This is a genomic window from Derxia lacustris, from assembly GCF_002105195.1.
Lineage (GTDB): Bacteria > Pseudomonadota > Gammaproteobacteria > Burkholderiales > Burkholderiaceae_E > Derxia > Derxia lacustris.
In genome coordinates, this window is sequence record NZ_MUHU01000007.1 from 1 (window position 1) to 57,671 (window position 57,671).

33 protein-coding genes and 1 CRISPR repeat array (1 of these 34 running past the window's edge) are annotated in these 57,671 nt (G+C 68.1%); of the genes, 15 read left to right on the forward strand and 18 right to left on the reverse strand.

Features of this window, described 5'->3' with window-relative positions; all coding sequences use genetic code 11:
* The 4 genes from B9P64_RS30675 to B9P64_RS30690 all read right to left on the reverse strand — a co-directional run.
* Positions 1 to 1,410 (reverse strand): hypothetical protein (locus B9P64_RS30675; RefSeq protein WP_085315341.1); only part of this gene is annotated, 1,410 nt, incomplete at its 3' end.
* Positions 1,411 to 1,423: 13 nt separating this feature from the next.
* On the reverse strand, positions 1,424 to 2,272 hold the full coding sequence (locus tag B9P64_RS30680) for a transporter (RefSeq protein WP_085315342.1): 849 nt from the start codon (positions 2,270 to 2,272) through the stop codon (positions 1,424 to 1,426).
* A gap of 17 nt (positions 2,273 to 2,289) precedes the next feature.
* A complete protein-coding gene (locus B9P64_RS30685; protein WP_085315343.1) occupies positions 2,290 to 2,589 on the reverse strand; it encodes a hypothetical protein in 300 nt (99 codons plus the stop codon).
* A gap of 37 nt (positions 2,590 to 2,626) precedes the next feature.
* Positions 2,627 to 3,436 carry a glycosyltransferase family 2 protein gene (locus B9P64_RS30690; protein WP_085315344.1) on the reverse strand — a complete coding sequence of 270 codons (810 nt, stop codon included), beginning with the start codon at positions 3,434 to 3,436 and terminating at the stop codon, positions 2,627 to 2,629.
* Positions 3,437 to 3,646: 210 nt separating this feature from the next.
* Here B9P64_RS30690 and B9P64_RS30695 point away from each other — a divergent pair, with 210 nt between their 5' ends.
* The 4 genes from B9P64_RS30695 to B9P64_RS30710 are packed head-to-tail and all read left to right on the forward strand — an operon-like array spanning position 3,647 to position 7,305.
* Positions 3,647 to 4,435 carry a TIGR04283 family arsenosugar biosynthesis glycosyltransferase gene (locus tag B9P64_RS30695; RefSeq protein WP_085315345.1) on the forward strand — a complete coding sequence of 263 codons (789 nt, stop codon included), beginning with the start codon at positions 3,647 to 3,649 and terminating at the stop codon, positions 4,433 to 4,435.
* A gap of 25 nt (positions 4,436 to 4,460) precedes the next feature.
* Positions 4,461 to 5,093: a TIGR04282 family arsenosugar biosynthesis glycosyltransferase gene (locus tag B9P64_RS30700; RefSeq protein ID WP_085315346.1), complete on the forward strand. Its 633-nt coding sequence runs from the start codon at positions 4,461 to 4,463 to the stop codon at positions 5,091 to 5,093.
* Positions 5,090 to 5,809, forward strand: a complete 720-nt coding sequence (locus B9P64_RS30705; protein WP_085315347.1) for a response regulator transcription factor — start codon at positions 5,090 to 5,092, stop codon at positions 5,807 to 5,809. The genes B9P64_RS30700 and B9P64_RS30705 overlap by 4 nt, the downstream gene beginning before the upstream one ends.
* A complete protein-coding gene (locus B9P64_RS30710) occupies positions 5,806 to 7,305 on the forward strand; it encodes a sensor histidine kinase (protein WP_085315348.1) in 1,500 nt (499 codons plus the stop codon). Before B9P64_RS30705 ends, B9P64_RS30710 begins: the two co-directional genes overlap by 4 nt.
* A 9-nt stretch (positions 7,306 to 7,314) precedes the next feature.
* Here B9P64_RS30710 and B9P64_RS30715 read toward each other — a convergent pair whose 3' ends face one another.
* Positions 7,315 to 8,235 (reverse strand): LysR family transcriptional regulator, encoded by a 921-nt coding sequence (locus B9P64_RS30715; RefSeq protein ID WP_085315349.1) that lies wholly within the window; start codon positions 8,233 to 8,235, stop codon positions 7,315 to 7,317.
* Between the two features lie 122 nt (positions 8,236 to 8,357).
* Here B9P64_RS30715 and B9P64_RS30720 point away from each other — a divergent pair, with 122 nt between their 5' ends.
* The 5 genes from B9P64_RS30720 to B9P64_RS30740 all read left to right on the forward strand — a co-directional run bounded on the left by B9P64_RS30720 (position 8,358) and on the right by B9P64_RS30740 (position 11,639).
* On the forward strand, positions 8,358 to 8,906 hold the full coding sequence (locus tag B9P64_RS30720) for a carboxymuconolactone decarboxylase family protein (protein WP_085315350.1): 549 nt from the start codon (positions 8,358 to 8,360) through the stop codon (positions 8,904 to 8,906).
* Positions 8,907 to 9,012: 106 nt separating this feature from the next.
* On the forward strand, positions 9,013 to 9,804 hold the full coding sequence (locus B9P64_RS30725) for a DUF1223 domain-containing protein (protein WP_085315351.1): 792 nt from the start codon (positions 9,013 to 9,015) through the stop codon (positions 9,802 to 9,804).
* An 11-nt stretch (positions 9,805 to 9,815) separates the two neighbouring features.
* Positions 9,816 to 10,436 carry a cytochrome b/b6 domain-containing protein gene (locus B9P64_RS30730; RefSeq protein ID WP_085315352.1) on the forward strand — a complete coding sequence of 207 codons (621 nt, stop codon included), beginning with the start codon at positions 9,816 to 9,818 and terminating at the stop codon, positions 10,434 to 10,436.
* Between the two features lie 25 nt (positions 10,437 to 10,461).
* On the forward strand, positions 10,462 to 11,271 hold the full coding sequence (locus tag B9P64_RS30735) for a molybdopterin-dependent oxidoreductase (protein WP_139826170.1): 810 nt from the start codon (positions 10,462 to 10,464) through the stop codon (positions 11,269 to 11,271).
* 89 nt (positions 11,272 to 11,360) lie between these two features.
* On the forward strand, positions 11,361 to 11,639 hold the full coding sequence (locus B9P64_RS30740; RefSeq protein ID WP_085315354.1) for a pentapeptide MXKDX repeat protein: 279 nt from the start codon (positions 11,361 to 11,363) through the stop codon (positions 11,637 to 11,639).
* 62 nt (positions 11,640 to 11,701) lie between these two features.
* Here the strand turns inward: B9P64_RS30740 and B9P64_RS30745 are convergent, their stop codons facing one another.
* From B9P64_RS30745 to aroQ, 8 genes are all read right to left on the reverse strand, one after another.
* Positions 11,702 to 12,391, reverse strand: a complete 690-nt coding sequence (locus B9P64_RS30745; RefSeq protein ID WP_085315355.1) for a response regulator — start codon at positions 12,389 to 12,391, stop codon at positions 11,702 to 11,704.
* On the reverse strand, positions 12,388 to 15,069 hold the full coding sequence (locus B9P64_RS30750; RefSeq protein WP_085315356.1) for a DUF4118 domain-containing protein: 2,682 nt from the start codon (positions 15,067 to 15,069) through the stop codon (positions 12,388 to 12,390). The genes B9P64_RS30745 and B9P64_RS30750 overlap by 4 nt, the downstream gene beginning before the upstream one ends.
* A gap of 3 nt (positions 15,070 to 15,072) precedes the next feature.
* The gene (kdpC, locus tag B9P64_RS30755; protein WP_085315357.1) at positions 15,073 to 15,699 is read right to left on the reverse strand and encodes a potassium-transporting ATPase subunit KdpC; all 627 of its coding nucleotides are present in this window, start codon (positions 15,697 to 15,699) and stop codon (positions 15,073 to 15,075) included.
* A gap of 21 nt (positions 15,700 to 15,720) precedes the next feature.
* Positions 15,721 to 17,784 (reverse strand): potassium-transporting ATPase subunit KdpB, encoded by a 2,064-nt coding sequence (kdpB, locus tag B9P64_RS30760; RefSeq protein WP_085315358.1) that lies wholly within the window; start codon positions 17,782 to 17,784, stop codon positions 15,721 to 15,723.
* Between the two features lie 70 nt (positions 17,785 to 17,854).
* On the reverse strand, positions 17,855 to 19,543 hold the full coding sequence (gene kdpA / locus B9P64_RS30765; RefSeq protein ID WP_085315359.1) for a potassium-transporting ATPase subunit KdpA: 1,689 nt from the start codon (positions 19,541 to 19,543) through the stop codon (positions 17,855 to 17,857).
* Positions 19,540 to 19,635, reverse strand: coding sequence for a K(+)-transporting ATPase subunit F (gene kdpF, locus B9P64_RS30770; protein WP_139826171.1), 96 nt, complete (start codon positions 19,633 to 19,635; stop codon positions 19,540 to 19,542). The genes kdpA and kdpF overlap by 4 nt, the downstream gene beginning before the upstream one ends.
* 152 nt (positions 19,636 to 19,787) lie before the next feature.
* Positions 19,788 to 20,720, reverse strand: a complete 933-nt coding sequence (locus B9P64_RS30775; RefSeq protein ID WP_085315361.1) for an AEC family transporter — start codon at positions 20,718 to 20,720, stop codon at positions 19,788 to 19,790.
* Between the two features lie 9 nt (positions 20,721 to 20,729).
* The gene (aroQ, locus tag B9P64_RS30780; protein WP_085315362.1) at positions 20,730 to 21,185 is read right to left on the reverse strand and encodes a type II 3-dehydroquinate dehydratase; all 456 of its coding nucleotides are present in this window, start codon (positions 21,183 to 21,185) and stop codon (positions 20,730 to 20,732) included.
* A 148-nt stretch (positions 21,186 to 21,333) separates the two neighbouring features.
* On the opposite strand from aroQ, the gene B9P64_RS30785 reads away from it, so the two are divergent.
* The gene (locus B9P64_RS30785) at positions 21,334 to 22,278 is read left to right on the forward strand and encodes a LysR family transcriptional regulator (RefSeq protein WP_139826172.1); all 945 of its coding nucleotides are present in this window, start codon (positions 21,334 to 21,336) and stop codon (positions 22,276 to 22,278) included.
* Between the two features lie 73 nt (positions 22,279 to 22,351).
* A CRISPR array of direct repeats spans positions 22,352 to 23,174; the repeat unit is 29 nt; unit sequence GCGTTCCCCACGGGCGTGGGGATGAACCG.
* 226 nt (positions 23,175 to 23,400) lie between these two features.
* Here the strand turns inward: B9P64_RS30785 and B9P64_RS30790 are convergent.
* From B9P64_RS30790 to B9P64_RS30810, 5 genes are all read right to left on the reverse strand, one after another.
* Positions 23,401 to 43,173: a putative Ig domain-containing protein gene (locus B9P64_RS30790; RefSeq protein WP_176256744.1), complete on the reverse strand. Its 19,773-nt coding sequence runs from the start codon at positions 43,171 to 43,173 to the stop codon at positions 23,401 to 23,403.
* A gap of 17 nt (positions 43,174 to 43,190) precedes the next feature.
* Positions 43,191 to 44,015 carry a hypothetical protein gene (locus tag B9P64_RS30795; RefSeq protein ID WP_139826174.1) on the reverse strand — a complete coding sequence of 275 codons (825 nt, stop codon included), beginning with the start codon at positions 44,013 to 44,015 and terminating at the stop codon, positions 43,191 to 43,193.
* A gap of 347 nt (positions 44,016 to 44,362) precedes the next feature.
* Positions 44,363 to 45,934: a TolC family protein gene (locus B9P64_RS30800; protein ID WP_176256745.1), complete on the reverse strand. Its 1,572-nt coding sequence runs from the start codon at positions 45,932 to 45,934 to the stop codon at positions 44,363 to 44,365.
* Positions 45,924 to 47,291 (reverse strand): HlyD family type I secretion periplasmic adaptor subunit, encoded by a 1,368-nt coding sequence (locus B9P64_RS30805; RefSeq protein ID WP_085315366.1) that lies wholly within the window; start codon positions 47,289 to 47,291, stop codon positions 45,924 to 45,926. Before B9P64_RS30805 ends, B9P64_RS30800 begins: the two co-directional genes overlap by 11 nt.
* Complete coding sequence (locus B9P64_RS30810; RefSeq protein ID WP_085315367.1) at positions 47,288 to 49,594, reverse strand: type I secretion system permease/ATPase; 2,307 nt, start codon at positions 49,592 to 49,594, stop codon at positions 47,288 to 47,290. Before B9P64_RS30810 ends, B9P64_RS30805 begins: the two co-directional genes overlap by 4 nt.
* A 901-nt stretch (positions 49,595 to 50,495) precedes the next feature.
* Between B9P64_RS30810 and cas3 the strand changes: the two genes are divergently transcribed.
* From cas3 to cas5e, 5 genes are all read left to right on the forward strand, one after another.
* Positions 50,496 to 53,336 carry a CRISPR-associated helicase Cas3' gene (cas3, locus tag B9P64_RS30815; protein ID WP_176256746.1) on the forward strand — a complete coding sequence of 947 codons (2,841 nt, stop codon included), beginning with the start codon at positions 50,496 to 50,498 and terminating at the stop codon, positions 53,334 to 53,336.
* Positions 53,337 to 53,569: 233 nt separating this feature from the next.
* Positions 53,570 to 55,210 (forward strand): type I-E CRISPR-associated protein Cse1/CasA, encoded by a 1,641-nt coding sequence (casA, locus tag B9P64_RS30820; protein ID WP_085315369.1) that lies wholly within the window; start codon positions 53,570 to 53,572, stop codon positions 55,208 to 55,210.
* Between the two features lie 9 nt (positions 55,211 to 55,219).
* On the forward strand, positions 55,220 to 55,756 hold the full coding sequence (casB, locus tag B9P64_RS30825; protein ID WP_085315370.1) for a type I-E CRISPR-associated protein Cse2/CasB: 537 nt from the start codon (positions 55,220 to 55,222) through the stop codon (positions 55,754 to 55,756).
* 53 nt (positions 55,757 to 55,809) lie between these two features.
* Positions 55,810 to 56,877 (forward strand): type I-E CRISPR-associated protein Cas7/Cse4/CasC, encoded by a 1,068-nt coding sequence (gene cas7e, locus B9P64_RS30830; protein WP_085315371.1) that lies wholly within the window; start codon positions 55,810 to 55,812, stop codon positions 56,875 to 56,877.
* A 5-nt stretch (positions 56,878 to 56,882) separates the two neighbouring features.
* A protein-coding gene (cas5e, locus tag B9P64_RS30835; RefSeq protein WP_085315372.1) for a type I-E CRISPR-associated protein Cas5/CasD crosses the window boundary here: on the forward strand, positions 56,883 to 57,671 show its 5' portion. It continues 51 nt past the right edge of the window; the window shows 789 of its 840 coding nt (coding positions 1–789); it begins with the start codon at positions 56,883 to 56,885; the stop codon falls past the right edge of the window.

Here is a 57,671-nt window from a genome sequence, read left to right on the forward strand (position 1 = left end):
GGGCGGGAACGGCAGGAAGGCCGGGGCGGCGGGCTCCGGGCGACGGCGCCGGTCGGCGGCGATGGCGCCGACCAGCACGAGCAATTGCATGAGCGTCAGCGGCCAGGCCACCGCGAAGGGCGTGCCGCCGCCGTGCTGCCAGCCGGCTTCGGCCAGCACCGTGCTGTTGAGATAGGACAGGCCGGCGACGGCCGCGACGGCCGGCACTGCCGGGCTGGCGCGCAGCACCGCCGGCGCCAGCGCCCACAGCCAGTACCAGGGGTTCACCACCGGCGCGAAGACCAGCAGTGCCACCACGGCGGCATCGGCCGGCGGCAGCGAGCGCGGCCAGCGCGCCGCCACGGCGCGCCAGCGCAAGCCGATCCAGGCGATGGCGAAGGCGATCAGCGCGCCGGCCAGGGCCCGTGCGACCGCTGGCGAACAGACCAGGTCGACGCTGCGGAACAGCAGCGGGTTGAAGCGCCATTCGCGCGCGAACACGGCGAGCGAGGTGGCATCGCTGCCGGCGCCGGCGAGCAGGAAGGGCAGGTAGCAGCCGGCCAGCGCAGCGGCGCTGCCGAAGCCGATCCAGCCGACCCAGCGCAGCGTGGCTGCGGCAGGCCGGTGCGGCCCCGGCAGGGCCGCGCGGCGGCCTGCCGGCGGCAGGCAGAACAGCGCCAGCGCGGCCAGTGCCGACAGCTTGGTCGCGGCCGCCAGCCCCAGCAGGGCACCGGCCAGACCCGGCCGGGCGCGGTGCCAGGCCAGCAGCGCGAGCAGCAGGAACAGGCCGACCACGCCGTCCGGATGGGCGGTGGCGATGGCTTCCTTCAGCAGCAGCGGATGCAGCGCATAGGCCGCCAGCCAGCGCGGCGCCACGCGCTGCGCGGCCAGTACGCACAGCACTGCCATGTCGAGCGCCGCCAGCAGGCCCTGGAGCGCGCCGATGCGGCCCGGCGCGATCAGGTGGGCGAGTGCGAACAGCGCTTGCAGCACCGGCCCGTACAGGGTCGGCAGGTCGGGGTTGTTGATGCCGCCGAGGATGTCCTGCCAGCGCGCATCGAGCTGCGTGGCGCCGAAGAAGTCCGACGGCGCATGCCGGTAGGGATCGAAATGGGTGGCGGTGCGCATGCCATCCCACAGGTAGCGGAAATGGTCGTCTTCGAGCAGCGGCGTGGCGGCGCTGGCGGCCAGCCGCAGCAGCAGTGCAAGGCCGAGCACGAAGCCCGGCGTGAGCCGTCCGAAGCGTGAGTCGCAGGCCAGCCAGGCCAGCGTGCCGATGCCGACGCCGGCGGCGCCGAGCACGCCGGCCAGGGCCCGCGCGCCATCCGCCGCGCCGAACACGGTGCCGCCCGCGAGCAGCAGCGCGACCTGGGTCGCGCCGAGCAGCGCAAGGCCGGCCGCGTGGGCAGGTGGAAGCGGGCGGGCGTGCATGGCCGGCGCGGCGTCAGAACGCGAAGGTGTAGGCCAGATTGGCGATGGCCTGGTCCTGCACCGTGTTGCGACCGCCGGTGACGGTGCCCACGCTCAGTGCCACGCCCTGATTGCCGGCAAAGGCATAGCCCACGCCGATCTTGGCGATCTGGCGTTCCTCGCGTACCTCGGGGAAGCGCGCCAGCGTGAAGCCCGGGCCGCCGATGTCGAGCTCGCCGCTGTAGCGCTTGGCGCTGTAGCCGAGGCTGGCGCTCCACTTCGGCGCGAAGCGGTAGCGCGTGCCGATGTCGATGAAGGCGGCGTTGGGGATGTGGCTGTCGCGGTGCTGGAAGCCGAGTTCGGCCGAGCCCGACCACTTCGACGTGAACTGCTTGCCGACGATCGCGTCGACCTCGACACCGCTCGCGCCGTTGCCGATGCCGGCAAAGCGGCCGGCGTCGTAGTCGCCCTTGACGATGCCGGCCAGCCGCAGGGTCAGGGTCGGCAGCGCCGGCCGCTCCAGCTCGTCGAGCGCGCGCCAGCTCACGCCGATCACGCTGTCGGCCAGGCCGTAGCTGTTGTCGGCATTGCCCGACTTGACCGCCGCATAGGCCACGGCGACGTCGAGCGCGAAGGCATCGCTGATGCCGTAGTCGAGCCGCAGCGCGCTGGTCGAGCGGCGATAGCGCGTGGCGGCGCCGCCGGTGATGTCGCTGATGCTGAGCTTCTGGTCGCCGATCCAGCCCTTGTTGCCGCTCTGCTCGGTATGGCTGGCGGTGAGGGCGGCGCTGCCCGGAATCGGCAGCCAGGGTGAATCGCCTTCGGCGAAGGCCGCGAGCGGCGCGACGGCGAGCAGCAGGGCGAGGGCTTTGCGTGCATGCATGGTCTCGGTCCTCGCGTTCACAGCTTGAAGCGGCGCTTGAGGTAGACGCCGAGCGCATTGGCTTCGTCGTCGGCCAGCGTCGGCAGGTGCTTGCCGGCGAGCAGTTCGCGCGCGGTGGCTTCGTCGAGCGACTTGCCCGGCAGCGGGCAGCTGGCGCAGGCGACCTTGCTGGCATAGACGCTCTTGCCGAGGTTGTAGGCCTGGGCGTCGCCGGTTTCCGCGCCGCCGCCGGCATCGGAGCCGGAGGCGCGCGCCGCCACGGCGCCGAGGCCGAGCGCGAGCGCGATCGATAGATGGGCAAGCGGTTTGAGGTTCAAGCGGACTCTCCTTGGGTTGTGGTCGTGGGTGGGCGAATCAGCGCCGCGCGTTCGGGGCGAGCGCGCGGGCCTGGGCAAGGCGGAGGGCGAGGCGATGGGCGAGCGAGCCGGGCCGGCGCGCGAGTTCGCGCAGCCAGAGCCGGCCGATCATTCCGAGGATTCCGCAGCCCGCGCCGACGACGCCGCGCAGGCTTCCGCTGATCTTGGAAACGCCGCCGGCGCGGGCGCGCCAGGCCACCGGCAGCTGCACCGTGCACAGGCCGAGGCGGTGCGCGCGCACCTGCATCTCCACGGTCCAGCCGTAGGCGCGGTCGCGCATGTCGAGGCGGTCGAAGGCGGTTCGGCGCAGCGCGCGATAGGGGCCCAGATCGGCCGCCGGCACCTGCCAGATCAGCCGCATCAGCCAGCAGGCCAGGGCATTGCCCCAGCGCTGGGCGGCGGTCAGCGCGCCGGGGTCGGGCGTGAGGCGCAGGCCCACCGCCAGCTCGGCGCCGGCGTCGATGGCGCCGAGCAGCCAGCGCGCGTCGGCCGGATCGGCGGCGCCGTCGCCATCGACGAAGATCAGCACCTCGCCACGGCTGGCCTGCACCGCATGCCAGCAGGCTTCGCCATAGCCGGGACGCGGCACCGTCAGCACGCGGGCGCCGGCCGCCAGCGCGACGGCGGCGGTGGCATCGGTCGAGCCGTTGTCGGCCACCACCACTTCGTCGATGAGCGGCCCGCCGTCGGCGGCGACGCAGGCCAGCAGGCCGGTCACGACGGCGCCGATGCAGGCTTCCTCGTTGCGCGCCGGCACGATGGCGCTGACGCGGCAGGGCGGGGCGGGACGGGCGGCGTGGGTCTTCATGGGCTCGACTGGCGGAGATCGCGGGGCCGGCCTTCGGCCGGGACGCGCTGGCCGACGGGTTTTGGAGCGATCGTTCAGCGCGGCGCCAGTAGAGCGGCTTCGTCGGGCCGAATCCTCACGAAAGATTCACGGCGCGGCGGCGCGAGGCCCGGGGCGAAATTTCTTTTGCCGGCGCTGTAAGAACCGTGCCGGCCGGCGCGACCAAGCCTCATGCGACCCGCCCAATCCCTGTCCCGGCCGATTTGCCGGCCCGCCTGCGCCAGTGCCAGCGCCTGCGCGCCCGGGCCGGCCCGCGTCCCTGCCGCCACCGCCGATCCCGGCGAGCCGGCGCTTTCCATCGTGGTGCCGGTGCTCGACGAAGCCACGGCGCTGCCCGGCCTGCTGGCGCAGTTGCGCGACTTCGCCGCGCGCGGCTGCGAGCTGGTGGTGGTGGACGGCGGCAGCCGCGACGGCTCGGTGGCGATCGCGCGCGCGGCCGGCGTGACCGTCGTCGAGGCGGCTTCGGGCCGGGCTGCGCAGATGAATGCCGGCGTCCGGGTCGCCCGTGGCCGGACGCTGCTGTTCCTGCATGCCGACACCCGGCTGCCGGCCGATGCCGATGCGCTGGTACTGGCGGCGCTGGCCGACGGGCGCCATGAGTGGGGACGCTTCGATGTGCGCATCGAGGGCCGGCCGGCGCTGCTGCCCGTGGTGGCGGCGCTGATGAACCGGCGCTCGCGGCTGACCGGCATCGCGACCGGCGATCAGGCCATGTTCATGCGGCGCTCGGTCTTCATGGCGCTCGGCGGTTTTCCGGACCAGCCGCTGATGGAGGACGTGGAGCTGTCGCGCCGGTTGCGGCGCCGGTCGGCGCCGGCCTGCCTGCGCGCGCGCGTGATCACGTCGGGCCGGCGCTGGGAGGCGCGCGGTCCGTGGCGCACCGTTTTCCTCATGTGGCGGCTGCGCCTGGCCTACTGGCTTGGCGTGTCGCCCGAACGACTGGCAAGGGCCTACCGATGACACTGCCGCATTCCGGAGGCCGGCCATGAAGCCGGCCCGCATCCTGCTGTTCGCCAAGGCGCCGCTGCCCGGCCTGGCCAAGACCCGACTGATTCCGGCGCTCGGCGCCGACGGTGCCGCCATGCTGGCGCGGCGCCTGCTGGACCATGCCCTGCGCGAGGCGGTCGAGGCCGACATCGGGCCGGTCGAACTGTGCGCCACGCCGCCCGACGACGCGGTCTGGGCCGGCATCGCGCTGCCGCCGGGCGTGACGCGCAGCGACCAGGGCGCGGGCGATCTGGGCCAGCGTCTCGCGCGCGCCGCCGCGCGTTCCGTCGCCGCCGGCGAGACGCCCATCCTCATCGGCGCCGACTGTCCGGCGCTCGACGCGCGCCGGCTCATGCTGGTGGCCGCCAGCTGCCTGGACGCCGACGCGACGATGGTGCCGGCGCGCGACGGCGGCTATGTGGCGCTCGGTCTGGCGCGCTTCCACCCCAGTCTGTTCGACGGCATCGCCTGGAGCACCGACGGCGTGGCCGCGGCCACCCGCGCGCGCGTGGCCGCGCTCGGCTGGCGGCTGCGCTGCCTGCCCGCGCTGACCGACATCGACGAGCCGGCCGACCTGGCGGCGCTGCCGCCGCACTGGCCCGAGGCGCAGCGCGCGGAGCTGGCGCCATGACCGCCGCCCGCCGCATCCTCGTGGTCGAGGACGACGCCCACATCGCCGAACTGCTGCGCCTGCATCTGGGCGATGCCGGCTATGCCGTGACCCATGCCGCCGACGGCGACAGCGGCGCCCGCCTGCTCGCCGAGGCGAGCTGGGACGCGCTCATCCTCGACCTGATGCTGCCCGGCATCGACGGGCTGGAGCTGTGCCGGCGGGCCCGCGCCCAGCCGCGCTACACGCCGATCGTCATCACCAGCGCCAGGTCGAGCGAGGTGCACCGCATCCTCGGCCTGGAGCTGGGCGCCGACGACTATCTGGCCAAGCCGTTCTCGGTGCTGGAGCTGGTGGCGCGGCTGCGCGCGCTGCTGCGCCGGGGCGATGCGCTGGCCCAGCCGGCGCGCGCCGCCGACGGCCCGATCCGGCTTGGCGGCCTGAGCGTGGACGCGGTCGCGCGCGAAGCCAGCGCCGACGGCCGCGCGCTCGAACTCACGCCGCGCGAATTCGACCTGCTGCTGTTCTTCGCGCGCCATCCGGGCGAGGTGTTCTCGCGCAACGACCTGCTCGACGAGGTCTGGGGCAACCGCTACGACGGCTACGAGCACACGGTCAACACCCACATCAACCGGCTGCGCAGCAAGATCGAGCCCGACCCGGCCATGCCGCGCCGCATCCTCACTGTGTGGGGGCGCGGCTACAAGCTGGCGCCGGCCGCCGGCGCCGACGCATGAGGCCGCGCGCCTGGCTCGGCCGGCTCACGCTCGGGCAGCGGCTGTGCGCGGTGTTCACGCTGCTGCTGCTGGCCGGCGTCGGCGGCACGCTGGCGGTGCAGCTGCGGCTCGGCGAGCAGCGCGAGCAGGAGCTGGTGCAAAGGCTGTCGGCCGGGCTGGCGGCGCACATCGCCGGCAACGGCGCGCTGATGGCGCACGGCGATCTCGATCCGCGCGCGGTGCAGGCGCTGTTCGGCAAGCTCATGGACGTGAACCCGAGCGTCGAGGTCTATCTGCTGGCGCCCGACGGCCGCATCGTCGGCGATGCCGCGCCGCCCGGCCATCTGCGCCGCGCGCGCGTGGACCTGGCGCCGGTGCGGGCCTTTCTGGCCGGCCGGCCGCTGCCCATCGTCGGCGACGATCCGCGCAGCGCCGAGGCGCGCAAGGTGTTCAGCGCCGCGCCGCTGCGCATCGACGGTCACGACGCCGGCTATGTGTATGTGGTGCTGATCGGCGAGGACCACGATGCGCTCGCGGCGCGCGGCCGGCCCGACCATCTGCTGGCGCTGACGCTGCTGGCGGTCGGCCTGGTGCTGGCGCTGGTGCTGACGGTCGGGCTGGTGGCGGTGCGCAGCGTCACCCGGCCGCTCGACCGGCTGACGGCGGCGGTGCGCGGCTTTGCCGCCGACGGCCGGGCCGACGCGGCCAGTTTCGACGGTGCCTTGCCGGCCGGCAGCGGCGACGAGATCGCGCTGCTGCGCCAGGCCTTCGCCCAGATGGCCGGCCGCATCGGCGAGCAATGGCGCGCCCTCGCGGCCCAGGACGAGCAGCGGCGCGAACTCGTGGCCAACATCTCGCACGACCTGCGCACGCCGCTGACCTCGCTGCACGGCTTTCTGGAAACCCTGCTCATCAAGTCCGACTCGCTCGGCGAGGCCGAGCGCCGGCGCTATCTGGAGGTGGCGCTGGCGCAGAGCCGCAAGGTCGGCCGGCTGGCGCAGGAGCTGTTCGAGCTGGCGCGGCTGGAGTACGGCGTGGTCAAGCCCGAGACCGAGGACTTCTCGCTCGCCGAGCTGGTGCATGACGTGCTGCAGAAGTTCGAGCTGGCGGCGCAGGCGCGGCGCCAGCGGCTGCGCGCCGACATCGCGCCCGGCCTGCCGGTGGTCACGGCCGATCTCGGGCTGATCGAGCGGGTGCTGACCAATCTGCTCGACAACGCGATTCGCCACACGCCCGAGGGCGGCGACATCGAGGTGCAGCTGTGGCTGGCCGGCGGTCAGGTGATGGTGCAGATCAGCGACAGCGGGCCGGGCATTCCGGCGGCGCTGCGGCCGGGCCTGTTCACGCGCGCGGCGTTTGCCGGCCAGCCGCGCCCGGCATCGAGCAATGCGAGCGGCGGGCTCGGGCTCATCATCGTGCGGCGCATCCTGGAGCTGCACGGCAGCGAGATCCGGCTGGTGAGCGGCGGCGGTGGCGGCGCGGTGTTCCGGTTTCCGCTTGCGGCGCGCGGCTGCTAGCGGCCGGGTTCAGGCGCGGTAGCCCAGCTCGGCCCGCAGCGCCGGCACCAGAAAATCGACCAGCCCGCGCGTCTTGGCGGTGGCCAGCCGGGTGCGCGTGAACACCACATGCACCGGCAGCGGCGCCGGCTCCCAGTCGGTCAGCACGCGTTGCAGCCGGCCATCGGCCAGCATGGCCTCGGCCTGATACGACAGCACGCAGGTCAGCCCCTTGCCCTCCAGCGCCGAGGCCAGTGCCGCATCGGCGCTGTTGACCGTCAGCCGCGGCTGCACCCGCACCTGCCGCAGCCGCTCGGCGCGCCCGTCGGCGCTGCCAGGGCCAAAGCTCCACACCTCGCTCGGCGTGATCTGCGTGAACGCGATGCAGGCCAGCGCCGCCAGATCGGCCGGCTCGCGCGGCGGCCGCACCCGCGCCAGATACGCCGGGCTGGCGCAGACGATGCGGCTCACCTCGCCGACCTTGAGCGCGACCAGACTCGAATCGGGCAGATGGCCGATGCGCACCGCCAGATCGATGCCTTCGTCGATCACATTCACCACGCGGTCGAGCAGCAGCAGCCGCACCTGCACCGCCGCATGCCGGTCGAGAAAGGCATCGACCTGCGGCCGCACCTTGAGCCGGCCGAACATGCGCGGCGCGGTCACGGTAAGCAGGCCGCGCGGCGCGGCGCGGTCGCCGGCGGCGCCAAGCTCGGCCTCCTCGATCTGCTCCAGCACCGCGCGACAGGTGCCCAGATAGGCCTCGCCACGCTCGGTGAGCCGGAGCGAGCGCGTGGTGCGCACCAGCAGCGGCGCGCCCAGCCGCGCCTCCAGAAAACCGAGCGCCCGGCTCACCGCCGCCGGCGACTTGCCGAGCCGGCGCCCGCCGCGCGCCAGGCTGCCTTCATCGACCACCGCCACGAACAGCGCCATTGCATCGAGTCGGTCCATGATTCATTACATCCATTTTGCGCAAGAACAGCTTGCAGGATGAATGGATTCTCTCGATTGGCGCAAGGCTTCAAGGTTCGCTCCACCCGCAGAACGCCGGGTTTCAACCAAGGAGCAAGACCATGAGCCGCATCGTCCCCCTCGATCCCGCCACCGCCACCGGTACCACCGCCGACCTGCTCGACGCCGTCAACAACGCCTTCGGCACCGTGCCCAACCTGTTCCGCGTCGCGGCCCAGGCGCCGGGCGCGCTGCAAGGGTTGCTGCAATTCAACGCCGCGCTCGGCCACGGTGCGCTCAAGCTGCGCGAGCGCGAAGCCATCGCGCTGGCGGTGGCCGAAGCCAACGGCTGCGACTACTGCCTGTCGGCGCACAGCTACCTCGGCAACAAGGCCGGGCTGGTCGATGCCGAGATCGCGCTGGCGCGCGAAGGCAAGTCGGCCGACGGCCGGCTCGATGCGCTGCTGCGCCTGGCCACCACGCTGGTCCATGCGCGCGGCCATGCGAGCGACGAGCAGATCGCCGCCGCGCGCGCCGCCGGCCTTGGCGATGCCGAGCTGGTGGAAGTGGTCGGCGCGGTCGCGCTGAACCTGTTCACCAACTACCTGAACCTGCTCGCGCAGACGCCGATCGACTTCCCGTTGGTGCGCGCCGGCGCGGCCCGGGGCTGATGACAAGCGGTCGTCCGGCCGGCGCAAAAAAATCTTTTGCACGCTGTGTAAGAAGCGCGCCGGCCGGACGACCAAGCCACATGTGCAACACGTTCGGAGCCTGTCGATGAATGCCGTTTCCCTTCTGCACCGCAGTGCCGCGCTGGCCATTGCCGGCCTTGCGACGATTGCCGCGCCCTTTGCCGCCAACGCTGCCTGCGTGGCAAACAGCGGCGCGACCACGACCGCGCTGGTCGAGCTGTACACGTCGGAAGGCTGCTCAAGCTGCCCGCCGGCCGACCGCGCGCTCGGCAAGCTCGACGCGGCACTCGCGCCCGGCGCCGCCGCCATCCCGATCGCGCTGCATGTGGACTACTGGGATTCGATCGGCTGGAAGGACCCGTTCGCGCAGGCCGCCTTTGGCGCGCGGCAAAGCTGGCGCGTCGGCGTGCTGCATCAGCGCACGGTCTGGACGCCGCATTTCTTTGTCAGTGGCGGCGAGCTGCGCGACTGGCGCGAGAAGCTGCGCGATCAGGTGCGGCAGATCAACGCCACGCCGGCGCGCGCCAGCGTCAGGCTCGATGCGCGGCTTGCGGCCGACGGCGCGCTGAACGTCGATGCAAGCGCTGCCACGACGGCGGGCACGCATCCGGCGCTGTACGTTGCCGTGACCGAAAGCGGCCTCACTTCCAAGGTGGCGCGCGGCGAGAACGGCGGCGCGACGCTGCATCACGACCATGTGGTGCGCAGCCTGATCGGCCCGATCGACTTTGCCGACGGCAAGGCCGCGCTCAGCCAGCGCATCAAGCTGCCGGCGGAGTGGAACCGCGACGGTCTGGCACTGGTGGGTTTCGTCGAGGACGCCGCCAACGGCCAGGTGCTCCAGGCCGCCACCACTGGCCAGTGCCTGCGCTCGTGAAGGACGCTGCCATGAACGCCAGCGCCACCGAGGCCATTCGGCCCGCGCGCCGCACGCTGCAACCGGCCTGGGTGCGCGCGACCCACTGGCTCAATGTCGTCGCGGTCGTGCCGCTCGCCATGAGCGGCTGGCGCATCTACGACGCCTCGCCCTTCTTCGACTTCGAGATTCCGCGCGCCATCACGCTCGGCGGCTGGCTCGGCGGCGCGATCCAGTGGCACTTCGCCGCGATGTGGCTGCTGGTGCTCAACGGCCTGCTGTGGATCGCGGGCAATGCGGTCACCGGGCGCTGGCGCGAACGCTTCTGGCCGCTGTCGCCGCGCGCGGTGCTCGGCGATCTGTTCGCCTTCGTGCGCGGCAAGCTGAGTCATGACGACCTCGCGCACTACAACGGCGTGCAGCGCGCGGCCTATGTGGCGGTGGCGCTCGACCTGCTGCTGCTGGTGCTCTCGGGCCTGGTGCTGTGGAAGTCGGTGCAGTTCCCGCTGCTGCGCGAACTGCTCGGCGGCTACGAGCTGGCGCGGCGCATCCACTTTCTTGCAATGGCCGGGCTGGTGGGTTTCGTCGCCATCCACCTGGTGATGGTCGCCCTCGTGCCGCGCAGCCTGCGCGCCATGACGCTCGGCCGCTGATCCCTGACTTCATCGAGCCCCGACCATGTCCAGCCGCCCCGAACCCCGAATGCCGCGCAGCCTGCGCGCCGCCCTCACAGACGTGCTCGCCGATGGCCTGCGCAGCCTGCGCCGCAATGAATCGGCACTGCCCGACAACGCCCGCCGCAATCTGCTGCGCGGCAGCCTTTCGCTCGGCGGCCTGTCGCTGCTCAGCGGCTGCCAGCTGGTCGACGAGGCCAGCGTCGAATCGGCGCTGATGAAAGTGTCGCGCTTCAACGACCGCGCCCAGGCCGCGCTGTTCGGCCCCGACCGGCTCGCGCCGACCTATCCCGACTCGATGATCGTGCGGCCGTTTCCGTTCAACGCCTTCTACGGCGAGGAAGCCGCGCCCGATGTGGCCGCCGACGACTGGCGGCTGGAAGTGGGCGGCAAGGTCGGCGACCGGGGCCGCTGGAACCTGGCCGCGCTGCGCCAGCTGCCGCAGACCGCCCACACCACGCGCCACATCTGCGTGGAAGGCTGGAGCGCGATCGGCAACTGGGGCGGCGTGCCGCTCGGCACTTTCCTGCGCCGCGTGGGCGCCGACCTGGGCGCGAAGTATGTCGATTTCCGCTGCGCCGACGGCTATCACACCAGCCTCGACATGCCGACGGCGCTGCATCCGCAGACGCTGCTGGTGCTCGACCAGGACGGCGCGCCGCTGCCGCGCCGCAATGGCGCGCCGCTCAAGCTGCGCGTGCCGACCAAGCTTGGCTACAAGAATCCGAAGCACATCGTGGCCCTGACCGTGACCGACGCCTATCCCGGCGGTTACTGGGAAGACCAGGGCTACAACTGGTTTGGCGGGAGCTGAGCGGGCAGCGCCCGCCAGTACCGCCATCACACCGGCCGATCCCGGCCAGCCGATTCCGGCAATTTCACTGCATCTTCAAGGAGCTTTACATGAACCGCATCGCCATCGCCCTGATCGCCGCCGCCTGCTCGTTCTCGTTCGGTGTTGCCCATGCCGACGACATGAAGAAGGACGCCATGAGCCACGACGCCATGAGCAAGGACGGCATGAAGAAGGATGAAATGAAGAAGGACGAGATGAAGAAGGACGGCATGGCCAAGGACGGCATGTCGAAGGACGCGATGGGCAAGGACGGCATGGCCAAGGACGGCATGAAGAAGGACGCCATGGGCAAGGACGGCATGGCCAAGGACGAAATGAAGAAGTGATCGCGGCGGCTCCGTCGGCTCCGGCGGCAGCGGGCCTGTGCGTGGCCCGGGCTGCCGCCGGCTCAGCCGACGAAGCGGTAGCCGACGCCGGCTTCCGTCAGCAGATGACGCGGCTGCGAGGCGTCGTCCTCCACCTTCTTGCGCAGATTGGCCATGTGGACGCGCACGTAATGCGTGTCCTCGGCATGGCCCGGCCCCCAGACGGCGCGCAGCAGTTGCCGGTGCGTGATGACGCGATCCGGCTGCGTGGCGAGCTGGGTGAGCAGGCGATATTCGATCGGCGTGAGATGCAATGGCACGCCGTCACGCTCGACGCTGCGGCGCGCAAGGTCGATGCGCACGCTGCCGAAGGCGATGCTCGCGGCGCCGTCCTCGGGCCGGCGCGCGTGGCGCCGCAACTGGGCCCGCACGCGGGCCATCAGTTCGCCGGCGCCAAAGGGCTTGACCAGGTAATCGTCGGCGCCCGCGTCGAGTGCGCCGATCTTGTCGGCCTCGGCGCTGCGGGCCGACAGCACCACCACCGGCGCCTGCGACCAGCCGCGCAGGTCGCGGATGAAATCGCCGCCGTCGCCATCGGGCAGGCCGAGGTCGAGCACGATGAGATCGGGCCGGCGCGTGCCGGCGTCGATCAGGCCGCGCGCGAGCGTGTCGGCCTCGAAGACTTCATGGCCCTCGGCTTCGAGCGCCAGCCGCACGAAGCGGCGGATGGCGGCGTCGTCCTCGACGACGAGAATTCGGTTGCGGTCGTTCATGCCGGATCGGTGAGTGGGCTGGCGCTGCCGTCGTCGCATGGCGGTTCGCCGCGCGGCAGCTCGACGGTGAAGCGCGCGCCGCCAGTGGCGCGGGTCTCGCCCCGGATGCTGCCACCGTGCGCCTGCACGATGGCGCGGCAGATGGCCAGGCCCAGACCCACGCCGGGCAGGGCGCTTTCGCGCTGGCCGCGCTCGAACTTGTCGAACACGGCGGCTTCGCGGCCGGGCGGCAGGCCGGGGCCGTGGTCGTCGACGGTGACGACGACGGTCGCCGCGTCGGCGCGCGCGGAAATCTCGATGGGCGTGCCGGCCGGCGTGTACTTGGCGGCGTTTTCCAGCAGGTTCACCAGCACGCGTTCGAACAGCACGGCGTCGAGATGCAGCAGCGGCAGGTCGTCGGGCAGACGCGTGGTCACGCGGCGCGCGCCGAGCGTGCCGGCGCAGGCGGCGAGTGCGCTGCCGACCACTTCTTCGAGCGGCTGCCATTCGCGCTTGAGCCGCACCGCGCCCGATTCGAGCCGCGCCATGTCGAGCAGGTTGCCGACCAGCGCATTCATGCGCAGCGCCGACTGGCGGATGGCGACGGCGGTATCGCGGCGCTGCTCGGCGTCGTCGACCCAGGCCAGCGTGTCGGCCAGGCCGATGAGGCCGGCGAGCGGCGTGCGCAGGTCGTGCGAGATGGCCGACAGCAGCGAGTTGCGCAGCCGTTCCGATTCCATCTGCACCGTGCTCTGCTGCGCCACCTCGATGTAGTGGATGCGCTCCAGCGAGATCGCGAGCAGCGCGGCGCAGGTATCGAGCAGGCGGCGCTGCTCGGGGTCGAGCGCGGCGCTGTCGGCGACCTCGACCGCGAGCACGCCGCGCACGCGCATCGGCGCCTTGAGCGGCAGCACCAGGCAGGCGCTGGCGGGCAGCGTGTCGGTGCCGCGCCCGGCCGGTGCGGCATGGTCGAAGGCCCATTGCGCGACGCCCGCATCGAGCGGCGCGTTGCCGCCGGCGAGCGTCGCAAGCCGGTTGTCGGCATCGGCCGCGAGCAGGCTGCTGCGCGCATCGAACTCGGCCGCGAGGAAGCGCGCGCCGATGTCGGCGACCTGCTCGGGCAGCAGCGCCGTGCCCAGTTCGCGCGCCATGTCGTAGAGCCGGCGCATGCGGCGCTCGCCCTCGCGCGCGGCCTCGGCCTGGGCCTTGAGGCCGGCGGTGAGCTGGCCGATCACCAGCGCTACCAGCAGCATCACGCCGAAGGTGACCAGGTACTGCGCATCGCTGACCGCGAAGGTGAAGCGCGGCGGCACGAAGAAGAAATCGAACAGCGCCACGCCGATGAAGGCCGCGAGCACCGCCGGCCCGCGCCCCTGCGTGAGCGCGACGCCGACCACCGCGAGCAGGAACAGCATGACGATGTTGGTCAGCTCCAGTCGGCCGCTGAGCGGCGTGGCGAGCAGCGCGACCGCGATGCCGGCGGCCAGCGCGACCGCATAGCCGCGCGCGCTGCGCGGCGGTGCGGCGGGCTCGCTGGCGGTTGCCGGCGGCGCGGTGGCGAGGGCCGCGACTTGCAGCACGTCGAGGTCGGCGGCGCGCGCCGCGAGTGCGCTGGCGGTCGATGGCCGCAGCAGCCGCAGCCACCACGGCCGCCGCGCCGGTCGGCCGACCACCAGCCGCGCGAGGTTGTGCTCGCGCGCATGGGCGACGAGCGCGCCGGCCACGTCGGTCGCGCCGATCAGCGCGGTGCTCGCGCCCAGTTCCTCGGCCAGCCGCAGCGCATCGAGGGCGGCGGCGCGGCCGCGCGCATTGGCGCCGGCGGCCACATGCACCGCGCGCCACGGCAGGCCGAGCTGGCCGGCGAGGCGCGCCGAGGCACGCACCACTTTCTCGGCGGCCGCATCGGCACCCACGCAGGCAAGCAGCGCCTCGCGGTTGGGCCACACGGGCGCCGCCGCGCCACGCCGGCGCCAGGCCTGCATCTCGCCATCCACGCGGTCGGCGGTGCGGCGCAGCGCCAGTTCGCGCAGCGCCAGCAGATTGCCCTTGCGAAAGAACCCGACTGCCGCGCGCCCGGCCTGTTCGCCGAGATAGACCTTGCCGGCCGCGAGCCGCGCGAGCAGTTCGTCGGGCGGCAGATCGACCACCACCACTTCGTCGGCGCTGTCGAACACGCGGTCGGGCAGGGTCTCGCGCACGCGCACGCCGGTGATGCCGCCGACGATGTCGTTGAGGCTGTCGAGATGCTGGACGTTGAGCGTGGTCCACACGTCGATGCCGGCGGCGAGCAGTTCCTCGGCGTCCTGCCAGCGCTTGGGATGGCGCGCGCCGGGCGCATTGCTGTGCGCGAATTCGTCGAGCAGCACCAGCGCGCCGGGGTGGGCGGCGCCAAAGGCGAGCGCGGCGTCGAGGTCGAATTCATCGAGCGCATGGCCGCGATGCTCGACCGCGCGCCGGGGCAGCAGCGGCAGGTCGCGCGCGAGTGCGGCGGTCTCGGCGCGGCCGTGGGTCTCGACGATGCCGACGACGAGCGGCCGGCCGGCGTCGAGCGCCGCGCGGCCGGCGCCGAGCATCGCGAAGGTCTTGCCCACGCCGGCCGACGCGCCGAAGAAGATGCGCAGCCGGCCGCGCGCGGCGCGCGCCGTTTCGGCATGCAGGTCGGCGAGCAGGCGGTCGGGATCGGGGCGGGCGTCGGTCATGCGTCAGGGCTTGAGCGCGTCGAGCGCGAGGTTGAGTTCGAGCACGTTCACACGTTCCTCGCCGAGCCAGCCGGCGAGCCGATGTTCGGTGTGCGCTTCCACCAGCGCGCGCACTTGCGCCTCGGGCAGGCCGCGTGCGCGGGCGACGCGCGCCGCCTGCCAGTCGGCCGCCGCGCGGCTGATGTGCGGATCGAGCCCGCTCGCCGACGCCGTGACCAGATCGACCGAGATCGGCGCGGTGTTGCCCGGATCGGCGGCACGCAGCGCGTCGGCGCGCGCCTTCACCGCCTCGCCGAGCGCCGGATTGCTCGGCCCCAGATTGGAGCCGCCCGAGGCCGATGCGTTGTAGGCATCGGGCGCCGTGGCCGACGGCCGGCTGAAAAAATGCCCGGCATCGGCAAAGCCCTGGCCGATGAGCCGCGAGCCGACGACCCGCCCGTCGCGCTCGACGAGGCTGCCGTTGGCCTCGGCCGGAAACGCCACTTGCGCGATGCCGGTGACGAGCAGCGGATAGGCCAACCCGGTCACCAGCGTGAGCACTAGGAACAGCAGGAGCGCCGGCCGCAGCAGCGCGAGCGCTTCGGAAACGCCGGCGTGCGGCGCGGCGCTTGCAAGGGATTGCGTGTTCATGGATGCATGCCTCAAGTGGGTTCAGGCCAGGCCGAGCGCGGCCACCGCGATGTCGATGAGCTTGATGCCCGCGAACGGCACGATCACGCCGCCGAGGCCGTAGACGAGCAGGTTGCGCCGCAGCAGCCGCGCCGCGCCGACCGCGCGATAGGCCACGCCCTTCAGCGCCAGCGGAATCAGGAACACGATGACCAGCGCATTGAAGATCACCGCGCTCAGCACCGCCGACGCGGGGCTCGCCAGCTGCATCAGGTTGAGCGCGCCAAGCTGGGGAGTGCTGCTCACGAAGGCCGCCGGCACGATGGCGAAGTATTTCGCCACGTCGTTGGCGATGCTGAAGGTGGTGAGCGCGCCGCGTGTCATGAGCATCTGCTTGCCGGTCTCGACGATCTCGATGAGCTTGGTCGGGTTGCTGTCCAGATCGACCATGTTGCCGGCCTCCTTGGCGGCTTGCGTGCCGGTGTTCATCGCGACCGCCACGTCGGCCTGGGCGAGGGCCGGCGCGTCGTTGCTGCCGTCGCCGGTCATCGCCACGAGCTGGCCGGCGGCCTGGTGCTGGCGGATGAGCGCGAGCTTGGCTTCGGGCGTGGCTTCGGCCAGGAAGTCGTCCACGCCGGCCTCGGCGGCGATGGCGGCGGCCGTCAGGCGGTTGTCGCCGGTGACCATCACCGTCTTGATGCCCATGCGGCGCAGCTCGGCAAAGCGCTCGCGGATGCCGCCCTTGACCACGTCCTTCAGCTCGACCGCGCCGAGCACGCGCGCGCCGTCGGCCACGGCCAGCGGCGTGCTGCCGCGCCGCGAAATGTCGTCGATGGCGGTCTGCACTGCTGCCGGCCAGTCGCCGCCGAGCGCCTGCACATGACGCCTGACGGCGTCGGCCGCGCCCTTGCGCAGCGCGCGCCCGGCAGGCAGGTCGGCGCCGCTCATGCGGGTCTGCGCGGTGAAGTGGACGAAGTGCGCGCCAAGCGCCGCGAGGTCGCGTTCGCGCAGATCGAAGCGCGTCTTGGCCAGCACGACGATGCTGCGGCCCTCGGGCGTTTCGTCGGCCAGCGAGGCGAGCTGGGCCGCATCGGCCAGATCGCGCTCGGCCACGCCGGGCGCCGGCACGAAGGCCGCCGCCTGCCGGTTGCCGAGGGTGATGGTGCCGGTCTTGTCGAGCAGCAGCACATCCACGTCGCCGGCCGCCTCGACCGCGCGGCCCGAGGTGGCGATCACGTTCGCCTGCATCAGCCGGCTCATGCCCGCCACGCCGATGGCCGACAGCAGCCCGGCGATGGTCGTGGGGATGAGGCAGACCAGCAGCGCGACCAGCACGGTCAGGCTCACCGGCTCGCCGGTGCCGGCGCTGCTCACGGCAAATTGCGAGAACGGCAGCAGCGTGACCACCACGCCGAGGAAGACGACGGTCAGTGCCACGAGCAGGATCGTCAGCGCGATCTCGTTGGGCGTGCGGCGGCGCTGGGCGGTCTCGACCATCGCGATCATCCGGTCGACGAAGGTCTCGCCCGGATCGGCCGTGACGCGCGCCACGATCCAGTCGGACAGCACGCGCGTGCCGCCGGTGATGGCCGAGAAGTCGCCGCCCGATTCGCGGATGACCGGCGCGGATTCGCCGGTGATGGCGCTCTCGTCGACCGAGGCCACGCCCTCGACCACCTCGCCGTCGGCGGGGATGGTGTCGCCGGCCTCGATCAGCACGAGGTCGCCGCGGCGCAGGGTGTCGGCATCGACGTCGGTCCAGTGCCGGCGTGCGACCGGATGGCCGGGCGTCCAGCCTTCGAGCTTGCGGGCGCGGGTCTGCTGGCGCAGGCCGCGCAGGCTGGCCGCCTGCGCCTTGCCGCGCCCTTCGGCCAGCGCCTCGGCAAAGTTGGCGAACAGCACGGTGAACCAGAGCCACAGCGCGATGGAAACGGTGAAGCCATCGGGCCGGGCCAGCGCCAGCAGCGTGGTGAAACCGCTGCCGACCCAGACCACGAACATCACCGGGTTGCGCCACTGCGTGCGCGGATCGAGCTTGCGCAGGGCATCGAAGGCGGCCGGGCGGATCAGCGCCGGGTCGAACAGGGCAAGGGCTTGGCGGCTCATCGGGCGCCTCCGTGGCGAAGGGTGATGGCGTCGCGAATGGCGGCGTCGAGGCGGACGGGCAGGCAGCGGCTCATTGCGCGCTCCCGAGAAAATGTTCGGCCACCGGCCCGAGCGCAAGTGCCGGCACGTAGTTGAGCAGGCCGACCAGCAGCACCACGCCGATCAGCAGCGCGACGAACAACGGGCCGTGCGTCGGCAGGCTGCCGGCCGTGACCGCAAGCCGCTTCTTGCCCGCGAGCGAGCCGGCCATCGCCAGCACCGGCACGATCACGCCAAAGCGCCCGACCGCCATCGCGACCGCCAGCAGCCCGTTGTAGAACGGCGTGTTGGCCGACAGCCCGGCAAACGCGCTGCCGTTGTTGTTGGCGGCCGAGGTCAGCGCGTAAAGCACCTCGGAGAATCCATGCGCGCCCGGGTTGAGGATGCCGGCACGCCCGGCCTCGGCCAGCAGCGCCACTGCCGTGCCGCCCAGCGCCAGCAGCGGCGTGACCAGGATGGCGAGCGACACCATCTTCATCTCCTGCGCCTCGATCTTCTTGCCCAGGTATTCGGGCGTGCGGCCGATCATCAGTCCGGCGACGAACACCGCCAGCAGCGCGAACACCAGCATTCCGTACAGCCCCGCGCCGGCGCCGCCGAACACCACCTCGCCAAGCTGCATCAGCACCATCGGCACGGCGCCGCCGAGCGCGGTGAAGGAGTCGTGCATGGCATTGACCGCACCGCACGAAGCCGCCGTGGTGATCGCCGCGAACAGCCCCGACGCGGCGATGCCGAAGCGCACTTCCTTGCCTTCCAGGTTGCCGCCCGATTGATCGATGCCGAGCGCCGCGAACTGCGCATTCGGCGCCTGCTCCCAGCCCATGACCGCGACCGCCGCGACCACGAACATCAGCGCCATCGCCGCGAACAGCGCCCAGCCCTGGCGCGCATCGCCAACGCGCCTGCCGAACACGAAGCACAGCGCCGCCGGGATCGCGAAGATGCAAAGCATTTGCAGGAAATTGGCGAGCGCGGTCGGGTTCTCGAACGGATGCGCCGAGTTGGCATTGAAGAAGCCGCCGCCGTTGGTGCCGATCATCTTGATGGCGAGCTGGGACGCGACCGGCCCCATCGCGATGGACTGCCGGCTGCCTTCGAGCGTGGCGATGTCGAGCGGCGCGGCCAGGTTCTGCACCACGCCGGTCGCGACGAACGCCAGCGCGGCCAGCACGCTCAGCGGCAGCAGCAGCCAGAGCGTCGCGCGCGCGAGATCGATCCACACATTGCCGATGGCCGGCGCCGAGCGCTGCGTGAAGCCCCGGATCAGCGCGATCGCCACGACGATGCCGCTCGCCGCTGACAGGAAGTTCTGCACCGCGAGGCCGAGCATCTGGGTCAGATGGCTCATGGTCGACTCGCCGGCATAGCCCTGCCAGTCGGTGTTGGTCACGAAGCTCACGGCGGTGTTCAGCGCCGAGTCGGGCGACACCGCGCCCAGGCCCGCCGGATTGAGCGGCAGCCCGCCTTGCAGCCGTTGCAGCGCATACAGCGCGAGCATGCCGATGGCGTTGAACAGCAGCAGCCCGAGCGCATAGCCGCGCCAGTTCATGGCCACCTCGGCGCGGGTGCCGAGCAGGCGCCAGAGCGGCGCCTCGATAGCGCGGGCGAGGGCGAAGCGCCCGTCCAGCGCCGCATCGATGTAGCGCGCGAGCGGCAGCGCGATGGCGAGCAGAGCGCCCAGGTAGACGACAAGCAGCAGCCAGCCGGCGGAGGTCATGAGAAATCCTCCGGGCGCAGCAGCGCCACCAGCAGATAGACGAACAGCCCGCCGGCCAGCAGGCCGGCCAGCGACAGCCAGAAGACTTCCACGGCATTTCCTTCGGTGAAGAACACGAAGGCGATGCTAGGAAGGCGGCCGTCAGGCCGTTGGCAAGATCGGCGCGGCCGGCATCAAGAAAGCATCAAGAGCCGGCCGGGTCGCGGCGCACGCGGGGCAGGGCGACAGTGCCTGCGCCGCGCGCTCAGCTGTGCAGCAGCATCAGCAAGGTCGACAGCGTGAAGAAGGACAGCGTGGTCGCCACCACCAGCGTGGCGGCGCTGAAGCTTTCGCGGCCGTACTGCTGGGCCATCGCCGGATAGATGCTGAGCATGGGCATGGCGGCATAGGCGATGCCGGCCATGCGCATCTCGGGCGCGACGGCCGGCAGCAGCGCAAAGCCCAGCGCCACGCCGAGCGGATGCAGCAGCAGCTTGCCGGTCGCCACGCCGGTCATCGCGCCGATTTCGCCGCGCAGCTTCACGCCGACCAGCGAGGCGCCGATCACGAACACCGCAATCGCCGCCGACGCAAGCGCCAGCAGCTCGATGCTGCGGCCCAGCACCGCCGGCATTTCCAGCCCGCTGAACGAAAACGCGAAGCCGGCGGCAATCGCCTGCACCAGCCGGTTGCGCGGCAGCTGCCTGAGCGTGGCCAGCGCCGCCGCGCGCCAGCCGTTGGCGCCACTGCGGCCGGCTTCGGCCAGGCCCAGCACCAGCGGCAGCATCACCGCATTCTCGATGACCATGTTCAGCGCCAGCGCCGTGCCGGCCGTGGACCCAAGCAGCTGCGACAGGATCGGATAGCCGATGAAGCCGCTGTTGGACAGCGCCATGCCCATGCCGTTGACCGCGCCTTCCGTAAGTCCGCGCCGCGCCGCGAACATCGACACGCCGACGCCGATGGCCAGCGCCAGCAGCGAACCGAAGGCGTAGGCGGCCAGATAGCGTGCCTCCAGCACCTCGGCCAGCGGCCGCTGCGTGAGCGCGCGGAAGATCAGCGCCGGCAGCGCAAAGCCCACGACGAAGCGGCCGAGCACCCGCGCATCGGCCTTGGTGAAGGTACCGGCGCGACCGGCGCCATAGCCGAGCGCGATCAGCAGATAAATCGGCGCGGTCGCCACCAGAATCTGATGCATGCCGGCGCCTTACTGCGCCGGATAGAGCCGCGTCAGCGCCTCGATGGCCACGCCATAGCCCTTGGTGCCCAGCCCCACGACAATGCCGCGCGCCGCCGGCGAGATGAACGAGTGATGGCGAAAGCTTTCGCGTGCATGCACGTTGGAGATGTGCAGCTCGATCACGATGGCCTCGGCGCCCTTGATCGCGTCATGCAGCGCGATCGAGGTGTGCGTGTAGGCGCCCGGGTTGAACACCACGCCGATCATGTTGCCGGCCTTGATCTCGCGGCCCGCCTCGTGAATCCAGTCGATGAGCTGGCCTTCCCAGTTGCTCTGGCGGCAGTCGATCTCGATGCCGTGCTTCGCGCCTTCCTCGCGGCACATGCGTTCCACGTCGGCCAGGGTTTCGCGGCCGTACTGCTCGGGTTCGCGCTGGCCCAGCAGATTGAGATTGGGGCCGTTGAGAACGAGGATCTTCTTCATGCGCTTGCTTTCGGATGGGAGTTGAAACGGGAATTCGGGCGCCGCTGCCGGTCGCAGGCGGATTCTGCCGCTCGCCTGCGGCGCGACAGGGTACTGAACACGATCCGGCGAATAAACTGGCCGAATTCGAATTCAGAATTTCCATGGCATGAACAAACGCCCCGAACTCTCCGACCTGGAAATCTTCTGCGTGGTGGCGCGGCTGTGCAGCTTCAATGCGGCGGCGGCGGAACTGGGCAGCTCGCCGGCCCATGTCAGCAAGCGCATCGCCGCGCTCGAAGAGGCATTGGGAACGCGGCTTTTGCACCGCACGACGCGGCGCGTGGCGATCAGCGACGACGGCGAGATCGTCTATGCCCGTGCGCGCCGGCTGCTCGACGACATTGACGGCATGGCCGGTGCGCTGTCCTCGGGCCGCGATGAGCCGGCGGGGCTGCTGCGCGTGGCCTGCGGCCTGCGGCTCGGACGCAATCATGTGTCGCACATCCTGTCGGCGATGCGCGCGCGCCATCCGCGGCTGGAGCTGTGGCTGGAGCTGGTGAATGGTCCGCTCGACATGATTGCCGAGGGCTTCGACATCGACATCCGCATGGGCGAGGTGAGCGAGCCGCATCTGATCGCGCGTCGCGTGGTCGAGAGCCGCCGCATCCTCTGCGCGACGCCCGGCTATCTGGCGCGGCGCGGCCGGCCGCAGACGCTGGCCGAGTTGCAGCAGCACGACTGCCTGCTGTTCCGCGACCGCGGCCATTCCTTTGGCGTGTGGCGGCTGCATGGCGAGGCCGGGCCGGTCGAGCCGGTGAAGGTGACCGGCCCGCTCGGCTCGAACCACAGCGACATCGTGCAGAACTGGCTGCACGACGGGCAGGGCATCGCGATGCTGTCGGTCTGGGACGTGGCCGATGCGCTGGCCGACGGCACCGTGGTGCGCGTGCTGCCGCAGTTCTGGCAGCCGGCCGATGTGTGGGCCGTGACCGCGACGCGCGCCTCGGCGTCGATCAGCATCCGGCTCGGGCTGGAGTTCTTGTGCGAGCAGTTGCGGGCGGGGCCGTTTGCGTTGCGGACGGAGGTCGATTCGTGCAGCCAATCTCGATGAAGATTCATGGAGAATCGGCGGTGGTTTTTTCGGCAGGGAAAAGCGCTTTAAAAATCAAAGAGTTGTTCTTGGTGTGTTCCCCACGGGCGTGGGGATGAACCTCGAACAGATGCGCCTGGCCGAAATGCAAAGCCGTGTTCCCCACGGGCGTGGGGATGAACCGCGTTGTCGCGTTGCCCAGAAACGCCTTGTCGCGTGTTCCCCACGGGCGTGGGGATGAACCGGATGCGAACGCCATTCAGGGCCTGATGCTCGAGTGTTCCCCACGGGCGTGGGGATGAACCGCCTTCGGTTTGCTCGTAATCCTCGCGCGACAGGTGTTCCCCACGGGCGTGGGGATGAACCGTGGTCGATGTCGTCGCGCGCCACGCGATGAAGGTGTTCCCCAAGGGCGTGGGGATGAACCGTCAAATGCGCCTGTCGTTGTATTCCATCGCCGGTGTTCCCCACGGGCGTGGGGATGAACCGGCAGCTGCCGTCACGCCCACGGCCCGCGCCAGGCGTTCCCCACGGGCGTGGGGATGAACCGGTGGAACTGCTGCTTGCTGCGCTCATGGCGCAGCGTTCCCCACGGGCGTGGGGATGAACCGGACATGGTGATCTCCGGTAGGAGCCCGGCGAGCGTGTTCCCCACGGGCGTGGGGATGAACCGGTGGCGGCTACGCGGCGGCGACGGTTGCTGTGGTGTTCCCCACGGGCGTGGGGATGAACCGGCGGCCGCGAGTCGCGGGCCGGCGTCCCGGTCGTGTTCCCCACGGGCGTGGGGATGAACCGACGCCCATCGCGTACATGGTCGGTGCGACTGCGCGTTCCCCACGGGCGTGGGGATGAACCGACACATGGCGCCCAGCACGCGCAGCAGCAGCAGCGTTCCCCACGGGCGTGGGGATGAACCGCCGCGCCTGGACGCACTGGATGCTCACGTTCATTGCATCCATCACAGCGTTTCTCCCGCGGGCAGCGTGCGACTCGGCTTGATGGCCACCCCTGGCAACGGCTGTGCTGCAGCGAGTTTGAATACCCCCTGCGCCGCCCGCTCGCGGCCACCGGGCTTGCCCTCTCATTCCGGCAAGCCCGCGCATGGATCGGCAATCGGAGACAGCTTTCAGGAACCCATGCTTGTCATCGTCCAGCCAAGACAGGGCCGGCACCGCATCCGCCAACCAAGGGCCGACTGATCAGTTGCGGCACCAATCCGAACTGGAGATCAAGCAAGGTGCTGTTGCCGTCGAATTGGGGCATCCCGGCCAAGGTATTGCACGCATAGCGATAAGCGAGATCGCCGCCGAGTGCCAGGACATCACTGCCACTCCCACTGAATTGGGAAGCCAACAGCAAATTCATCAGTCCCGTCCACTGCCTGCCCCCTGGCGGCTGGCAATCGTTGCCGGTCACTCTATCGAACTCCGCAATCATCTTGCCGCCATCGAAGCGTTCGATCTTGTTGTCTCTTAAGGAATCCGTGCTGCCCCGAACATAAGCACCTGCTGGTTCCAGCATGAATTGCAGCGTCAATGGCGGCTTGCGTGATAGCAGGTAGTAGTCGGCAATGCAGATGCTGTCCTGCGGTGCGCCTGCCATATCAACGTAGAGATTGCCGGCCACACGCCGAAAGCTGACGTCGGCATAACGGATGCCACCACCAAGCGATAGCGTGATTGGCGACGACGCATTTTGCAGATGAAGAATGTCGCGGCCGTCGCCGCGATTGAACGCCAGGACCGTCGCCGCCGTTCCTGCATACAACTCGTCATTGCCTGCACCTCCGACCAAGAGGGCGGCCCCGCTGCCTGCGCTGAGAACATCGTTGCCGCTGCCTCCGAACAGTGCGTCATTTCCCGCACCTCCCAGCAATCGATCGTTGCCCGTTTCCCCTTCCAGCACGTCCGCACCGTTTCCGCCCGCCAGGAAATCGTTGCCGCAGCCTGCGCTGATCAGGTCATTGCCATCCGCGCCGTCGAGCGTGTTGCAGCCATCGTTGCCAACAAGCCAGTTGTCCAGCGCGTTGCCCGTACCGTTCACATTGGCCGAACCTTCGAGGTTCAAGGCCTCGACATTCGAAGCCAGCGTATACGTAACGCTGGTTCTGACGGTGTCATAGCCTTGTCCGGCGCTTTCGATGACCTGATCGCCTTGCCTCAGAAGCGTCTGCGCCTCCGAGACGACATAAACGTCATCGCCGTCGCCGCCCATCATCTTGTCCGACCCGGCGCAACCATCGATGTAGTCGTCCCGCTCACTCCCGATCAGGTAGTCATTGAAGCGGGTACCCATCAATTGAATCCCCTTGGTGGAATCCACGCGCAGATTGAAGGTGTCGATGACATTGGCACCATGCTCATCCCTAGCCCTGATGCTGACCACGAACACCTGGCCGTTGGCGCACTGCGTCGGAGTTCCGCTGAAAACCAGTCCATTCGGGTCAAAGGTCAACCAGCTCGGCAAGGCGCTGCCGTCATCAAGCGTGGCGGAGTAGGTCAGGACAGCTCCATGGTCCCGATCGGCAAACATGCCGTCCGGCAAATCCAGTCGGAAGGCACGTCTCGCCCGAACCACCTGATCGCAGATCGGCTCCTTCAGGACAGGTGCGTCGTTGGTCCCGAAGATGTTGAGCGACAGGGTGGACACTGACCTTGAACCGTCTGCGTCCTGAACCGAGTAGGCGAAGCTGTCTGTCACCTTCTCTCCGGTTGCCAGGGCCTGGACCGCAGCGCTGGTGTTGTTCAGCGTGTAGACATAGGCACCGTTACTGCCCAGGACCAGTGTTCCGTACAGACCTTCATAGGTACCCGCTGTCGCGAGCGACAGTTGATCGTCCTTGTCGGTATCAGAATCATTGAGCAGTACATTGCCACTTACGGTACGTGCAAAGTCTTCCTGAAGACGCCCATAGTCAGGTTGCGTGATGGGGGCATCGTTACTTCCCGAAATGGTGATCACCAAGGTGTTGTCGACACGGGCAACACCGTCGGTCACGGCGAGCAGGAAGCGGTCGGTGAGCACCTGATCCTGCCGCAGTTCCTGCACCGCCGGGCTCGCGCTGTCGAGTTGGTAGGCATAGCTTCCGTCGGCCTGCACCGTCAGCGTCCCGTGCTGCCCGAGGTAGGTGCCCGGACTGTCGACGGCGAGCACGTCGCCCGCATCGACATCGTGGTCGTTGCTCAGCAGGTTGCCCAGCACGGGCGTGTTCGCGTCTTCATCGACGCGCGCTGCATCGGGCGAGATCACCGGTGCGTCGTTGATCGGCTTGACGTTGAGATTCAGCGTTGCAACGTTGTCCGATTCGAGCCCATTGCTGACCCTGAACTCAAATCGGGCATATGCAGAACCGGATTCGTCGTGACCAGGACTGAAGACCAGGTGACCGGCATCCAGCCCGATCCGATCCACGCGCGTCGCGGAAGAAACGAGTTGTCCATCGAGGTAAAGGTGACCGGATCCAGCGACAGGGCTGACAAGCACTGACTGAAGCATCCCAACCCCGTCAGCGTCGGTGTAGCTGAAATCGGCAGCACCGAGCGTGCGGTCGTCGTCCTCATTCAGATCGAGCATGACGTCACGCGCGACGGGGGCGACGTCCGAACGCGGTACCTCCACCGAGACCTCGGCTTTGCTCACGCCCCCTTGGCCGTCCTCGACGCTATAGCTGAACCGGGCAGTACCCGCATAGCCGGATTCGGCCTGGAATTCGACGACACCCTGTGCGCTCAGGGAGACCGTGCCATGCACAGCGTCACTGACCGAGCTGACGCGCAGCTGCGCGTGCGGCGTGTCGATGTCCACATCGTTCTGCAGCAGCACAGCGGCCGAAACCGTCAGGCGACCGTCGCGATCGGCAGTGAATGCTTCACCGGTGACAGTCGGTGCGTCGTTCACGCCAAGGACCGTCAGCTGAAAAATGTCGCTGACCGAACCCCCATCGGGCTCGGTGGCTGTAACGCGCAGCTGGAGGACGTCTACGTCCCCGTTGGCAGGCGTTCCACGGAAGGTCCTGGTCGCCGAATCGAAGCTAAGCCATGGCGGCAAGGGTGAGCCATCGATCCGCGTGACGGAAAAGACGAGCGCGCCACTTGAATCCGGGTCGCTGAAGGTGCCGCCTGGCAGGACGAGCTCGAAGATGGAGTCTTCCTGAACGGCCACATCGGCAATCGGCTGCACAAGGATCGGTGGAAGGGTCTTCTCGTCGATTCCGAGGGAAAAGGTGTCGGTGGCAGTTGCTCCCAGACGATCCGTCACCATCACCTGTATCTCGGTGGACGCGCGCTGCGAGGCAGGCACCCGTCCGGAGAAGGTCCGGGTTGCGGCGTCAAAGCTGATCCACGATGGCAAGGCCGCGCCGCTGAGCAGGGTTGCCCGGTAGGTCAATGCATCGCCCGAATCGAAGTCGACAAAGGTGTTGCGGGGCAACTGGAAGCTGAATGTCTGGTCGCGTCGGTACACCTGATCGGGCGCGGGTAATGTCAGTCGTGGGACGTGGTTGCGATCGGAAAGGCTGACCGACAGGGAGAACGTGTCCGAGACGGTGTTGCCTCGCAAGTCGGTCGCACTGACCTGGATGCTGTAGTCACCCACGTCCTCCGGATCGGGAATGCCGGACAGCCTTCCGCTGGCCGTGTCCACGCTCAACCAGGATGGCAATGCCTGGCCGTTGGCCAGCATCGCCGAATACCTCAAGGTCTGGTCACTATCCAATTCGATGAAGCCGGTGGAGGCGTCAAGCGCAAACGCGTCGCCCTCGGAAATCGCCAGATCAGGGAGCGGGGTGAGCAGCCTTGGCGCGTCGTACTCGCCCAGCACCGTGATCTTGACCTGCCGGGTTGCGCCACCGACCCAGTCATGTCTCAGACCATCGGGCTCCCGATAGTCTTCCGCAAAATTGTCCAGCGCGGTCAATGTCAGGTAATAGGTGCCGGGTGCAAAATCCCCGGGGTTGCCGGAAATCATCGTCACATTGCCAGCCTCGGTGGTCACGCGGCCCCATAGCTCGACTTGGTGGGTCAGGCGGTTGAAGCTGCTCAGTTCTCGGTAGCTCGACATGGCCGACACAGTCACCTTGTCACCATCCGCGTCGTGAAACAGCGAGCCGGGCAGAACAACCGAAAACGCCTGATTCTCCCGCAGCACGATCTCGGGGATGGTGTCAATGGTGGGAGCCCGGTTGGCGATGACCTTCAGGCGAGTCATTGCCCGCCCGCCGTGTCCATCGTCCGCAATGATGTCGAAGGTCTGCCGCCGGGGCGGGGGCGTGGCGCCTTCGTAATGCAAGGCATGCATTGCGGCGTCGTAGACCCAGTCGCCTAGGCTGTTGCTACCCGCCAGCAGCACGGAAACGTTCAGCGTGTCGTGATCGACATCGAAGAATTTCGGAATGAGCACCGGCACGGTTTCATTCATCGTGGCGACAATGCGGGTGTCGGGTTCGCCCCAGCTGTTGATGCCGCGAAAGCGATCCCACGTTGGCGCGGGGGCGGTTTCCCACGGATTCAGCAGGTCCTGGACCACGACTGGAACGTGATTGACACCGGACGGGTCAACCTCGACCGTGAACTCGGTGGTGGCCTCCAGTCCGAGACGATCGAACGCCACGAGAGCAAACCGCCATGTGCCGACATCCCAGAAATCAAGCCTGGAGTAGGCAAATCCGTTGCCGTAGTAGTCCGGCACCAGATTGAGCAGTCCTCCGGAGGCATCCAGCCTGAATCCGCCTCTTGCGTGCTCGGGGGCAGACAGCTGTCGGAGATGGTAAGTCAGCACATCGCCGCGATCCGGGTCCGTGAACACGTCTGTCGGCAGACTGATCGCGGTCGCCGATCCTTCCCTGGTGGTTACGGTATCGATCGAATGGCCAACGATGGGGGCGTCATTGATGTTGCCGACCACCACGTCGATGTCTTCGAACGCCGTCAGACCCTGTTCATCCCGCCCGACCACGCGCACGGTCGTGACGCCGACGCTTTCGGCACCCGCCACGCCGGTCAGGCGCCGGGTGGCCGCGTCGTAGTGCAACCACGATGGCAGCGCTTCGCCCGAGGCAAGTGTCACCGCAGCGATGACGGCGGAACCCTCACGATCCACGAACAGATCGACAGGCAAGGTCAGGTCCAGCGCTTGTCCCTGCCAAAGGACCGGACCGGGCAGCATTCGCAGCACGCGCGGCGGATCATTGACATCGTCCGCGACAGCGATCACGAAGGTGTCGGATGCCGCCCGACCATGCATATCCGTTGCAGTGACCGTGACGGCGGTGATGCCCACGTCAGCACGTCCCGGTTGCCCCGAGAAGCGGCCGCTCCTGCCATCGAAGTGGAGCCAGTCCGGCAGTGGGGCACCGCTGGCCAGGGCGGCGGAGTACGTGAGGCTGTCGCCTGCATCAAAGTCGTTGAAGGCGTCTGGTGGCAGCACGAAGTCGAGCGCCGCGCCTTGATGCCCCTGCTGATCCGCCAACGGCCGCCAGATCACCGGCGAGGTGTCGTTCGGATTGCGGATCGAGAGATTGAATTCGTCCTGGAGGCCCAGGTTGCCACTGTCGGTTGCCAGCAGCCGGATGGTCAGCGAACCGACGTCGCCTTCGCTTGGCGTGCCGGACAATCGGCCGCTGGTGGAATCGAAGTGCAGCCAGCTTGGCAGCGCCTCGCCATTGCCAAGCGTGGCTCGCGCATACGGCGTGTCACCTGGGTTTGCATCAACAAAGACGCCATTCAAATCGAGCTCGAAATGCACGCCACTGTTGATCAGTTGATCTGCGGGCGCATTGGCCAGCACTGGCGCCAGGTTCGTGCCGCTGGCCACAATCGCCGCTTCGATCTGCGTTGCCGTCCACGCCGTGCCGTCGGCGAATCGGATGGTCTCGATGGCTCCGCTGCCGAGGTAGTAATTGCGAACGGTCAGGCGGTCTTGCGTGGCTCGAATCGACAGCAGCAGATCATTGGCAGCACGCCGCACGACAAGATCGCCTGCAAGAATGCCCGCCTGCAAGATCAGCACATCGTTGGACGAGATCGATGCGGCGGCGTCGTTGTCATCGATCATGTCGTGACCGTCACCCAGCGCGAACAGATACTGGTCGTCACCGGCGCCTCCGCACAACAGGTCTGCCCCACTGGCGCCGTCGAGCACGTCGGTGCCAGCGTCGCCGACAAGCGTGTTCGCACCAGCATTGCCCGTCAGAACGTTGGCCAAGGCGTTGCCAGTGCCGTTCAGGTCTGCCGATCCGGTGAGTGTCAGACGCTCGACCTGGTCTGCCAGCAGGAAGCTGACGCCTGAAAAAACCTGATCGTTGCCTTCGCCGATCAACTCGACGAGCTGATCGGCCTGGTCGTCGACCACATAGGTGTCGTCACCGGTGCCGCCATACATCACGTCGGCGCTGGTGCCGCCGTCCAGTCGGTCATTGCCACCCAGTCCCCGGAGCACGTTGCGTCCGGCGTTTCCGGTCAGCACGTTGATCTGGTCATTGCCCGTCGCGTTGACATTCGCCAGGCCCAGCAGCTCGACGTTCTCCACGCCCGAGCCGGCGGCGAGCGTCTGCGTCACAAGACTGGCAATCGTGTCGACGCCTTCACCTGCCAGTTCAATGACGGTGTCGGCCGCACTGTCCACCACATAGCGGTCGTCCCCCGTGCCCCCGATCAGGATGTCGGCGCCCGCACCGCCATCCAGCGTGTCGTTGCCCGTGCCGGCATCGATCCGGTTGCTCGCCGCATTGCCGGTCAGGCGGTTGTCGGCATCGTTGCCGGTCACGTTGATGGCGGCCGAACCGAGAATCTCCACGCCTTCGATCATGCCGGCGACAACAACGTCCTGGCTCGCTAGCAAGCGCACCGTATCGATGCCGCCCCCGGCTCGTTCGATGACCTGATCCAGGTCATCGACGACGTACAGATCGTCCCCATCGCCGCCTTCGAGCAGGTCGGCCCCCATGCCGCCTACGAGGGTATCGTTGCCCTTGCCGCCGAACAGACGGTCATCACCCGCCCCGCCGGCAAGATAGTCATCCCCCGCGCCGCCCTCGAGGAGCGCGGGATCGGCGCCGTTGACCAGCAGACGGTCGTTGTCGCTGCTGCCTGTCCTGATCGACGCGCGTCGCAGCAGATCCGCGACCGTCCAGACCGTGCCGTCGGCGAAGCGCACCTGCATGATCGGCATCAGGTTCGCCGCCGTCTCATACCAACTCGTGAAGCGCAGGCTGTCGCCCCCGCTTTGCAGCACCAGATCGGCGCTCTCGCGCCGGACCTCGACAGTATCGGGAACAATTTCCGCGCCCATTGCCAGCGTGTCGAACACCCGGCCCGCCGACACGACGACAGCCCCCTGGTTCCTGTCGAGTTCGACGACACTGTCGCGGGCGATCCAGGTCAGCGGATCCAAGACCGTGCCGTCGGCAAACCGGATGCGCTCGACCGACAGCGGGAAGCCGCCGGAGCCGAACAGGGTCACCGCATCAGCGTCGCCATCCACATGCAGGACCAGATTGCCGTTGACGATTTCGCGCGTGACATCGCTGACCTGAATGCCCGTGCCAAACATGAGCGTGTCGAGGTCGTCCGGATTCGTGCCGAAATCGGCCACGGTGTCCCGGCCATCGCCCCGATTGAAAATGTAGGTGTCGCTGCCGCTCCCGCCTTCCACGACGTCATCGCCCTTTCCACCCTCGAGCTGGTCACGTCCCGCGTTGCCAAGCAGGCGATCGTCGCCGTCGTCGCCGAGCAGGGTGTCGTTGCCGGTGCTGCCGCCGAGCGTGTCGTTCCCCGCACGGCCAACCAGCTGGTCGTTTCCTGTCGATCCGACCAGCGAATCATTGCCTGCCGTTGCTGGGGTCAGGCGCAAGGCGATGTCCGCCGTGGTCCAGATCGTGCCGTCGGCAAAGCGGATTTCCGCCAGCTGCAGGGCCTGCGCCGTGCTGCCGTTTGCCGAGGCCGTTTGCCAGCCATAATTCACGCGGACCTGCTGTCCTCCAAGGTCGAGAAGCAGTGCCGGAGCGGAATAACTGGCGTCAAGTCGGACTGCCACATCCTCGGGCCGGATGCCCGCGCCGAACTCGATGCGGTCCAACCCCTCGGGTTCGGTGATGCCCAGATCCACGGTGTCCCGCCCGAAGCCCGCCTCGAATCGCAGGACATCATGTCCCGCACCACCACTGAGCAAATCATTGCCCGCGCCGCCGTCGAGCGTGTCGTCTCCGATTCCACCGCTCAGCGTGTCGGCGCCGTTGCCGCCACGGAGCCAATCGCCGCCGGCACCTCCACTCAGCGTATCGGCGCTTTCACCGCCGGTCAGACGGTCGTCACCCGATCCGCCATAGATACGGCTGCTGCCGGCTCCCGCCACCAAATCGTCGTCCGCGTCGATACCAAATTGCAGATCCGTCCCGTCGGCCGGAGCGTCGTGCAAGATTGCCGTGAAGAGCGTTCGACCATCAATCACGCTGCCGTCGCCGAACACCAGGCTTGCCATCGTCCAGGGCCTGCCACTTGCGTCGAACTGGCCCCAGAGCGGGCCGAGCGTTGCAGTCGAGTCCCTGAGCGCCACCGAGAAGAAGAAGCCTGACGGACTGAAGACAATGTCTCGAATCCGGACGTCCTCGCGCTGCACGTTGCTGGCGAACTCGATCCAGCGCGGCGTCGGGTGGTCGTCAGGGCGTTGCCGATCAATCGTGTCGCGGCCCGAATCGAAGCCGAGCACCACCGTGTCGGTGTTGAAGTACTCGATGCGGTAGAGGTCGTCCCCTGCGCCGCCGTCGAGGCGGTTGCTTCCGGCGTTGCCGTTCAGCACATCGGCGCCCGCGTCCCCATAGATGCTGTCATCGCCATCGCCGCCGTAGAGGACGTCGTTGCCGTCGAGGCCGTGGATCACGTCCGCAAGCGGGCTCGCCGTGGTCGGATCGACATAGTCGGCGCCTGCCGTCCCGATGGTCGGATCGGACCTGGCATGCGCCAAATCGATGACGGCGCCGTCGGCAAACCGAAGCGTATGAATGCGGTCCTGGGAATAGCCCCAGCTCTGAATGCGCAGCACATCGGCCAAGGAACCCGAGAGACTCAATAGGAGGTCGATGCTTCCCGCCGGCCGACTGACCGACACGTCCTGCCAGCGGATACCCGTGCCAAACTGGATCACGTCCGCGCCGTTCGCGTAGATGACCAGGTCGGCACCGCTGCCATAGCCGAAGACGATGGTGTCCGTCTGCTGGGGCCTTTCGGTGCTCTCGTAAAGATTCAGCGTGTCGTTGCCCAGGCCGCCGTCATAGGTGTCCTGACCGTCTGCGCCCTTCAGTGAATCTGCCCCGGCCCCGCCGTTCAGCGATTCGTTCCCGCCAAAGCCTTGCAGCGTGTCGGCGCCGTCCGTGCCGTTGATCAGTCGGTCGCGGTAGTCCGGAACGCCGGATATGCCGGGGGCCAGGGCCGACGCAAACATCGAGAAGATCGTGTCATGCGACCAGACCGTGCCGTCCGCGAACCGGACCTCCATCGGGATGATCGGCTGCGATTGAAGGAACCACGCCGAGAATGTCAGTCGCTGCCCCGTGTCATTGACGATCAGGGCAAGCGAATCGGACTGGCTGCTGCCGCTGTCGATCGAGCGGACGAAGGCGACGTCGCCAGGGACAAACTCGACCCCGAGTTCGATGACGAGGCGCGCTGTGGCAGCAGCCCCGACGGGCATGGCACGCATGTCGATCCGGTCGGACCCGGAGTCGCGGCCAAAGCGGATGACGTTAATGCCGTCGATGCGGGGGATGCCGACCGTGTCGTCTCCCAAGCCGCCATCGATCGTGTTGTCGCCGCCCGACAGCGTCAGGTAATCGTTGCCGCCTTCCCCCAGCAGAAGATCGTTGCCAGCGCCGTCGTTCAGCGCGTCCGGGCCGGCTCCGCCCAGGAGGGTGTCGTTGCCGTCGCCACCGTTAAGCCAGTCCCTGCCGTCACCGCCATTCAAGCGGTCATCGCCCGCTCCCCCCGCAATCCAGTCCGCTTCCAGGCCGCCGTCGAGGCTGTCGGCCCCCGATCCGCCCAGGAGCGTGTCGGCTGCATCCGTCCCGACCGTTGGGCGATCGGCGTGCGCCGCGATTTCGGCGCCTGACCAGCGTGTGCCATCGTTGAAGACGATCCCCGTTGCCCGTTCGATGCCGACCAGCGAATCTCCGGAGCCCGAAATCCTCAGCGTCAGTGGCGCAACCACGCCGTCGACTGCGCCTCCCTCGATCTCCACCTCGGTTGCGCTCACGCCTGCAAGGATGAGGTAGCCAGCGCCATTGCTGCTGCCAATCCGGTCCGTCCCGCTGCCCCTGCCGAAAATCACCGAAGCGGAACCAACCAGATTCAAGGTGTCGTTGCCTTGCCCGCCGTCGACCAGGCTGTCGCCGTAAGCTTTGATCTGGTCATTGCCGTTGCCGCCCCTCAGGTGTCCGGTGCCTGAAATCTCGTCATCGCCGTCGCCGCCATCCAGGACATTGCTGCCCTGATCGTCAATCAGGCTGTCGTTGCCGCTGCCACCCCACAGCAGATCGTTGTCCGTGCCGCCCAGAAGGGTGTCGCGTCCCGCGCCGCCTCGCAGGACGTCCGCGCCACTTGCCCCGGTCATGCTGTCGGGGCCGATGCTGCCGGTCAGCGTGTCGTTCGCATCATTCCCGCTTGCCGTGTGGATGCGGTAGGCCTCCAGATCGGAAACCAGCACCGTGCCGTCGCTGGCCACGATGCGGCCCAGGACCGTGCCGGGCTGGAGATAGGTCACTCCCCAGCCAAAGTCGAGCTTCGTCTGGCCGTTATGACCCGTCGAGTTCCACCACTCTTCCGTGACGGTGGAGACCACGAGGTTTTCGGCATCGAGGCCCGGGCCCAGCACGATCCGGTTGCTGCCTTCCGTATCGCCGATCAGGTCACTTCCGCTGGCGGCGTCAATCGCATAACTGTCATTGCCCTTGCCCCCGAGCAGGGTGTCGTTGCCATCACGTCCGTCGAGGACATCGTCGCGATCCGAGCCGAAAATGGCTTCGGCGGCGCTCGTCCCGTCGGTCACGCGAATGCGCTGCATCACGTCGTCGTAGCCCCACTGCTGCCCGTCGGCAAAGACGAAGAACTCGATCCGGCTTTCGACACTGAAGTAGGACTCGATCCGGACGCTGTCCTGCGCCCCCTCGATGTCGATGACGAGCGCATTGCGAATCCGGCGGATCCGCAGTTGCTCGGGTGAAATGCCTGCGCCGAAGAGCAGCGTGTCGCTGCCGCCGCTGTCCCCCTGCAACGAGTTTGGATTCCCGATGGTCAGCACCCCGTAACCCGACCGGAACACATACCGGTCGTCGCCGCCCCATCCGTTGAGCAGGTCGCCGCCACCCAGGCCGTCGAGGATTTCGCCCCGCAGAGTGCCACCGAGAAAGTCTCGGCCGGTCGTCGGCATCTGCATGACGTAGCTTGCGACGGCCTGTCGCGTCCATACGGCACCGTTTTCGAACTCGACGCGCTCGATCTCGGGCAATCCGTCAGCGCCAGTGTGGAGCCGGACCTCATCCGACGTGCCGTAGTGGCGCAGCACGATGAAGCCGTCTTCGTGCAGAACCTGGACATCCTGTGGCTGGAAGCCGGAACCGAAGCGCAATACACCGTCGCCCGAAGCGTCGAAGATGCGGTCGTGTCCGTCGCCGGAATTGAACCGGTAGACATCGAAGCCGGCCCCGCCGTCGAGGTCATCCAGTCCCTGGCTGCCTGCGAGCGTGTCGTCGCCGCCGAGGCCCCGCAGAATGTCGTTCCCTTGGCCACCGTCGAGCAGATCGCCCGTGCCCGTGCCCACCAGGTAATCGTCTCCCGACGACGGCAGCGTGGCACGGCGCTCCAGTTCGCTTCGATCCCAGCGGATCCCGTCGGCAAAGCGCACGGCCTCGAGCCGGTTCGCGTCATCGGCATACCAATCCTGCACGGTCACCACCGCGCCATCCGGCAGGTCCAGATAGAGATTGGCCGCATCTCGTCTGACCACGATTGCCGTGCTGTCGACACTTTCGTCAAAAACGAGGGTGTCCAGGTCGCTGGAGCCAAGGTCGGCGATGGTGTCGTTGCCGTCCCCCAATGCATAGGCATAGCGATCGTTGCCCTGACCGCCGAGCAGCAAGTCCCTGCCTTGTCCTCCGCGCAGGGTGTCATCCCCGGCATCGGCGAGAAGCACATCGTCGTCTCCGGTGCCCTGCATCAGATCCGCCGCGACGCTGCCGATGCCGTTCACGGCCCGGTCGCTCAGTTCCTGCGCGGACCATCGCGTTCCGTCCGCGAACTCGAGCGCCTCAATGGTCGGACCCTGAGGGGCGAACCAATCCTTGATCCGGATCCAGTCGGACTGGTTGCCGACAAGCAGCAGGAGATCGGCGTCAAGACGTGCCGCACGGGTCGCGCCGGGCAGGATGCCTTCGGCCAGGCGGATGACGTCCTCGCCGGCGATGCCGTCATCGACGATAACGTCCCGACCGTCGCCGATTGCGAACAGATAAGTGTCCCCGCCGTCGCCGCCTTGCAGGAAGTCGCGGCCATGAGCGCCGTCCAGCGTGTCCGCGCCTCCCAGACCCAGCAAGGTGTCGTTGCCATCGCCGCCCCACATGGAATCGGCTGACGCGAAGCCCGAGATTGCATCGTCCGCATCGCTGCCTTGCGACACCCACCAGCGGATATCGTCGGCGGTCAGGGTGGTCCACCACCCGTTGTGCCCAAACTTGAAATACTCGACTGTCGCTTCGGGCGCCCCGAAGAATTGCCGTAGCGTCAGGCGATCGTTGGTGCCGGTCAGTCGCACGATCAGATCGTCGCCGCTGCGCTCGAACGCAACCTCGTCGAGTCCAATCCTGTCGCCGAAGACAATGCTGTCGGCGTTGCCGACGTCGTCCGACTCGACGATCAGGTCATCGCCCGAGCCCACGTCGAAGAGATAGGTGTCGTCGCCCGACCCGCCGAGCAGGGTGTCGTGATCCGCAATCTGGCCGCCGTCGAGGGTGTCGTTTCCGCCGCCACCGCTCAGCAGGTCGTCGTCGAGCGCAGCTTGGGCATTGGCACCCGGCGCCACATTGCCGTACAGAAGATCGTTTCCGTCTGCGCCAACCAGCGTGTCGCTCCCCGCGCCACCGATGATGACGTCGCTGCCATCGCCGGCGACCAGTTCGTCACCGGCATTCGAACCCACGAGATGCTGCGGCGGAGGTTCGATCAGGAGCGCCATGCCGAGCAGATCGGCTGCGGTCCATGTCGTGCCGTCCGCGAACTCGACCCGTTCCACGCCCATGCCCCGCGCATTGACCTGGGACTTGAGAATCACTGCACCACCATCCGCAAACGCGAGGGTGACGTCGTGGTGATCGCGGGTGATCGTGACCATGCCGGGATCGATGCCAGCACCCAGCCGGAGCACATCGTGCTGGCCGGGCGTGGTGTCGAGGTCGACAACCTGATCTGCCCCGCCGCCCCGTCCGTACACGTAGAGGTCGTTGCCGGCGCCACCCGTCAGGACGTTGTCCTGCAGGTTGCCCTTGAGCGTGTTGTTGCCGGCATTGCCGGTTGCCCGCAGGGCACTGCCGATCAGGGTCAGGTTTTCCACATTGCCGGCGAGCGTGAGGTCGACGGTCGACAGGACCGTGTCGTCGCCTCCCTCTGCCGCTTCCACGATCACGTCGCCGGACTCGCCGACGAAATAGACGTCGTCGCCCGCACCACCGATCAACGTGTCCGCGCCCGTGCCGCCGTCCAGCCAGTTGGCGCCATCATTACCCGCGAGCACGTTGTCCCGGTCGTTGCCGGTGATGTTCCAGTTGCCGCTGCCATGGAGCGCCCCGTCGACCATGCCGGGCGCAAGCGTCAGGTCGGCGGCATCGCTCGATGCCGGACCGAACATGGCCGCGATCGCCGTGGCGTCGTAGCTGGCGTCACCCACCACCAGCTCGGACACCCGGGCCAGATCGACGGCGATGCGATCGCCTTGCGCGCCGTAGCGCAGCACGCCCTGACTGTAGTAGACGTCGGCGGTGCCGACCCCGCCGAGTCGCAGACGTGACTGGCCCTCCGCGTCGGCAATGCTGTCCTCGCCATCCCCGAGCGCGAAGACGTAGGTGTCCTCGCCCGCGCCGCCTTGCAGCAGGTCATTGCCCCGACCACCGGCAATGCTGTCGTTGCCGTCCCCGCCCGACAGCACGTTGGCCAGCGCATTGCCTATCAGCGTGTCGTTGCCCGCGCCGGCACTGGCGTTCTCGATGCTGCTGCCATAGCCGACGAAGGACTGACCAGGCGCCAGGATGCTCGCGCTCTTGCCGCCCAGCGATGACCATCCGCCCGGGCCGAGATCGATGACGGCATCCTGCGTCGCCTGGCTCGCGTCGAAGCGGTCGACGCCGCCCGCGTCGGCGATGAACCGGTCGCCGAAGCCGTAGACATCGTCGCCGGTGCGTGTGTCGCGGGCCACGCCGTACAGGTATTGCAGGGCCGCGACGTCGAAGGGGGCCAGCGCCACGGCCGGGTCAGTCGTGCGCGTGTACGACATCACCGTATTGGCGTTGCTGTTCTCGGTATCGGGCAGCAGCGGCGCCTCGAAGGGGTGCTTGAGGCCCAGCGCATGGCCGGTCTCGTGAAGGATCACCTCGAAGCCGGTCTGGCCTTCGCTCAACGACTGCCGCGTCGTGGACTCGCCGAATTCATCCTCGATCCGCTCGGCGAACAGGCGGCTGTTGAGATGGATGTTGCCGGTGGCCGCCACGGCATAGCCGGCAAAGGCGCCGGCCTCCACGCCGGTTAGATCGTCGAGGACATAGCGCAGATCCGCCGTCCCGCCGTCGGTCTGCTCGACGAAGCTGACGTCGATGACTGCGCTGAACCGGGCCAGCGCCGTGCGCACGGCGTTCTTCTGGTCCTCGGTAAACAGATGGGGATTGCGCTCGTCGGGGTAAAAGCTCGCCGCGAAGGAAAAGGTCAGCACATGCTTGCCGGCGCTGCGAACCTCGTCGCGCGACAGCAGCGCGCTGACGAAATACGGCAGATGCGCGTCCGCGAACGGGTCGACGACGGGTATGTCGGGCGGCGGCGCGAGTTCGAGGATCTTCTCGCGATCCCATACCGTGCCGTCCTCGAACACGATCTGTGCGATGGCGCCCTGCGGGGTCGTGTCCGCGCCGTCTTCCGGCAAGGCTCCCGGCTCGTAGCCCTGGACGAAGCCGTCGGCATAAAAGGCTTCGACCGTCACGCTGTCGGTGCCGGTGGCGCCATAGGCAATGACCAGATCCGTGCCACTGCGCGCGACCGACCGGATCTGCTCCTGGCCGAATCGGAAGACGATGGTGTTGTGCGTGCCGTTCGAGCCGTCGTCCTGAATGCGGTCCTGGCCGTCCCCCAGCCCGAAGACGTACATGTCGCTGCCGCTGCCACCGTTCAGGATGTCGTTGCCGGTGCCGCCGTCGAGGATGTCCATCCCCGGCGTCCCGGCGCCGTTGTCGCCGTAGAGACGATCGACACCGGCACCGCCGCGCAGGACGTCGCTGCCGTCGCCACCGGTGAGGATGTCGTTGTCGTCGCCGCCGTCGAGGATGTCGTCCTCGATACCGCCGTCGAGATCGTCGTCGCCGGCTCCGCCCGCCAGAAGATCCTTGCCGTCATCACCAAGCAGCGTGTCCTTGTTGGCGCCACCGTCGAGATCGTCATTCCCGGCACCGCCGACCAGCACGTCGTCGCCGTCCTCGCCGGACAGGTGGTCGTCGTCAAGGCCGCCGAAGAGCGTGTCGGCCTCGGTGCCGCCATAGAGAAAGTCGTCGCCGTTGTCGCCCAAAAGCCGGTCGTTGCCGGCGCCGCCGATCAGCAGATCGCCGCCCATCTGGCTTTCGTCGAGGCCGACCGGATACCACTTCGTGCCCGTGACGTAAGGTCCGTCGCCCAGCAAAGTGTCGTTGCCGGCGCCGCCATAGAGCACATCGGCCCCCAGTCCGCCATCGAGCACATCGCCGTTGTCGCCGCCGTCGAGCACGTCGCGGCCCTTGCCACCTGACAGCTCATCCTTGCCATCGCCGCCATACAACGCGTCGGCGCCGTCATAGCCCACCAGCAGGTCGTCGTCGGCCTCGCCGTAAAGCTCGTCGCCGTCGTTGCCACCGTAGACGATGTCGTTGCCGCTGCCACCCCAGAGCCGCACGCCACGGCCGCCGGTCGCAGCCGGCAGCTCCGCCGCCACGTCGCCCAGCTGCAGCGTGTAGTTCACCGCCTGCCCGAGCTCCGGCGGCAGGTCGCTGCCGATCGCATGGGCGCCCCGGTAAATGCCCACGGTGTTGCCGAGGGTCAGCGTGATTGCGAGGTTGGGTTCGAAGCTGACTTGCGAGGTGTCCATGTTCAACCACCACATCCGCCCGAGGTAGTTGTCGCCGTGGTCGATTTGCGCCGTCACGCTGAAATCGAAGGCCGCCAACTCCGGATGCGCGATCTCGATCCGGGTGCCGTCCTGGTAATAGAAGAAGGCTGCGCCGGTGTCCTGATCGGTCCAGAGCCAGGCGTTGAACGGCTGCCCCTGAACATAGAAATAGGTGTCGCGCCTGTCGTTCAGCGCCCAGTCCATCGTGAAGCCCGCGCGCAGGACGTCGTTGCCGGCGCCGCCATGGGCCACGTCCTGGCCGGCGCCGGTCAGGATCAGGTCGTTGCCATCGCCGCCTTCGAGCCAGTCGTCGCCGGCGCGGCCGTCGAGGATGTCGTTGCCGAGGCCGCCGAGCAGCAGGCTGTCGGCCGCCCCGCCCGCGAGGATGTCGTTGCCCCGGCCGCCATCGTTGGCGTCGCCGAACAGGAAATCGACGTTGTTGTTCAGGTCGAGCGTGGCGTGACCGGGAATCGGCGTGTCGGGTCTCTGGCGGGCCGTGTCGCCGCCGTCCAGATGGAGGCCGAACTGGCCGTCCTGCCAGCCGCGCAGGTAGATCGTGTTGCGATCGTCGCCGCCGACGTTGATCGCCAGCGTGGTGCCGGTGCCCAGGTCGAGACGCCGGATCTCGATGCCACCGGAGCCGACCCAGGCATGGCGGCCGGCGTCGTAGGTCGCGGCGGCGAGCCGCGTGCCGAGCAGCGACAGCACGTCGCTGCCCTGGCCGTCCTCGATCAGATCGGTGCCGAAGTCGGCGGCGTCAAAGACATAGGTGTCGTTGCCGGCGCCGCCGCGCAGCAGGTCGGCGCCGGTGCCGCCGGTCAGCTCATCGTCGTCGGCGCCGCCGTCGAGGCGGTCGGCTCCGCTGCCGCCCTTCAGCACGTCCTTGCCGCTGGCGCCGGACATCAGGTCGTTGTCCGCGCCACCGTCGAGCGTGTCGACGCCGGCGCCGCCCTGGAGGATGTCGTTGCCCGCGCCGCCTTCCAGCGTGGTTCGACCGGTGCCGTCGACCGCGAGCACGTCGTTGCCGGCGTCGCCGCGCAGCAGGCTCTCGTCGTCGCCGGCCGAGGCGCCCAGGTCGTACAGATAGTCGTTGTCGGCGCCGCCCGACAAGGTGTCGCTGCCCGCGTTGCCGTTCAGGAAGTCGAGGCCCGTGTCGCCGTGAAGCTCGTCGTTGCCCGCGCCGCCGTAGAGCACATCGTTGTTCGCGCCGCCCATCAGCGTGTCGTTGCCGTCGCCGCCAAGCAGCCGGTCGCTGCCCGTGTCGCCATCAAGGAGGTCGTTGCCGTCGTTGCCTTCCAGGTGGTCGTCGCCGCCCAGGCCCAACACGGTGTCCTTGCCGCCGCCGCCATAGAGGCGATCGTCCATGCGCTCGCCGGCGAGACTGGACTCGTCGGCATCGCTGCCGAACAGCACATGGCGAGTCGTCATGGTCAGGCCGCCGCGCTGAATGGTCAGTCCGCTTTGGCGGTCTTCCCAGACGGTGTGTTCGCCGTCGTAGGGCGTCGAGGCCGGATGTCCATCGCTTCCCCATCGAGGTGGTTTGCTGCTGTCGTAGTCCGCGTTGATGGCGTTGAAGTAATCCTTGCGGATCAGCAGTTCGGCGCGGTCTTTCAGCCACTGGTCGCTGATGTGCAAGGCGGTCGTCGAGGCGGCGCCACCCGATTCGGCCGCCATCAGTGCGTCCTTGTCGGATCGCCATTGCCGATACACCTCGCCCCATTGCAGTTTCAGCAGTGCATCCAGCGCTGCCGATTCGCCGAATTTCAATACAAAGGGACTGAGCGAATAGAGTGCTGCGAAGGTACCGAAATCCTTCCGGGCAGTATTTGCCAATTCTGGGGATGTGGAAAGCGTCAACTCGATAGACACCTGCCCCCTTGCCAGCTCCTTGTAGATGTCACTTTCCTGAATCCGCTGTAATACCTCATAAAACTTTGTTCGCCCGGTAAATCCACGAGTATCAGCAGGATCCGTTTCCCACCAGGTATTGCCGTCCGGCGAGCCGATCAAATGATTGAGGGAGTTTCGGGCCAATTCGGGGCCGAGCACCAATTCAGCGAGTACATTCAGCATATTCTCCAGCACGTCGCCTTCAGCTTGGCCCTGATCGCCCCCAACGGCTACGGCGCCCTTGGATGCCATCCAATTTGACGCTTCCTTTAGAATGAGCTCGAGCGTTGCTTGACTGGGAGATCGCTGCGCCTCAGGCAACAAATTCAGGAAGGTATTTTGTACGTTCAGTGAATCGATCAGTAGCACCAGACTATGAGTGTCGCCAAAATCCTTTGTGGGAAATCCGGATTCCAGCAGTTTCACCTCCAGATACCATAGCGACGTCAAGGCTGTGTCAAGCGCGATGCCGCCCCGTAGCAGCGGCTGATCCTCGATGAATATCTTGATATCGTTGGCGGTGAGGTGCCATTGTGAATTGGCGACTGCCGATGGCGCGGGTGCCGCGACAACATCGAACTGGGGTGTTGTGTTGGCAATCATCCAGGCAGGAAGCCCTTCCTTGCCATCGAATGCTCTGAACAAGCCGTCCACCAGACCAAGCGCGCGGGTATTGGCGCTGACCTCCAGTACTGCCATCTGGTAATTGAGGTCCGCTTGGGAAATTTCGTTGAGGGCGACTTGGCGCGGCGAGGCAATTGAGTCACTTCCGCTTTTAACGTCTTTTAGGCGATTTACCTCTTTAATAATATCCTTGATTCTAAGATATGCGTCACGCACCTTTCCAGCTTGCTGGATGGTCGAGAAATCGACCGCATTTACCGTGTCATCCAGCGATGGATTCGCCAGGCGATTCAATTCCGCTTCGTCGATTCCGTTCATTGGCTGCCCGCTGCGCAGAGCAGCCTGGGCACGGAGGTAGATGGCCCGCAGTCCTTCATTCGTGATCTGGTTGCTGTAGTCCTGTCTCGACAGTTGATCGAAATTGCTGATCAAGGCCTTGAGCGTGATTCCATTGTCGGGATTGATTGCGCCCACGCCGGCACCGTTGAAGGTCACGGTTTCGGTTGCTGCGCCATTGATCAGATTGAAGGCGGTGGCGAGGTGTCCACCGAGGCTGTAGCCCGTGACGCTGAACGCTTTTCCATTCAAGGGACCGCCGGCCGCAATCAGTTCGTTCTCGTACCAGTCCTGCATGTCGCGGATCTGGCCCCAGGCGAAGCCTGTCTTGCTGATTTCCAGAACGTTGGTTGCCTCGTTGTCGCGCGCCGCGTCGTCGAGGAATTCGGTGCTGCGGAAACTCAGGACGAGTTCGCCTTTCTTTGCGCCGGTGACGGGGTCATCTTCTACACATTTGAATAGCGTTCCACTGAAGCCGGTGTTGGTAGTGTGTTGAGCCTCAACGATCCAGTGTTCTACGAATTTAGTTGCTTGGGTTACGGTGAAGCGACTAGCGCGGTTATTGCCATTTATCAGCGCACGCTCTAAATTTTCGCCTACCTTAATGGTGCGATTGTCATTAGTGAGAAATGCCTCGGCGGCCATTTGCAAGTCGGCATACTTCAACAATTCGGCGATGGTTGGTGAGTTCATTTCCATGATCCTTGTAATTATTTGGCGGGCTTGAGGGCTTTTTCGACGAAATCAAGGGTTTGCCAAGACTGTGCAGAGGAACCAGGCACTCGATATTTTGGATTTGGGGTGCGATGAAAATCTGGGCAGGCATGATCCGCCGCAAACAGCCAAGGGGACCGTCCTCCTGCGCGATTGCCTTGGCCTAGGTCTACCATATATCCAATTCGTTCAGCGATGACTTCATTGGTTTGCAGGTCGATTATCCTGAGCAAACTGCCAGCGATCCAATATTCACGTTCTTCTCGAGTTGAGATATCTTCATAGGTCAGTCCATAGCGTGCAGTGCGGTTGGAGGCAGGGGTCGCAGTCAACGCGAATCGCGTATACCCCTCTAGGGCGGCACTATTAGTCTTCCAAGGTTCATCAATGCGGCCAGTGTAACGGTATAGTTTTCCGTTATTTTGCTCTTCGGCTTCGATGTAATGATAGCCAAGGCGCGGAAAGCTTTCTTTTGACTCAGGAGCCTCTTTCCCTTCTCGATAGCTATTGCGGAGAAATGACTTTATATATCCAGCGCCGCCCATATCATCACCATAGGGATCACTTAGTTTAAATTGATCGCCAAAGTTTGTTTTTTGGGGGCGTACCTTCAACAAATACACCCCTTCTACGTTATCAACGGTCCGGTAGATAAACTCCCCCGACTTCTTGCACCGCTCCTGCCACATCGCATAAGCGGTCTCCGACCGAATACGCGCTTCCCGTCGCTCCAGCATGCCGCCGATGCATCCAGTCAGTGCAGCCGATGCCGTCAATCCGACGAGGCAACGTGCCAGTACCGTCAATATTCTTTTGTTCACTGCTGATCTCTTTGCCAAAAGCAGTTGGTGAGTTGTTGCAAGGATGGCCGCGCGACGATCTTTATCGGCGATGGAATTCGGGCTGTTCGTTTCAATGACTGCCGATCCTCGTGCAACGGCTCTCGATTCGCCTTGCCGAAAGTCTTCGGGTTGGAATCAGGAGAATCTTCGCGCGATGCAATTCTTCTTCCGCCCCTTCGGTATTCGCTGCTCGATCCATGCCGTATTGACCGGATTGCCAAGGGCTTCAACGTCAGGCGCCGTCTCCCGGTGGCGTCGATCCACGACCGGGCGGCAGCGCGGGTGAAAACCTCCGCCAGAGCACCTCGGGCCGGTACGGCGTTCGTTCACGGTTCACCTCGCCCACTTGCGCGGAGCGCGCCAGCCTCGGTTGCCGCTGCGCCCATCACCACCAACCGCAACCGCGCCGACTGCCACTCGCTCCAGCATTTGATGAGTTCCGCCCGCGCGAGCGCGAGCGCCGCGAGCGACTGGTTCATCTGGATCAGATCCGCCGCGCCGCGCTCGTACTTGCGCTGCAACGACTCCATCGCGAGGCGCGCCGCGGTCGCCAGTTGCCGCGCGGCCTTCAGGTTCGCGAGCGCGGCGCGCGCATCGGCATGCAGGAACCGCGCATCGCGCAGCACCTGCGCCTCGGCGGCGGCCAGCTCGGCCTGCTTCTGCGCCAGCTGCGCCTGCGCGCCGCTCACCTTGTAGGTCTGCGCAAAGCCGTCGAACAGCGGGATGCGCAGCGTCAGCGCCGTGGTGCGCTCGATGCTCCACAGCGCCGACAGGCTCTGGTTGGGGCGCCCGTTCTCGTAGCGGTTCCAGCTCAGTTCCACGCTCGGGAGTCCCTCGCGCCGGGTCGCGCGCAGGCTGTGCTCGGCCGATTCCACCTGCGCCCGCGCGGCGGCAATGGCCGGATGGCGGCGGGTGACGGCGTCGAGCCAGGCGTCGAGCGGCGCCCAGCGGTCGGCGCGCTCGACCGGCGCGTCGTCGGGCAGGGCGTCGAGGTCCGAGGGCGGCAGCCGGTAGCGCGCCGTGCCGCGCAGGCCCACGGTATGGCCGAGGGTGGTGGCGGCCTTCCCCGCGTCGCCCCGGCTCAGGCTCAGGTCGTACTCCGCGCGTGCGAGCGCCGAGCGGGCCTGCAGCACCTCGGACTGGTCGGCCAGTCCCTTGTCCTGCCGGTTCAGCGTCGAGCGCAGCTGCTGCCCGGTCAGCTCGACATTGCGTTCGCGCGCCACGCTCAGCGCCTCCGCGTGCTGGGCGGCGAAGTACTGCTGCGCCACGTCGTTGACGAGCCGGCGCAACGCCGCGTCCTGACCGGCGGCGCTCGCCTCGACGAGCTTGGCCTGCGCCTGCTCGCGGCTCTCGCGCAGCCCGAAGTCGTAGACGCGCCAGCTGATCGCGAGGTTGTTGCCGGTGGCGTAGGTGCGGTCGTTGTCGGGGCGCGTGAATGCGTCGGTGCGGGCCTGGCGGGTGCGCGAGACGCTGGCGCTCAGCACCGGCCACCAGGCCGCGCGCGCCTGACCGAGCGCGGCAGCCGCGTTCTGCACCGCCGCGCGGCTCTGGCGCAGCTCGGGGTTGCGGCAGACGGCGTGGTCGATGGCGTCCTGCAGGCTCAGTTCCGGGCCGTCGGCCGGGGGCGCGGACCAGGCGGCCTCGACCTGCTCGCAGTCGTCGGGCATCGCGATGCCGGCCTCGGTGGGCAAGGGCAGATCGGCCAGCACGGGCGGCGGCAGCACGCGCAGCGGGTCGTGCAACGGATAAAGCCAGCGCGTCGGCGGGTCGATCGGGTCCTGTGCGTGCGCCGGAAGGGAGCCGGCGGCGAGCAGCGCGAGCGGCAGCAGCGCGGCCAGGGCCGGCCAGGTCCTGGCGCGCGCCGGGCGTCGCGTCGACATGGCCGGTTCAGCGTTCATTGGCGGCCTCGTGCGCATGGCGCAGCAGCGGGTCGAGCACGTAGTCGATGACGCGCCGGTCGCCGGTGCGGATCTCGACGCTCACCGCCATGCCGGGCGTGATCGGCGTGGGGCGGCCGTCGACCTCGAGCACGGCGCGGTCGAGCGCGACCTTGACCGAGTAGACGAGGCCGCGCTTCTCGTCCTGGATCGCGTCCTCCGACAGCTGCGACACCCGGCCGCTCACGGTGCCGTACTTCGTGTACTGGAAGGTTTCGACCTTCACGGCCACCGGCTGGCCGGCGCGCACGAAGCCCATGTCCTTGTTCTCGATGAAGGCCTCGATCTCGACCGGCCCGCCGGCCGGCACGATCTGCATCAGCGGCGCGGCGGCCTGCACCGCGCTGCCGAGCGTGTGCACCGCCAGCTGCTGCACGGTGCCGTCGACCGGCGAGCGCAGCGTGAGCAGCTGGCCCGACGCGCTGGCGCGCCGCGCGTCCTGCGTGGCGGCGGCGGTCTGGCGCCGCGCCTCGGCCAGCTGGTCGGCGGCGGTCTTGCGTGTCTCGGCCACGAGCGTGGCGAGCTGGTTGCGGGCCTCGGCAAGCTGGGCCTGCAATTGCAGCCGCGCCTGCTCCTTGTCCTGCCAGGCGACGAGGGCCACGTCGTGCGTGGCGAGCAGTTGCCGGTAGCTCTCGGCCTGCTGCTCGGCCAGCGGCAGCGCGGCGCCGAAGTGGGCCACGTCGTCGGCCAGCTTGCGCTGGCGGGCCAGGAAGTCCTGGTACTGGAGCTCGGTCTGGCGGGCCGCCGCCTGCCAGGTGTCGGGCGCGATCGCGCTGGCGTGGCGCCGGTTGAGCGCGTCGCGCGTGGGCAGCGCGGGCGGGCGGTTGCGCGCCAGCGCATCGAGGAAGGCCTCGTTGCGCGCAGCGACGAGCACGGCGTCGTCGCCGTCGCCCCGCGCCTTGTCGCGCTCGGCGTCGTGGACGCGGGTGTCGAGCTGGAGCAGCACCTGGCCGGCCGTGACCGTCTGGCCCTCGTTCACATCGAGCCGCACGACGCTGCCGGTTTCGACCGCCGCGATGGTCTTGACGCGCTGGCTCGGGATGACCTTGCCCTGCGCGTTCACGACGATGTCGAGGTGGCCGAGGAACGACCACAGCAGCGCCGTGAGCACCAGCGCGACGAGCACGCCGCCGAGCAGCCGGACCGTGCGCGATGGCGGCGTCTCCTGGAGCGCGAGCGCGGCGGGCAGGAACTGCGCCTCGTCCTCGCGGAACAAGCCGGTCGGCGTCTGGTGGCGGATCGACCAGAAGTGACCGAAGGTGCGCGCGTAGTGGCCGGCAAGCACGCCGACGGCCTGCAACCGGTGCCGCAGGCTCATCGCGCGTCTCCGGGCAGGATCGACGAGGTGATCGTCACGCCGCGCGCTGCCACGGCCCCGGCGCGACCGGGCGCGGCGGCCTCGGGCGCGCGCTGCCCGCCCTGTTGCAGGCGATGCAGCAGCGCGTAGATGCCGTCGGGCCGGCGCAGCAGTTCGTCGTGGCTGCCGATTTCGGCGATCTGCCCGCGCTCCATGACCACGATGCGGCTGGCATCGCGCACCGCCGACAGCCGGTGCGCGATGACGAGCACGGTGCGCCCGCGGCAGATCGCGCGCATGTTGTCCTGGATGATCTTCTCGGACTCGTAGTCGAGCGCGCTGGTCGCCTCGTCGAGGATGAGGATGCGCGGATTGCCGATCAGGGCACGCGCGATCGCGATGCGCTGACGCTGGCCGCCCGACAGGCCGGTGCCGTGCTCGCCGACCATCGTGTCGTAGCCCTCGGGCAGCTCGCAGATGAAGTCGTGCGCGCCGGCGAGGCGGGCCGCGTCGATGATGGCCTCGATCGGCAGGCCCGGATCGGACAGCGCGATGTTGTCGCGCACCGAGCGGTTGAACAGCATGTTCTCCTGCAGCACCACGCCGATCTGGTGCCGTAGCGAGGCGGTGTCGATGACGCCGATGTCCTGGCCGTCGATGAGCACCCGGCCCCGGTCGGGCACATGCAGGCGCTGCACCAGCCGGGTCAGCGTGCTCTTGCCCGAGCCCGAGCGGCCGACGATGCCGATGACCTCGCCCGGCGCGATGCGCAGCTGTACGCCGCGCAGCACGTCGGCCGCATCGGGCCGGTAGCGGAACGACACCTGGTCGAACTCGACGCGGCCGGCGAGCCGCGGGATGCGGGTCTTGCTGCCCTCGATCTCGGTGCGGGTGTTGAGGATGTCGCCGAGCCGGCTCATCGAGATGCCGACCTGCTGGAAGTCGTTCCACAGCTGGGCCAGCCGCAGGATCGGCGCCGACACCTGGCCGGCCAGCATGTTGAAGGCGATCAGCTCGCCGACCGACAGCTTGCCGTCGATGACCAGCGTGGCACCGAGCCACATGATGCCGAGCGTCACGAGCTTGCTGACGAGCGTGACGCCGCCGCTCGCGACCGTCGCGATGTTGGTCGTGGACAGGCCGGCGGCCACGTAGCCCGCGAGCTGGCCTTCCCATTTCTGCTGCCAGCGCGGCTCGACCGCCATCGCCTTCACGGTGTCGATGCCGCCGAGCGTCTCGACGAGGAAGGACTGGTTCTCGGCGCCCTTGGTGAACTTCTCGTCGAGGCGCCGGCGCAGCAGCGGCGTGAACAGCAGCGACAGCAGCCCGTAGCACGGGATCGACGCGACGACCACGAGCGTGAGCACCGGGCTGTAGCCGAGCATCACCGCGAGGAAGACGAACGAGAACAGCACGTCGAGCAGCACCGTCATCGCGTTGCCGGTGAGGAAGGACCGGATGTTCTCGAGCTCGCGGATGCGCGCGACCGAATCGCCGACGCGCCGGCTCTGGAAGTAGCTCGTCGGCAGCGCGAGCAGATGACGGAACAGCCGCGCGCCCAACTCCACGTCGATCTTGCTGCTGGTGTGGGCGAAGACATAGGTCCGGATGCCGGTGAGCACGACCTCGAACAGCGTCGCGCACAGCAGGCCGAGCGCGATGACGTTGAGCGTCTGCAGCGCATGGTTGACCAGCACCTTGTCCATCACGACCTGGAAGAACATCGGCGTGACGAGGCCGACCAGTTGCAGCACCAGCGACACGAGCAGTACCTCGCCGAGCAGGCGGCGGTACTTGACGACGGCGGGGATGAACCAGGTGAAGTCGAAGCGCGCGAGCGCGCCCGCGTAACTGGCGCGACTGGTGAGGAAGATGAGCTCGCCGTGCCAGAACTGGAGCAAGGCAGCGACCGACAGGCTTTGCGGCGGCTCGCCGGGGCGCTGGATCAGCAGCCTGGCAGCGGCGGGATCGAGGTCGGCGCCGGGGGCGGAAGTGCCGGCGTCGACCCGCGCCAGCACGAAGAAGCGGCCTTCTGTGTCGCGGGCGAGGCAGGGCGTCGGTGCGCGGTGCAACCGGGCGGGCGGATGCGATGTCACCTGCTTCGCACTGAAGCCGAGCGAGCGGGCCGCGAGAAGCAGCCGGGTCATGTCGAAGGGTTCGGCGCCGTGCTCATGCCGCAGTCGGGCGGCATCGGCGGCCAGGCCGTGGAACTGGGCCAGCATCAGCAGGCTGATCAGGCCGGTGTCGAGCGGGGCCGTCGCCGAGGCGTCGGGTGAGGACGGTGAACCGGGAGTGGGGTTGGGTCCCGCTTGATCGGGACTCATTCACTTCTGCCGGACGGGTTGATGACGGTTGACGACATTCAGGGCGGCGCAGGGTGGATTGGGGTGCGCCGGAATGTAGGGAGCAATGAAACCGGCCCCGATGGGATGGACTTTATGCTCCCGGGATAAATTCGATCAGGCGTGAAATATTTCCGGTCTGTGTCAGCGATGGCCAGGACCTATCGAGGGGATTGGGAATGCGATTTCGGATTTGCGGCAATCGCATGGTCGCCTAGCCTCGGACCCGGAATTGCTGGGAAGTATCAATCAAAATATATATATCTATATTTATAGCTTGTGAGGGACGCTTGGGCGCAGGTGTTCTTGCTTGTATTCAAGACGGCAGCCCAGGACTGACGGGCTGATGGAAGCGTTAGATCAGCGATGCGATAGCCGTTGGCGTAGCAAACGACTTTGTAAAGCTTCTCAGCCTCGATTTTTCCGAAGGCTGTCTCGCGGTTTATCGAACCGCAAGACTGGCGTTTTGGGGGGGCTTGGATTGCATATGTCAGAGTAATCAGTCATAAAAATAATTGCACGATTCTGAATCGTGGACCGCTATTTGATGCAAGTCCAATGCCTTCAGCTGTGAAGGAGTATTGGTTGTTCGACCTGCTCAATAAGCTTTTCACCGGAACAGTCGTGTCAGCTACTCGATTGTCTTATGTGGATGCGTACGCGCAACCGTCAGGCCACCGCGCCCGGGAAGCGGTGGTACACGTCGGCCGATCTACAGGCTTGCAGGTTGACCACTGCACCTGCCGGGTGTCCTTCGACATTTGCGCACTCAAGGCACAGGCGGGGAAAGCAATGTGTCGCAGGTGGCGGGCACTGGTGTAAGGGACCAATTCGCCCGCGCCCGGCGCTGCGGCATAGTCCGCGCGCCCCGACGGAGACCCGCATGCCGACATCCCGCTATCACGCCTACTGGGGCAAGGCTCGCCCCAGCCATCGCGCCGAGGGCGCGGCGCAGATGCACCTGCTCGTGCATCACTCGCTCGATGTCGCGGCCGTCGGTCAGGCCTACCTCCGCCGTCATCCGGTCCTGCTCGACTGGCTCGCCGACCAGCTCGGCGCCGCGCCCGCCGTGCTGCTCGATTGGCTTGCGTTCTGGCTGGCGCTGCACGACCTCGGCAAGTTCTCCCTCACCTTCCAGCTCCAGCGCGCCGACCTCGTCGAGCGGCTGCAAGGCAGCAGTCCCGAAGCCCGGACCAGCGGCATCCGCCACGACAGCCTCGGCTTCGCCTTCTGGCGCGAATACGTCGCCGAGCGCGCCTTCGACGACGCCTGGTTCGGCAGCTTCGACAGCCCGGCCGACCTCACCGACGCGCTCGAACCCTGGGTGCGCATCGTCACCGGCCATCACGGCATGCCGCCGCGCGCCGACATCGGCATCGGCGTGTGCGGCCATTTCGGCGCGCGGCCCGATTCGCGCCGCGCGGTGCCGCGCAATGTCGCCGACGCGCTCGGCTTCATCGACGCCATGCGCGCGATGTTCCTGTCGCCGGCCGCCGCCGCGCTTGCGGCGCAGCCCGATTTCGGCGAGCGCAGCCGGCGCGTCTCGTGGTGGCTCGCCGGCCTCGTCGTGCTCGCCGACTGGATCGGCTCCAACGCCGACGCCTTTCCCTATCGCGACACCGCCTCGCAATCGCTTGCAAGCTACTGGGCCGATGCCCTTGCGCGTGCTGACGCCGCGCTCGATGCCACCGGCGTGTTCGCCACGCCGCTGCGTGCGCCCATCGCCTTCGGCCAGCTGTTCGACGGCATCGTCACGCCCTCGCCATTGCAAGCCTGGGCCGCCGACGTCGCCATCGCGTCGCGCCCCCAGCTGCACCTGCTCGAAGACGTGACCGGCGCCGGCAAGACCGAGGCGGCCGTCATGCTCACCCAGCGGCTCATCGCGGCCGGCGTCGCCGACGGCTTCTTCATGGGCCTGCCCACCATGGCGACCGCCAACGCCATGCATGCGCGCATCTCGCAGGTCTATCTCAAGCTGTTTGGCGACCACGCCAGCCTTGCGCTTGCGCACGGCCGCAAGAACCTCGTCGAGGCCTTTGCCGCCACCGTCCTGCGCCCCGGCCGCGACGACAGCGATGCCGAGGCGGAGGAGGGCGCCGATACCGCCACCGCGCGCTGCACCGCCTGGCTGGCCGATCACAACAAGCGCGCGCTGCTCGCGCCAGCCGGCGTCGGCACCATCGACCAGGCGCTGCTCGGCACGCTGCGCAGCAAGCACCAGTCGCTGCGGCTGCTCGGGCTGTTCCGCAAGGTGCTGGTGGTCGATGAAGTGCACGCCTGCGACGCCTACATGCTGCGCACGCTGGAGCGGCTGCTGGAGTTCCACGCCCAGGCCGGCGGCAGCGCCATCCTGCTGTCGGCCACGCTGCCCATGCGCATGAAGCGCCGTCTGCTCGACGCTTTTGCGCGCGGGGCCGGTGAGACGGCTGCACCGCCGCATGCCGGCGACTACCCGCTCGTCACATCCTGGATCGCCGAGTCGGATGACGCCCTGAGCGAGCAGCCCATCGCCACCCGCGCGGCAGTGCGTCGCCGCGTGACCGTGCAGCATGAATCCGACCCCGCCGCACTCCAGCGCCGCATCCTCGATGCGCTCGCCGCCGGCCGCTGCGTCGCCTGGATCCGCAACACCGTCGCCGACGTGCTCGATGCGCATGCCGCGCTGGCGCCGCATCTGCCGGTCGACAAGGTCACCGTGTTCCATGCCCGCTTCGCGCTCGCCGACCGGCTCGCCACCGAGCAGCGTGTGCTGGCCACCTTTGGCCGCGAGAGCGGGCCGGAGCAGCGGCGCGGTCAGCTGTTAATTGCTTCGCAGGTCGCCGAGCAATCGCTCGATGTCGATGCCGATCTGCTCATCTCCGACCTCGCGCCCATCGACCGTCTTGTGCAGCGCGCCGGCCGGCTCATGCGCCATGTGCGCGATGCCGAGGGCCGCGTGCTCGCCGGCGCCGAGGCGCAGGACGCGCGCGGCGAGCCGCAACTCATCGTCTTCGGCCCGGCCTTCGTCGACGAACCGCGCCACGACTGGTTCAAGGATTTCTTCCCGCGCGCGAGCGGCGTCTATCCGCATCACGGCCAGCTTTGGCTCACGGCGCAGGCGCTGCGCGCGGGCAGCTTCACCATGCCCGACAACGCGCGCGCGCTCATCGAAGCCGTGTACGGCAACGAGGCCGAGCTGCCCGCCGGCCTGCACGGCAGCGCCAACCGCGCCGAAGGCAAGGACTACGGCGACGCCAGCCTGGCCGACGCCAATGCCGTAAGCCGCGACCTCGGTTACGAGCGGCGCGGCACCGAATGGGACGTGGAAGTGTCGGCGCCGTCGCGGCTCGGCGAGGACACGCTCGATGTGCTGCTGTGCCGCTGGCACGGCGCCGAGCTGCATCCGCTGCATGCGCATGCCGACCCGCGCGCCGCCTGGGCCTACAGCAGCGTGCGCATCGCGCGCCGGCTCATCTGCAACGTGCCCGAGCCGCGCGATGCCGCGCGCGCCGCGGCGCTGGCCGAGTGCGCGGCGCGGCTGCCGGGGCAGGGCAAGTGGTCGGTACTGCTGCCGCTTGAAGACGATGGCGCGGGCGGGCTGGTCGGCGCTGCGCTGCGGCTGGCGCGCGACGAGAAGACCGAGCTGCCGGCGCGCTGGCACTACTCGCCCCTGACCGGGCTGGTGCTGGAAGAAGAAAGGGCGCCGGACGGCGATGCGTCGGGCGCCCTGGCCCCACTGGGGTGAGGAACGGTGCGGGACCGATGCCGCGCTGACCAAGACAATCGGTTCATCTCCATGACGATGGAGAACGCCGGCCGAGTGTCGCACGCGGGTTTTGCGGCGCTCTTCGCCTCCGATTCGTGGTGCAGTTCTCGGACAAATCTTGAACAACACTATCCAAAACAATCTTTGAAAATTTGAATGCGGAGGCGCCACTGACCTCCAGCCGGCGCCAAGTCACCCGGAGCGCCACCCGCATGTCACTTCTGTTTGAACGCTGGATTCCTGTCCGCCTCAGCGACGGCCGGCGCGATGTCGTCGCCGCGTTCGAGCTGGCGCGGCCCGACATCGTCGCCTTCGACGCGCCACGCGCCGACTTCAACGCCGCGCTGTTCCAGTTCTGGATCGCGCTGCTGCAAACCGTCACCACGGCGCAGAACCGCCGCGAATGGCGCCAGTGGCTGCTCTCGCCGCCCGACGCCGACACGTTGAAGGCGCTGTTCGCGCCGCTCGCGCCGCACTTCGTCTACGACGGCGACGGCCCGCGCTTCATGCAGGATCACGCCCTGCGCGCGAAGGATGGCGAGCCCGTCGCGATCGCCAATCTGCTCATCGATTCGCCGGGCGAGAACGCACTGCGCAACAACGGCGATCACTTCACCAAGCGCGGTCGCATCGAGCGGCTGTGCCCGCATTGCGCGGTGCTGGCGCTCTACACCTTGCAGACCAATGCGCCGTCGGGCGGTGCCGGGCATCGCACCGGGCTGCGCGGCGGCGGGCCGCTCACCACGGTGCTGCTGCCGCCGCCGGTGGCGGGCCGGCCCGCCAGCCTGTGGCAAACGCTCTGTCTCAACCTGCTGCCGGTGCCGCTGTTCAATCAGGTCGGCGGCGATGCCAACTGCGCCGAGCAAATCCTGCTGTTTCCGTGGCTGGGGCCGATCGAGCGGCTCCAGAGCAAGGACGGCGCGCTCGCCCCGGCGCAGGTGCATCCGCTGCATGTGTACTGGGCCATGCCGCGCCGCATCCGGCTCGATTTCGATGCCGTGCAGCCGGGCAATTGCGATCTCTGCGGCGAGCCGTCCGAGCGGCTCGTGGCCCAGTACGTCACGCGCAACTACGGCCTCAACTACAAGGGCGCCTGGGATCACCCGCTGTCGCCCTACTACCAGGTGAAGGACGAGTGGCTGCCGCTGCATCCCCAGCCCGGCGGCATCGGCTACCGGCACTGGCAGGGCTTCGTGCTCGGGCTCGACAACGACAAGCAGGTGCGGCGCAGCGCGCGCGTGGTGTCGGCCTTCTTCGAGGACAACATCGAGCGCGACCACCGCACCGAGCTGCGCCTGTGGGCCTTCGGCTACGACATGGACAACATGAAGCCGCGCTGCTGGTACGAGTCGGTGATGCCGCTCTACGCGCTCGGCGACTGCGGTCCGCGCGAACGCGAGGCGCTGCGCCATGACATCGGCGCCTGGGTCGGCGGCGCCGAGCTGGCCGCCAGCTATCTGCGCAATGCGGTGAAGGACGCGTGGTTCAGCGGCGATGCGCGCGGCGACTACAGCTTCGTCGACGCCAGCTTCTGGAGCCGCACCGAGCCGGGCTTCTATGCACTGCTGCGCGAGCGCATTGCCGCCGCGCGCGACAACGTCGACTGGGATCCGGTGGCACGCACCGGCGGCTGGCGCGGCCAGTTGCGGCAGGCCGCGCTGCGGCTGTTCGACAAGGAATTCGTCGGTGCCGGGCCGGTGCATGCGCAGAACCCGGCACGCATCAAGGCCGCGCACGAGCAGCTGCGCCGCAACCTCGACGGACCCAAGCTGCGCGACGCGCTCAAGCTGCCCGCGCCGCCCGACGCCCCCAAGAACAAACCCGCCCGCAAGACTGCCCGCAAGGCCACCTGAGGAGAACGCATGTCCAGACCCGCCAAGCTGCTTCGGGGCGACGGCCCCGGCAAGGTGTTGTTCGACTGGTGGACGCGCCTGGCGTCGCCCGAGGTGTCGGGCGGCCTGCGCGCCGACCGCGCCGCGCTGCGCCGCGCCGGCAGCCTTACCGCCGTGGCGCTCGCGCCGGGCTTCCAGCGCGTGCTGCATTCGATGGAAGCCGCGCGCGAGGACGGCGAGGCGTGGTTCGCGGCCGACCGCGACCGGCTCGCCGCCGCCGTCGGGCTGCTGGCGCATGTGGGCACCTCGGTCGACGACCTGACGCTGCCCAAGGCCGCCAGCCGCCGCGCCGACGGCGCCGACCGCAATCCGGTCAGCGACCTGCGCTTTGCACGCCTGCTCGAAGCGCCCGACCTCGACGCGCTGTTCGTCGGCCTGCGCCGTGCGCTGCCGCTGCTGGGCGACACCGTCGATGTCATGAGCCTCGCCAACGACATCTACAACTGGAACGAACAGACGCAGAAACGCTGGGCCTACCAGTACGACTGGAAGCCGTCCGGCGAATGAATCTTTTGCTCCGCAGCCAGCAGCCCAACCACCGCATTCAGGAACCCCGCGCCATGTCCCGCTTCGTCCAGCTCCATCTGCTCACCAGCTATCCGCCGTCCAACCTCAACCGTGACGACACCGGTCGGCCCAAGACCGCACAGCTCGGCGATGCCACGCGCCTGCGCATCTCGTCGCAGAGCCAGAAGCGCGCCTGGCGCACCTCGGACGTGTTCGAGGTGGAGCTGGCCGGCAGCCTCGGCACGCGCACCAAGCGCAAGGGCCGCGACGTGTACGCCGCGCTGGTCGCGGGCGGCGTGAGCGACAAGCTGGCGCGCGAATGGGCCAAGGACATCGCCAAGCAGTTCGGCAAGCTCAAGCCCGAGAAAAAGGACAAGGACGCGGACCCGCTCGGCGATCTCGACATCGAGCAGCTCGCGCATTTCAGCCCCGAGGAAATCGCAGCCATCGACGCGCTGGTCGCCACGCTCGTCGCGCGCAAGGAAGCGCCGAGCGCCGATGAACTCAAGCTGCTCGGCCGGCCGCGCCGCGCGGTCGACATCGCCATGTTCGGCCGCATGCTGGCCGACTCGCCCGAGTTCAACGTGGATGCCGCCGTGCAGGTCGCGCACGCCATCACCGTGCATCGCGCGGCGGTGGAGGACGACTATTTCAGCGCGGTCGACGACCTCAACAAGACCGACTCGGGCGCCGGCCACATCGGCGAGCGCGGCTATGGCGCGGGCCTGTTCTACCTCTACATCGCCATCGACCGCGAGTTGCTGGCGCAGAACCTCGGCGGCGACGCAGCGCTGGTCAAGCGCGCGCTCGAAGCCTTGGTGAGCGCCGTGACCAAGGTGTCGCCGACCGGCATGCAGGCCAGCTTCGCCTCGCGCGCCTATGCCGGCTTTGTGCTGGCCGAGAAGGGCGACCAGCAGCCGCGCTCGCTGGTGCAGGCCTTTCTCAAGCCGGTCAAGCCGCAGGCCGACGAAGACATCTTCGACAAGGCCGTCACGGCCATCGAGACGCGCAAGCGCAACTTCGACGCGGTGTACGGCGCCTGCGCGGATGACAGCTACACGCTGAACGTCGAGACGCCCGCAGGCACGCTCGCCGACCTCGCCGCCTTCGTCGCGGGCTGAGCGCGATGGACTTTCTCGTGTTTCAGCTCCGGGCGCCGCTGGCGTCCTGGGGCGAGCCGGCGGTGGGCGAGTTTCGCGGCACGGCCGAGCATCCGTCGCAGTCGGCGCTGGTCGGGCTGCTCGGCGCGGCGCTCGGCATCGTGCGCGAGGACGAGGCCGCGCATGCGGCGCTGCGCGACGGCTATGTCTTCACCGTCGCAGTGCTGGCCGAGGCCAGGGCCGACGACGGCTTCGGCCGCCACGGTGCGCCGGCCGGCGGCAGCCTGCTGCGCGACTACCACACGGCCCAGGTGCCGCCGCGTGCCGCGCTCAAGGGCCGGCCGCACCGCAGCCGGCGCGATGAACTGGCGCTGCCGTCGCGCGACCTCACGACCATCCTGTCCACGCGCGACTACCGCCAGAACGCGAGCTATCTGGTCGCGCTGCAAGCGCGTGCAGAAGTGCACTGGCCGCTGGCGGTGCTGGCTGCCGTGCTGAGACGGCCGCGCTTCGTGCTCTACCTCGGCCGCAAGAGCTGCCCACCGGCCGCGCCGCTGTGGCCCCAGGTCATCGAGGCCGAATCGGCGCGCGCTGCCTTCGAGGACTACCGGGCGCGCCATGCCGCCGTTGTCGCACGCGTTACCGAGGCGACGCGCGCCGAGCGTGGCCAGCGCTTTGCGCCCGCCGCCGACGAGACGCTCGGCAGCATCGCGCGGCTGGCCTGGGCCGACGGCGCCAACGCCGGCATCGACGCGGCCGACGCCTCGGTCATGACCACCGTGCGCAAGGACCGTGTGATCCGCCGCACCGGCTGG

What these genes read in the sequence shown, in the direction of transcription:
- B9P64_RS30680 (WP_085315342.1), bottom strand. Translation starts at nt 2,272, where the DNA reads ATGCATGCACGCAAAGCCCTCGCCCTGCTGCTCGCCGTCGCGCCGCTC.
- B9P64_RS30690 (WP_085315344.1), bottom strand. Translation starts at nt 3,436, where the DNA reads ATGAAGACCCACGCCGCCCGTCCCGCCCCGCCCTGCCGCGTCAGCGCC.
- B9P64_RS30695 (WP_085315345.1), top strand. Translation starts at nt 3,647, where the DNA reads ATGCGACCCGCCCAATCCCTGTCCCGGCCGATTTGCCGGCCCGCCTGC.
- B9P64_RS30700 (WP_085315346.1), top strand. Translation starts at nt 4,461, where the DNA reads ATGAAGCCGGCCCGCATCCTGCTGTTCGCCAAGGCGCCGCTGCCCGGC.
- B9P64_RS30705 (WP_085315347.1), top strand. Translation starts at nt 5,090, where the DNA reads ATGACCGCCGCCCGCCGCATCCTCGTGGTCGAGGACGACGCCCACATC.
- B9P64_RS30710 (WP_085315348.1), top strand. Translation starts at nt 5,806, where the DNA reads ATGAGGCCGCGCGCCTGGCTCGGCCGGCTCACGCTCGGGCAGCGGCTG.
- B9P64_RS30715 (WP_085315349.1), bottom strand. Translation starts at nt 8,235, where the DNA reads ATGGACCGACTCGATGCAATGGCGCTGTTCGTGGCGGTGGTCGATGAA.
- B9P64_RS30720 (WP_085315350.1), top strand. Translation starts at nt 8,358, where the DNA reads ATGAGCCGCATCGTCCCCCTCGATCCCGCCACCGCCACCGGTACCACC.
- B9P64_RS30725 (WP_085315351.1), top strand. Translation starts at nt 9,013, where the DNA reads ATGAATGCCGTTTCCCTTCTGCACCGCAGTGCCGCGCTGGCCATTGCC.
- B9P64_RS30730 (WP_085315352.1), top strand. Translation starts at nt 9,816, where the DNA reads ATGAACGCCAGCGCCACCGAGGCCATTCGGCCCGCGCGCCGCACGCTG.
- B9P64_RS30735 (WP_139826170.1), top strand. Translation starts at nt 10,462, where the DNA reads ATGTCCAGCCGCCCCGAACCCCGAATGCCGCGCAGCCTGCGCGCCGCC.
- B9P64_RS30740 (WP_085315354.1), top strand. Translation starts at nt 11,361, where the DNA reads ATGAACCGCATCGCCATCGCCCTGATCGCCGCCGCCTGCTCGTTCTCG.
- B9P64_RS30745 (WP_085315355.1), bottom strand. Translation starts at nt 12,391, where the DNA reads ATGAACGACCGCAACCGAATTCTCGTCGTCGAGGACGACGCCGCCATC.
- B9P64_RS30750 (WP_085315356.1), bottom strand. Translation starts at nt 15,069, where the DNA reads ATGACCGACGCCCGCCCCGATCCCGACCGCCTGCTCGCCGACCTGCAT.
- kdpC (WP_085315357.1), bottom strand. Translation starts at nt 15,699, where the DNA reads ATGAACACGCAATCCCTTGCAAGCGCCGCGCCGCACGCCGGCGTTTCC.
- kdpB (WP_085315358.1), bottom strand. Translation starts at nt 17,784, where the DNA reads ATGAGCCGCCAAGCCCTTGCCCTGTTCGACCCGGCGCTGATCCGCCCG.
- kdpA (WP_085315359.1), bottom strand. Translation starts at nt 19,543, where the DNA reads ATGACCTCCGCCGGCTGGCTGCTGCTTGTCGTCTACCTGGGCGCTCTG.
- B9P64_RS30775 (WP_085315361.1), bottom strand. Translation starts at nt 20,720, where the DNA reads ATGCATCAGATTCTGGTGGCGACCGCGCCGATTTATCTGCTGATCGCG.
- aroQ (WP_085315362.1), bottom strand. Translation starts at nt 21,185, where the DNA reads ATGAAGAAGATCCTCGTTCTCAACGGCCCCAATCTCAATCTGCTGGGC.
- B9P64_RS30785 (WP_139826172.1), top strand. Translation starts at nt 21,334, where the DNA reads ATGAACAAACGCCCCGAACTCTCCGACCTGGAAATCTTCTGCGTGGTG.
- B9P64_RS30790 (WP_176256744.1), bottom strand. Translation starts at nt 43,173, where the DNA reads ATGAACTCACCAACCATCGCCGAATTGTTGAAGTATGCCGACTTGCAA.
- B9P64_RS30800 (WP_176256745.1), bottom strand. Translation starts at nt 45,934, where the DNA reads ATGAACGCTGAACCGGCCATGTCGACGCGACGCCCGGCGCGCGCCAGG.
- B9P64_RS30805 (WP_085315366.1), bottom strand. Translation starts at nt 47,291, where the DNA reads ATGAGCCTGCGGCACCGGTTGCAGGCCGTCGGCGTGCTTGCCGGCCAC.
- B9P64_RS30810 (WP_085315367.1), bottom strand. Translation starts at nt 49,594, where the DNA reads ATGAGTCCCGATCAAGCGGGACCCAACCCCACTCCCGGTTCACCGTCC.
- cas3 (WP_176256746.1), top strand. Translation starts at nt 50,496, where the DNA reads ATGCCGACATCCCGCTATCACGCCTACTGGGGCAAGGCTCGCCCCAGC.
- casA (WP_085315369.1), top strand. Translation starts at nt 53,570, where the DNA reads ATGTCACTTCTGTTTGAACGCTGGATTCCTGTCCGCCTCAGCGACGGC.
- casB (WP_085315370.1), top strand. Translation starts at nt 55,220, where the DNA reads ATGTCCAGACCCGCCAAGCTGCTTCGGGGCGACGGCCCCGGCAAGGTG.
- cas7e (WP_085315371.1), top strand. Translation starts at nt 55,810, where the DNA reads ATGTCCCGCTTCGTCCAGCTCCATCTGCTCACCAGCTATCCGCCGTCC.